Here is a 57,671-nt window from a genome sequence, read left to right as displayed (position 1 = left end):
AATAATAATAGTTTTACTAAAGCTGCGGAAGTTCTAGGTATTTCACAGCCGACTTTAAGTCAACAAATCCGTGTGTTAGAAGGTGAACTTGATACACCTTTGTTTCATCGAGTTGGAAGAGGTATCAAAATGACAGAAGCGGGTAAGCTGCTATTTGATAAAGGAAAATTTATCATGCAACAATTTGATGACGTTTATAATGAAATTTTTGAATTAAAGGGTGTAAAAAGAGGTGTGATTACTATAGGAGGTTTATTAGAAGATCTCACTTATTTAACACCTTATATTATGAAGTTTCAACAACATTATCCCAACATCGTTGTAAAAATTATAGAGTCCGAAGTTGCGGTAAATCAAATCGTTGATAAAAATATTGATATAGGCATCACGCGTAGTGCTCAAATTCCAGACACATTAAAAAGTACCCTTTTGTATAGCGAAGAGCTTGTCCTTGTCATTCCAAAAAATCATCCTTTGAATGAAACATCATTTGTTTCTTTTCGAGAATTAGTAGGACTGAGTAGAATAATGGTTGCATGTAGTTGTCGTGAATCTATTAAAATATATTGTGAGAGTTTAGGGTTATCTTTATCTGAAGCAAATATAGAAACAAAATCTTCTATTTCTCTATTGAGCCTTGTATATAATGGACATGGGGTTGCCATAATACCTTTTTCGCTTGTTGACTTTGTTAATAATGATACCTTGAGCATAGTTCGTATTATTGATCCGACACCAAGGCAAGATATTAATCTTATTCACTTTGACGATAAATTTTTAAGTTTTGCAGCACGTATCTTTATGCAGAAGTTAAATGAACCTGAAAAGGTATTAGTATAATAATGATTATAGTGTGAGAATTAAAAATGATACATAATTCTTAGGATAAGACCTAAATTACAGTCAAAGGGCTAGTAGATTTATATGTGTGGTGTAGTCGCTTCAAAAGGGAATATCATGGGCTTTTACTTAAGGGAAAAAGGGCAGACTTTGCAAGGAGAGAAGGCTGTTAAAAACAAGTCAAGTTATTCAATAATTTCTTCGGTCTTATCGCATAGTAATAGATTCCATTAGGGATATATTGCTAGTTCTTTCTACATATTCTTATTGTATAAAGAAAACCACCGGCATTATACCGGTGGTTTTGACTTAGAAAGCAAAGCAAGTACAACCGATACCCCATTTAGTTCCATCTTTTCCTATTACGGTATGAGTGTGTTGATGGAGAGGGTTACTGCAACTATGTAACTTGTTATCATGGGAATTTTGAGAAAGTATAGTGTGGGCTAGGTTAGCGCCACCATAACCATAAACTCCCGTCGGTGACCAATCAGGTGATGCTGGCGGCAATTCAGGTGATAAATTTTTAAATTCATCATTTCCATAAACAACCTGTCCACCCATAATGGTAAGTAATGATTCAAGGTTCTTGATTTCTTCTTCTGGCACAGTAAAGTAGTCAGCAGACAATACAGCAATATCAGCAAACTGACCTACTGCAAGGGTACCCTTTTTACCTTCATCACCAGAGAACCACGCACTTCCTTTTGAATATAATTCCAGGGCTACTTTTCTATCAAGTTTATTTTTTTCATCGTATATGGAAAGCCCACCAATGGTTTTTCCGGCAACCATCCAGTAAAGAGCAACCCAAGGGTTATAGCTGGAAACCCTAGTTGCATCACTACCGGCGCCAACAGGTATACCTAGGTCTAACATACGATAAATCGGAGGAGTACGCTTTGCAGCTTCCTTTCCGTATAAATCAATAAAGTATTCACCTTGAAAAGCCATGCGGTCTTGGATGGCAATACCGCCATTTAAAGCCTTAACACGTTCCATACTACGATCTGAGATTGTTTCTGCATGGTCAAACCACCATCGTAGACCATTAAAAGGAATTTCTTTGTTGACTTCCTCAAATACATTTAAGAAACGTGTTATTGACTCGTCATAAGTTGCATGTAAACGGAATGGCCAACGGTTTTCCACCAATAGAGAAATTACTTTCTTTAAGTCAGCTTCCATCATCGTAGCTAGTTCGGGCCGTGGCATTTGAAATTTTTCAAAATCAGCTGCAGAGAATACTAACATTTCTCCGGCACCATTCATTTTATACTTATCATTTCCTTGACCTGGAGAAACAATTTTTGCCCATGAAGCAAAGTCTTCATATTCATGATTAGGATTTTGTGTAAATAGATTATAAGCAATACGCAAAGTTAATTGTTCCTTCTCGGCTAAATGTTCAACAACTCTGTAGTCGTCAGGATAATTTTGGAAACCGCCACCTGCGTCAATGGCACTTGTAATACCTAATCGATTTAATTCGCGCATAAAATGGCGAGTTGAGTTAATCTGGTCGTCAAAATTAAGTATTGGGGCTTTACCCAAACTTGAATAAAGAATAGAAGCGTTAGGGTTGGCAATTAAAAGGCCTGTTGGATTCCCTCGTTTATCCCGCTCAATTAAGCAACCTGGAGGGTCTGGGGTATCTTTCGTATATCCCAGTGCACGCAGCCCTGCACGATTTACAAGTGCTCTATCGTAAAGATGTAGCACAAAGACAGGTGTGTCTTCAGAAACAGCATTAATCTCTTCTAAAGTTGGCATCCGTCTCTCTTTAAATTGAAATTCAGACCAACCTCCAACTACTCTTACCCACTGAGGAGCAGGTGTACGCCTTGCCTGCTCTTTGAGCATTTCGAGAGCAATGGTAATTGAAGGAACGCCTTCCCATCGTAATTCCATATTATAATGAAGACCGCCACGAATAACGTGTATATGAGAGTCATTCAGGCCTGGAATAGCTCTTTTTCTTTTAAGGTCTATTTTTTTTGTTTTTTCTGTGGCACTATTAAGAAGCTCATCTCCACCTACTGCAGTTATTAAACCATCAGTTATGGCGATAGCAGATACCTCAGGTTGAGAGGGATCAAGGGTAGTAATTTTTCCGTTATATAAGATTATATCCGGTACATTCATATTCACACCTCGCCTACTTCCTATTATTTTGTAACCATGGATGAAATAGTTTACCGAAAATCGGCATAACTACCCATGATAGCAAGGACACTATACATACAGAAACAAAAAAAGCGGACATAATAGGATTCATATGTTTTATAATAGGTCCTATCAATTTAGGAACTAACATGCTAAGAGGCCATACACCCAGAAGGGTAACGATAGACATTTTCCATTTTGGCGGTGGAACTGGCGTTTTCGGAGTAACAAACCAATAAGCCAAACTGCTTTCAGTTTTGTAAGTTGGATTAGTAGCCTGAAATTGTTCTGCTGTTTTTAACAAATCTCGGCGAACATCTGATTCTTGCCAAGCACGTAGATGCTCATACGTATCAAAGCGAAAAATAACAGTATACTCTCTGGATTCGTTATTTGGGACTATTAGGTTTACGCCTAAATGCCCTGGAAATTTAGTAGCGGCAGCTTCGATTTCATGTCTCCATGTTTCGAACTGTTTTTCTTTCCCTTGTTGAATTTCCCATGTAACAATCGTTGTTACTGGATCAGCAGCATCCATCGTGTTCCCTTTATAAGTCTCTTCGACAGTTACTCCTTCTTGTTTCATATTTTCCTGCTTGGAAGCGCGCCATGCACCATAGTATATGCGTATTCTACACCTTGACCATAAGCACCAGTGTGTTCCTTTACAATCTCCATTACAGCATCATAAGTGTCTTTGTGTGCCCAGTCACGTTGGTATTCAAGTAAAACTTGAATGGCTGTCACTGGAATTGCACCAGCTTGCTCTACACGACGCATAGCAGCATTATGTGCTGTCAAACTAGTACCACCTGAAGCATCATCAACTGCATACACCTCATAGCCAGCTTTCATTGCTTCAAGCACAGGGAATGCAAGGCAAACTTCAGTCCAAAGTGCTGCAAATATCAATTTCTTTCTACCTGTTGCTTTAACTGCCTCAACAAATTTTGGATCTTCCCAAGAGTTCATTGAACTGCGTTCTATAATTTCATGGTTTGGGAATATGTCAAGAATTTGTGGCCAAAAATAACCAGAAAAGCTGCGTGTCTCAACTGTAGTAAGAATAGTAGGTACGTTAAAAGTTTTTGCTGATTTAGCGAGCAGCATAACGTTATTAATCAATGTTTGTCTATCAATACTTGCAACTCCAAAAGTCATTTGAGGTTGAAAATCAATCAAAATTAAGGCACTGTTCTCCGGATTTAACAATTCTAACTTACTCATAATAAAACGCTCCTTTTTTAATTATTGAAAATAATATATTTTCCGTTAATTAAAACTGTAATCGTAAAAATAAAATTTTTGCTATACTTTTTAATTTAAAAGAGAGTGCTGATTTAATCAGCACTAAATGTATACTATCTATTTTTTTGAAAGTAAAGTTATTATGCATTTTGTTTACTAAGATCTCGCTGCGCGCCCATATAGCTTCCAATTATATTTTGATAGCCTGGAAGATTGCTAGCAAGCAAATTGCCAAAACCTTCGACATCGTTGCGCCAATCGCGTTGTAATTCGCAAGCTACGCTAAACCAGTTCATAAGTTGCACACCACTATGTGCCATACGAGTATTGGCAGCATCTGCAACTTGTTTACTGAAAGTTCCTGAAGCATCAGTAACAGCAAATACTTCATATCCAGCTTTTATAGCGGAAAGTGCCGGGAAAGCAACACAAACGTCCGTAACTACGCCCGCGATGATAAGTTGCTTTTTTCCAGTTTCTTCGATTGCTTTTACAAAATCATCATTATCCCATGCGTTAATTTGTCCAGGTCGAGCTATTTTTTGTGCGTGAGGAAAGAGATCAACCAATTCTTGCATTAAAGGTCCGTTAGGCCCGTTTTCAAAGCTTGTTGTTAAAATAACTGGTAAATCAAAAAACTTAGCAGTGTGAGCAAGAGCTAAAACATTGTTTTTGAATTCATCAACACCATAGTCACGTACTAGTCCGGACATAAGACCAGTTTGATGATCTACTAAAAGAACGACAGCATCATCTTTGTTAATACGAGAATAGAGATCAGTCATTATGTATTCCTCCTAAAAATTAAGTAATCGAAGAAAGTTTAAATAGTCAAATACTATCATAAGTTTCTTCGTTTATAACTAAGCTGACCAATAATATTGGTTATAGCAGCATTCACAGAACATGAAGTGCTATACAAATTTATAGTATTTGAAAACTGATTCGTTAATCAATTCTAAATTATCTATAATTTGTATAGGTCGTAACTATAGTTATTTTCACTATAAAATAGATTGATTTTACCTATACATTCTATAGATAGAACGATATTGATAGTCACCTATTTTTGTTATTAGAATTGAATAGGAGGAATGTTCAGCAAATACTTCGTGATGAAAAAGGTAGGAGATGGGGGATTATCCATAAACAGAAAATGAATTCATCGGAACAGTAGAGTTTCATGCATAGAGTTCACAATATAAATGTGTATAAATAGGTTATGAGATTTATCCGGATTATTGAAGAAAAAGATATATATTAAAAGGAGGTAGGAGAATGGCGAAAATTACTGTAGGAACCGAAAATCAAGCACCAATTGAGATATATTATGAGGATTATGGTGTAGGAAAACCAGTTGTACTCATTCATGGTTGGCCATTAAGTGGTCGATCTTGGGAATACCAAGTTCCAGCTCTTGTTGAGGCTGGATACAGAGTGATAACATATGATCGTCGAGGTTTTGGAAAATCATCTCAGCCGTGGGAGGGGTATGAATATGATACCTTTACTTCTGATTTACATCAACTATTAGAACAGTTAGAGCTTCAAAATGTCACACTTGTTGGTTTTTCTATGGGTGGAGGCGAGGTAGCTCGGTATATTGGAAAATATGGAACCAATAGAATAGAGAAGGCTGTATTTGCAGGAGCTGTACCACCATACCTTTACAAGTCAGCAGATCATCCTGAGGGTGTATTAGATGATGTAGCAATTCAAGGGTTTGAAAATGGAGTAAAAAGTGATCGCCTAGCATTCCTTGATGAGTTTACGAAAGGTTTTTTTGCTGCTGGAGATCGAACGGACTTAGTTAGTGAACCATTTCGACTTTACAATAGGGATATCGCTGCAGGTGCATCACCTAAAGGAACACTAGATTGTATCGCTGCTTTCAGCAAAACAGACTTCAGAGGCGATTTAGCCAAGGTTCATATACCTACCCTTGTTATTCATGGTGATTCAGATGCAACTGTACCATATGAATATAGTGGGAAATTAACACATGAAGCAATTCCTAATTCTAAAGTAGCATTAATAAAGGGCGGTCCACATGGGCTAAATGCAACGCATGCTAAAGAATTTAATGAAGCACTCCTATTATTTTTAAAGGACTGATTACAACTATATACTTGTTAATTGATAAATTATAAACAAGTAAAAAATAAAGCTTTAAAAAAGATGCTCTTGGATAAATCCAGAAGCATCTTTTTTTAAATTTTGATATTGAGATATTAGCTTGATAAATACTCATTAGTTTCGAATTGAATAATCTTTTAACAGCTAAAATGTATTGATTAGAGTTTTTTAGTCTCTTAGAAGTATTGTTATATTACTATCAAGATAATATTTTGAATAATTCTCAAAACGAAGAAATGTACATGTTCTTGTTTGTGTAGTGAAGTTTCTTAAGTTGAGAGGGGGCCTTTATATCCTAATCCAAAAGTGTAGACTACAGCCTACAAATAATCATCTTCCTCTTAAAATTGTCGTTTTACATCTTCAAATTTTTGAAGAAGAAGTGTTTTGTTAGGAAATAATAAAATCTTATTAATTTTTATAATTAGTAGAATTTTTATAGAAATAATTCTCTTAATATATTAAAATAACATTGTATTATGTCAGATTTTAATTAGGGGAGAGAAATTTTATGTTGAAAAAAATCATTCCAGTTGCTTTAGCATTAAGTACAGTTACTTTTACTAGTGTATTCGCTATGCCTTCAGCCCAAGCAAGTACAGAATCAAACCGCTATATAGATGTACAAATGCTCGGTATTAACGATTTTCATGGGCAACTAGACACAGTAAAAAAAATTAACAATAAAGATGCAGGGGGAATCGAGTACTTAGGGGCTTATTTACGTGATCGTGAAAAACAAAATCCGAATACATTAAAAGTACATGCTGGCGATGTTGTTGGAGCAAGTACTCCTGTTTCAGCATTATTAAAAGACGAACCTACCATTGAATTTCTAAATGATTTGAAATTCGATGTTGGAACGATAGGAAATCATGAATTTGATGAAGGTGTTGAAGAAATGAACCGCCTTATTTATGGTGGATACCATGAGAAAACAGGGAATTTTAAAGGAGCAAAATTCCCATACGTTGCCGCAAATTTCTATAATAAATCCACTGGTCGTTTATTTTTACCACCATTCACTATAAAAAAGGTACAAGGAGTTCCTGTTGGATTTATCGGAGTCGTAACAACGGATGTGCCTAACCTTGTTATGCCTACTATGCTAAAGAATGTAGAAATTACAGATGAAGTTGAAGCTATTAACAAATCCGTAAAGCAATTAAAAAAACTAGGCGTTAAATCTATCGTTGTTCTTGCACATAACGGGGGGATAACAGATGGGAACGGCGTAACAAATGGTGATATCGTCCGATTAGCAAATGAGACTGATCCAGAAGTCGATGTTATTTTTGGTGGGCATAGCCACACTTATGTAAATGGAACTGTTAATAATAAACTTGTCGTACAAGCAAATTCTTACGGTATGGCTTTTGCTGATGTTGATGTAAAGATTGATCGTAAAACACAAGATATTGTTGAGAAAAAAGCAGAAATTGTTACAACTTACCATGAAGGCATGGAGCCTGATAAAAAAATAAAGAAGAAGATGGAGAAATATCAAGCAAAAATCGCACCTCTTGTTAATGAAGTTGTAGGTAAGTCTATTGCTCCACTAGATCGCAAACTAAATACAGCTGGTGAATCTACTCTTGGAAATTTAGTTGCTGATGCCCAGCGTGCAACAATGCAATCTCAAATTGCACTTATGAATCCTGGTGGTATTCGTAATGACTTAGATGCTGGTGATATTACATGGGGAGAGATATATGGTATTCAACCATTCGGAAATCAATTAATAAAAGTAAATTTAACGGGTCAAGACATTCGTGATATTTTAAATCAACAATGGCAAAAAGACATAACAAGAATGCTTCAAATTTCAGGGATCCAATACACTTGGGATGCAAACAAACCTAATGGAGAAAAAGTAACAAATATGCGCCTAACTAATGGAGAAGAAATTATTCCTTCTAAAACTTACAGCGTCGTTGCGAACGCATTTCTAGCTTCAGGTGGAGATGGATTTGTATCCTTTAAAAACGGTAAAGATGCTGAAACAGGACCAACTGATTTTGAAGCATTAGTAGATTACATAAAAAAATCAAAAGAACCAATTCAGTCTATTATTGATGGAAGAATTCAAAAAATAAATTAGGTTTTTATTAATCACAAAAAAATAGATTACCTATACTTTTTAGTGTATAGGTAATCTATTTTTTATGGGTTTGAAATAACGTCTTACTGTGATCAATTAATAGTAACGGTAAATTTGGCCTCTATGGAACATTAAAATCAGATGATCCAAACAGTTAAAACTACATCTTTGGACAAGTTAAAAAGATCAAATTTTTATTGATTTACGTAAGGCAAACGGAGTGACAAAAACTTGGTTAAGCGAACAACATCTAATTTTCGCTGGGATAACTACCGAAGTGCCTGATATACCAAAAACTGTTGATATATCATTAGGTAAATCATTTGATATGCTTGTTCAAATTCAAAAAGTGAGTCCATCTTAACCGCATCAATACATTTAGAATTATGTGTCAAAATGACAACGTGATAAGTGTTTCATATAGCACTATGAAATTTTGTTATAGAGCAAGAAGAATAATCGCATTAGAAAAAATCAGCAATGTAACCTGTTAAGAGTAAAACGAATCTTCAATATGTAAAGCGCAAAAAACACTGAAGCGAAAAGGATCGGTGTTTTTTGTGTTTTCGGACATAGATGCTACTGTAACCCTATTATAGAAGCGATTTCGAATGTAAGGAATTTGTAAGGAATAGGTAAGGAAAAAGAGATTTTCAATGTATAGGATAAGAATATAAGGAGGCGTGAAGGGGGGAGCAAGTACGGCCTACATATAAAACAATCAGTAACAAGAGTGTTTTGTGAAAATAATGAGTACAATGATTGCAAATGCATTGTTGCCTTTTCATTATTGGGAGAATTGATAGCTGTGTGGTTCGTATATGACACTGCTATCAACTATCTATACAATTTTAATAGAAGAGAGGAATGCTTTATGAAAACACGCAGTAAAATTACATGTGCAAGTCTAGCACTTTTAATAGCTGGAAGTTCCCTGTTATACGTAACACCAACATCAATTGTAAAAGCAGAACCTACGCAAAATGTATCTAGTTCGTTACAAACAAGTACGCAAAGCGATCGTACTTCCGTTAAGAAAGCAATGCGAGATGAACTGCAACTTGGATACCCGGGAATACTCGCTAAAATTTCTAAGGGTGGTAAAACTTGGAGTTATAGTGCTGGGATAGCGGATCTGAGAACTAAGAAACCAATGAAAGCAGATTTTCGCTTTCGCATTGGCAGTGTGACGAAAACGTTCATTGCAACAGTGCTACTCCAATTATCTGGAGAGAACCGTTTGAATCTAGATGACTCCATTGAAAAATGGTTGCCTGGTGTCATTCAAGGAAACGGATATGATGGTAACCAGATTACAATCCGGCAAATATTGAATCATACAAGTGGTATTGCTGACTATATAAATTCAAAAGACTTTGATATTACGGATATAAAAAAATCGTATACGGCTGAAGAATTTGTAAAGATGGGGATTTCTCTTCCCCCAGACTTTGCTCCAGGAAAGGGTTGGTCTTATTCAAACACAGGATACGTATTACTGGGGATCCTTATTGAAAAAGTAACTGGAAACAGCTATGCGGAGGAGGTTGAAAATCGCATTATTGAACCGCTTGATTTGTCAAATACATTCCTACCTGGCAATTCAAGCGTGATTCCAGGCACAAAGCATGCCCGTGGCTATTTGCAACTAGACGGAGCGAGTGAGCTAAAAGACGTTACTTATATGAACCCAGGTAGCTCGGATGGAGATATGATTTCTACGGCTGACGACTTAAACAAATTCTTCTCTTACTTACTAAGTGGCAAATTACTGAAGGAACAGCAACTAAAACAAATGCTTACTACAGTTCCTACAGAAAGAGAAGGAATCGGATATGGTCTTGGAATCTTTGAAACTAAGCTTCCGAACGGTGTCTCAGTATGGGGACACAGGGGAGGCGTTCCAGGGTTTTCCACTTTTGTTGGTGGAACACTTGGAGGCAAACATACATTGGCCGTCAATTCGAACAGTTTTAACATTAATAATCCAGATTCTTTTAAAAACATTTTAATTGCTGAATTTAGCAAGTAGGCAAAAAGGGAAATGGGATAAATTTATCATTTGTAATTTTAATCAGAATGGATTACCGCTTGAAATGAGTATAGAGGGATTAAATATCTAGAAACCATCAAGCCAAGCATGAAGGAGGGCTAAGTAAAAGGATTTCTTTACACATTGGCCAATTAAAAGAGCGACAGATATAATGAGTGATTAGTATGTATGTAGTATTGCATTTGTGTTGGTATCGTCACTGCCTTTTAATAAGGAAATGTATTTTCTTTTAAAGCTAAAAAAACTTGAGTGCTTTTTAATTCATTAACTTTAGAAATTAAAACTTTTTATTTTGTTAGGTTGATGGGCATTCGATACGATCTCAAAATATTAAATTGATGGTAACTTTGTTGTATCTCTTTAAACATACCTATATTAAAACCCAAATTTCTCAATTGAATGCTGAGATATTTGGGTTTTTCTAAAGGAATCAATTTTTTAAAAAAATTTTAGAAATTTAAACATAAAGTATTGTATACATGTAAGTATGATTAAAAATGAAAAGTTGTAAATGCTAAATTTAATTAAATAAGCTTTACTCTCTTTACCATTGGCTTGAGTGAATAGTTTATAGGAAATTACACTGGCTAAAGATGCGATAATTGTTCCAAGCCCTCCAATATTTACTCCTAGTAATAAAGCTTTCCAATCAGAAGTAAAGTTTGATAGAAGAATTGAAGTAGGAAAATTGCTAATCAATTGACTCAAAAATATGGAACTAAAGAAGACTGAAGTATCTCCTCTTAAATTAGCGCGAGCAAATGTCTCCAGTGCATCCGAATGTGAAATGTTTCCGATGAAAATAAAAGAACAGACAAAGGTTATTAGAAGAAAGTAATCGATCTTAAATAGTAACTTTCTATCTAACGTAAATGCTGCTATCAATGTGACTATTAGTGCAATGTAATAATTAATGACACCAAAAATAGATGCAATGATAGTGATAAGTATCAAAATCCAGATGGTAGCTTTTTTTCGATTTTTCACGGTAATAACAGGTAGTTCTATTTTCAAATCTGTTTTTTGAAGTTTTTGAGTAAATATAAATAATAAACTAATTCCAAGTACAGCTAAAAGCAGAATTGAACCTAAAAATGGGATGAGCTTAATTCCATAGTAAGAATATAGGTATAAATTTTGTGGGTTTCCCATAGGCATCAAGCTACTACCGATGTTTGCCGCAATTGTCTGCAGGATGATTGTATCCATCATGTTCATTTGTGTTTTTTTACTAATGACAAGTGTTATTGGTACAAAAGTGAGGAGAGCAACATCATTTGTTACAAACATGGAGCAAATAAAGCATAACAAAATTAGAATAATAGATATTGACCTGCTGTTATTGCATTTATTTAAAATCGCAACGGCAAGTTTGTCTAATATCTTTAGCTGTTCCAAGGCCTTAATGGCCACCATTAGATTAAATAAGCTAATTAACACTTCAAAGTTAATATATTCGATCTTTGGCGAATGTATTAAGCAGCTTACAATTGCTAGTATCAGTGAAATGGTAAGTACTAAATCCTTTTTTAAAAATTCGAATTTCATAAGGAGTCTTTTTTTATTTTGAACGAATACTATTTCTTTCACAATACACCACCTGTAATCTATGTTAGTAAATATACGTTTTTGGGGATAACTCGATATTGCTAGAAAAGAGGATGTCATAAGGTCCTAAATAAGAGTTTTGCAATGTTTCATCCCTTCAACAAAATCCTTTTTTTCTTAGTGTCTTTCATGTTGTAAATATGTGCAATATAGACGAACCCAACTAGGGGGATTAATTGAGAAAACAAATGTTTTTTGTATGATACCATAAATAAATTAAATGTTTTATTTTTTAAATATTCTTATAATATCCTGTTGATTCTTGATTTCAAATACTTTATATGAACTTCTAAAAGAGAAAAAATATGCATGTTTTTATGAAGAAAATAGAGGCTTGTCAGAGATTAGGTAGAACAGCATCCGCGACGTTTGGATACTGTATAAAATTCACAAAATCTCACTGTTTTTTTAGATGAAAAATCTTAAAATATTTTTTTGTTTTTATAAAAATCTGTACTTTTTCGTAACATTCTGTACTTTTAATTATAAATTAAAGACAAGCTTCTCTTAGTTGAAGATTGAAAGCGCTTTATATAATTTTCGTAAAGTTTTTACTTAGCCTATTTTTGAGATTAGTAGTGAGAAAGGAGATACTTCCATGTTCTTGAGAAAATTAACAAAAAACCACTTAATCACTATTGATTATTATGATTTAAATCACCGGTAAACGAAACAAACATAATAGTACAACAATGTTAGTGGATAAAAATATTAGTTTGCAGAAAGGGGTAGAGCATCCGTTTGTATAAGCGTTAAGTACTTCAAAATTTCAGTTTTACGGTTACATGTTGTGATGTTTGCTTAAACAGGCCAATCCGATTCATATAGAAAATTTTTATCCTTGTTGTATTTAAATATGAATGAGGTATTTATGCCAGGGAATATAGGTGATTTTATATAGATTATGATAGATAAAATTTTGGTATGGAGTGATAATATGGAAAGGTTTTTTGTAGAGTTAGTCGGATCAACAAATGATTTTTTATGGTCTAAATTGTTAATTATTATGCTTGTTATTTGCGGAATTTATTTTACATTTAAATTGAATTTTGTACAGTTTCGAATGTTAAAAGAGATGGTCCGTGTATTAATGGAGGGGAAAAGTGGTTCTAAAGATCAAATCTCTCCTTTTCAAGCGTTTTGTATTGGTATGGCAGCCCGCGTTGGAACAGGGAATATCACAGGAATTGCGATTGCAATTGCATTAGGTGGTCCTGGAGCTGTATTTTGGATGTGGATTATTTCTATTATTAGCTCGGCCTCCAGTTTTGTCGAAAGCACATTAGCACAGATATATAAAGTAAAAGATAAAACTGGTTTCCGCGGTGGTCCATCCTATTATATGGAAAAAGGGTTGAATAAACGTTGGATGGGAGTATTATTCTCTATTTTAATCACAATTACTTTCGGTCTTGTATTCAATTCAGTACAATCAAATACAGTTACAATCGCTTTTCAAAACTCATTTGGTACAGATCGTCTAACGGTTGGGATAATCATGGCCATTGCTTTTGCTGCAATTATTTTTGGTGGTGTACAACGTATTGCAAAAATGGCTGAATACAAGGTGGTATTTTTAGCGGTATTATACATTGGAGTTGCATTATTTGTTGTAGTTACCAACATATCAAAAATGCCGGAAGTTCTTTCTCTTATTGTTCAAAACGCATTTGGTTTTAAACAAATAGCAGGTGGTTCAATTGGTGCAGCACTTATGAATGGAGTTAAACGCGGTTTATTCTCAAATGAAGCTGGTATGGGAAGTGCACCAAACGTTGCCGCAACAGCAACAACAAGCCATCCGGTGAAACAAGGACTGATTCAAGCATTTGGTGTATTAACGGATACATTAATCATTTGTACTAGCACTGCCTTTATTATTTTGCTGTCTGATGCATATAAACAACCGGGATTAAATGGTATTGCACTGACACAAGCAGCATTAAGTGAACACATCGGTTCTTGGGCATCGGGTTGTCTTGCTATCTTTGTTTTTTTATTTGGATTTGGTGCGTTAATTGGCAACTATTATTATGGTGAAACAAATATTCGCTTCTTACATACAAGTAAAGTGTGGTTAATGATATACAGAATAAGTGTATTGGCTATGATTGTATTTGGTTCTGTTGCAAAGATTCAAATTGTATGGGATTTAGCGGACTTATTTATGGGCTTTATGGTTATTATTAATTTAATTGCTATTACCTTACTTTCAAAAGTAGCATTTGCGGCATTACAAGATTATATAAACCAGAAAAAAGCTGGTAAAGATCCTATTTTTTATAAAGAAAACATTAAAGGGCTTGAAAATATTGAATGTTGGGATAGTTGTGAGAAAACTTCAAAAAAGAAAAGTGTGTAATAAGAAGGATATTCAGACTGCAATATGTCTGAATATTTTTCTTGGTTCTAGTGCAAATATTATTATAGTAAAGAAAAAATCATTCTATATAAAGTTAATAGTACGGGGGAATATGATTAAATGATAAAGGATTCTAGCGTTCAAGTTGAGGGTCAAGAAAAAGTTTGCTTAGATCAATGGGTAGCTCATTATCGAGCGTATGCAGCTAAGGGACGAAGCGCCAGTTATATTCCCGCTCTGGGGGAAATAAATGTATCGCAGTTAGGTATTTGTATAGTAAAGCCAGATGGAACAATGATAAAATCAGGAGATTGGGAGATACCTTTCACATTACAAAGTATATCAAAAGTAATCGGTTTTATAGCCGCTTGTTTAAGTCGCGGTATTTCTTATGTATTAGAACGAGTTGACGTAGAGCCAACTGGAGATGCCTTTAATTCAATTATTCGTTTAGAGATACATAAACCAGGAAAACCTTTTAATCCTATGATCAATGCTGGAGCAATTACGATAGCTTCACTTTTGCCAGGGACATCGGTGCAAGAAAAATTAGAATCTCTATACGTATTAATTGAAAAAATGATAGAGAAGCGTCCCGCTATTAATGAAATAGTATTTCAATCAGAATGGGAAACGGCTCATCGTAATAGAGCATTAGCATACTATTTAAAGGAGAATGGTTTTCTAGAATCAGATGTGGAGGAGACACTAGAGGTTTACCTAAAACAATGTTCGATTGAAATAAATACGGAAGATATTGCCTTAATAGGGCTTATACTGGCACATGATGGATATCATCCTATTCGCAAAGAACAAGTGCTCCCTAAAGAAGTAGCTAGGTTAACAAAAGCTTTAATGCTTACTTGTGGAATGTACAATGCTTCTGGAAAATTTGCTGCTTTCATTGGATTACCAGCTAAGAGTGGGGTATCCGGCGGAATTCTGACACTTGTTCCCTCAAAATCTAGGAAGGATTTATCGTTCCAAGATGGATGTGGTATTGGTATTTACGGACCAGCCATTGATGAGTATGGGAATAGTTTACCAGGAATTATGTTGTTAGAACATATTGCAAAAGAATGGGATTTAAGTATATTTTAAAAAGGAGCACAGATATTTTGGTGTTAGAGCGAGTCCAAAAGTGTTCAGACCTTATATTGTGTCTGAACATTTTTGAGTTATAAAGTATCTTTCTAAAGTAGAAGAGTGTAATGAATACTCACAATCTATAATGCTTTCGTTTATATCTTATTTATCAGTTTTTGAAAAAAATAGAGTAAGTATTGTATTAATGCAAATAGGTTTGTATACTGACTGTTAGGCGAAAGTGAGAAGTGATTATTTTGAATCTTAGTAATTTAGTAAAAAAAGACATCTATATTCTCGTTTTAATGATACTTACAGTACCCTTAGTAGGTGAAATAAAGTCATTTCCTTTAAATGAAACATTTAGAATGAGCTTTGGTGCACCAACATTTTTCTTTTTTTTGTTATTGTTTCGACGAATCCCAGCATTTTTACCGGGTTTTTTAACAGCGATAGTCGTGGTAGTATTTCGTATCTCAATGGATGTCATTATAAAGGGAAATATGGATTGGCTAGCCGCTTTTCATACTCACTATCCTAGTTTTTTCTTTTATTTTACTTATTCGTATCTCTTTCATTTAGCAAAAATCAAACGTTTTTATCATCAACCACTAATGATTGGTTTGATTGGTTGCATGATTGAAATACTGTCAGACTGTGTGGAATTAATGATTCAATATTTCGTATTAAAAACATCGATCACATCCGAGGCAATAAATGAGATCATTGTTATCGCATGTTCCCATAGTTTTATAGTTCTAAGCTTTTTCAATATGATGAAATTGTATGAAGCGCAATCAAGGGAGAGACACATAAAGAAACAAAATGAACACATGCTCATGCTCATCTCTAATTTATATGAAGATGCTGTTCATTTAAAAAAAACATTACAAGATGCTGAGAATATAACAAAAAAATCCTATGATTTATATAAAACTTTAGACTCTTTTGAGCACAAACAGATGGATTTTCAGTTTGGGGATTTAAGGCAACAGGCATTACAAATTGCTGGTGAGGTCCATGACGTTAAAAAGGATAACCAACGTATTTTTGCGGGACTTTCAAAATTAATTTCTGATGAAAGTTTTACAGATTATATGTCTGTACATGAACTAGTAAATATCATTATACGGGTAAATGCGAAATATGCACGGTTGCTAGAGAAAGACATCCAATTTGTGTATAAAATTGATGGTGTGCATCCTCATTATCATATTTACACAATCTTATCTATTATAAATAATATCGTTACAAACGCTGTAGAGGCTATCCAAGGTATGGGAACCATCACAATTGACATTAATAAAGACCACCATTTTGTTGAATTTCAAATAGGCGATAATGGTCCCGGTATTTCTTCAAAATATAAAGATTCAATTTTTGAGCCTGGGTTTACTTCTAAATATGATGATTTAGGCAATCCATCGACAGGTATCGGATTATCGTATGTTAAAGAAATGGTCGAACAACTTGAAGGTGATGTTACGCTTGAGGACAGAACCGAAGGAAAAGGATCAATTTTTATAATTAGATTAGGGATTGATCATATAATTTCGAAAGGGTGATTCTATGTATTTTTATATAGTAGATGATGAAAAAGCGGTTCGCTCAATGTTGGCTCAAATTATCGAGGATGAAGATCTTGGGGAGGTTATAGGAGAAGCTGAGGATGGTTTATCTTTAGAGCAACAAATGTTAATCCTTAAAAATATAGACATTTTATTTATCGATTTGTTAATGCCGATTCAAGATGGAATAAAAACAATTCGTCAAATAAAACCTTCGTTTAAAGGGAAAATCATCATGGTCTCTCAAGTAGAATCAAAAGAATTAATTGCTGAAGCTTATTCGCTTGGCGTTGAATACTATATTATTAAGCCGATTAACCGGATTGAAGTATTAACAGTTGTTCGGAAAGTCATTGAACGAATTCGTTTGGAAAAATCGATAAAAAACATTCAAGAATCGCTTAATACGGTACTAAAATTGGATAGTAATTCAAGTGTGCAAGAAAAATACCGTAATGAAAAACATTTAAATACTTTTAATCATTTTCAAAATTCCATTCATTTTCTTTTGTCTGAATTAGGAATAGCCAGTGAAAGTGGAAGTAAAGATTTAATGGATATGCTAAATTATTTATATAAATATGAACAAGATAACACGTTGGAACAAGGTTTTCCCTCACTAAAAGAGATTTTTATGAATTTAGCTCAAAAAAAACTTGGGGATGCAGCTGAAGATACCGAATTAAAAAGATTCATAGAAGCTTCCAAACAACGGATTCGGAGAGCAATTTATCAATCATTAGACCATTTAGCATCCCTTGGACTTACTGATTTTTTAAACCCGAAGTTCGAAAATTATGCTTCTAGATTTTTTGATTTTACTACCGTAAGGAGAAAGATGACAGAATTGAATAATGAACCAACATTACCTGCTCGTATTGATACGAAAAAATTTATTCAAGTTCTTTATTTTGAAGCAAAACGAATACACTTGGAATTAAGATGATAAACTCTTGCTCATTATTACGTTCAATTAATAGATTGATAGTTGTTTTCATGTTATTTGTTTTATATAGTTTTTCTAAGAGAGGATTTTCCTTTATTTCATATTGAATTTAAAATCAGAAAATTCCGTATCGATTTGGTAGAAGTGTATGAACTTAGAACAAAAGAATATGTATTTTTTATTTTTTTAAACATTAATATTCATTTAAAAAAACGAGTATTTCCACAATAAAATATAAATACATAGTAAGTTGAGTTGAAAAAAGATGCTATCTTCTAGCATCTTTTTTTTCTTTAAGAGGAAATATCATCGATCCTTATATTATTTGAAATTCAAATGCGGGCATATAAATAAGGGAAAAGGAGATAATATCTAACAAATTATAATTGGAAATGGTATTTTAGGTCAGAAATGTTTTTATACTAACTAGGTTATTGGTACTAAATAAGCATAATGTCTAGCTTTTCTGCTCTTTAATCTTATCGTTATTTTTTATTAAGTACATATCGTTTTTTAGAAATATCAATCCTAGCAGAGTATATAAATTGGGTGATAAAAATGTGGAACATAATTACTTCTTATCTTCCGGATTGGAAAGTCTTTGTACAAGCTTTTATCTTGTTTTTAATTCCGTATACTATCTCAAGATTTTTTCATTGGGTTCGTATGTCAGAGAAAGAGTGGGAAGAATGAGTTGGTGGAAGTCAAGAGACAAACAAGTGAAAAAAAATAATATTCAAAGTAAAACGAAACAAGAGTATAAACCTTCTCAAAATACAATCGTTCATTTCACAAATGATTTTGCCTCTAACTTAGAACTTATAAAGCAACAAATCGGACATAATTCTGATGTTCGCTTTCGGAAGTTTAATATTGGGCGCACAGATATTCAGGCTGGGATCGTTTTTGTTGATGGTCTATCAGATAAAGAGATAATTGACAAACATATTATGAAATTACTAATGGATGATTTTTCTGATGAATATAAAAATGAATCTTCTTATGTGGAGGGGACTGTTTCAAAAGAATATATTAAAAATAAAGTTCTTACAATTAGTGAAGTAGCAGAAGTCCATTACATAAAAGATTTAATACCCAAAGTATTGATAGGTTCAACAGCTCTTTTAATTGATGGTTTAGCAGATGTGTTTATTCTTGGTACAACAAAAGCAAATAAACGAAACATTGAAGAACCAGTATCGGAGGCATTAGTCAGAGGGCCACGGGTCGGTTTTACTGAAGTATTAAGTGATAATACCTCACTTTTGCGACGACATTGTGCGGATGAGAGCTTATCATTAGTAAAGCTACCAGTAGGAGAACGTGCAAAGAAAGAGTTAGTTGTCGCATTTATTAACGATCTTGCTAGTACAGAATTGGTGGATGAAATAAAAAACAGAATTCAGAAAATTGACATAGACAGTGTACTCGAATCTGGTTATATAGAGCAACTCATTGAAGATAATTATCTAAGTCCTTTTCCGCAGATTCAAAATACAGAACGACCTGATCGTGTTATTAGTGCTTTGATGGAAGGTCGAGTAGCTATTTTGTTAGATGGAACACCATTTGTTTTAATTGCTCCAGTTACATTTAGTATGCTACTGCAATCACCAGAAGATTATTATGAAAGGTGGCTTCCTGGTACACTTCTCCGCTTATTACGCTTCATGACAGCTTTTGTTTCATTATTTGCTCCAGCACTGTATATTTCTTTCATTTCATTTCATCCAGGATTAATTCCCACTAAGCTCGCTATTTCTATTATCGGATCGAGAGAAGGAGTTCCTTTTCCCGCTTTAATAGAAGCGTTAATTATGGAAGTAGCTATCGAAGTTTTACGAGAAGCAGGTTTACGTCTGCCTAAACCGATTGGACCGGCAATGGGAATTGTGGGCGGTTTAATAATTGGTCAGGCTGCCGTAGAAGCAGGAATTGTTAGTCCAATAATGGTTATCGTTGTTGCGGTAACAGCTATTTCTTCTTTTACTATTCCGCAATATAGTGTGGGAATTACGTTACGCATTCTTCGTTTTGTAGCTATGTTTTGTGCTGCGATATTTGGATTGTATGGAGTTATTCTCTTCTTTCTTTTACTTTGCAGTCATTTAGTGAAACTGAAAAGTTTTGGCGTTCCTTATACCAGCCCTGCTGTTCCATATCGATTCAGTGACTGGAAAGATTTTATGGTTCGCATGCCATTAAAAATAATGAGACGTCGACCGAAAATAATGCATACCAAAAAAACTATCCGCAAAAGGTAGCTGATGACGAAAGGAAGTGGCCTTCAGTGATTACTATACCTAAAGATCGAATAACAACTTCACAAGCAGTTGTTATAATTGTAAATTACATACTTGGGACAGGAATTCTCACTTTGCCCAGAGCATCTGTGGAAAAAGTGAAAACACCAGATGTATGGTTAAGTGTGATATTAGGTGGGATACTCGCAATGGTTTCAGGAGTAATTATGGTCAAATTAAGTCAGCAGTTTCCAGAAAAAACATTTTACCAATACAGTCAAGATATTGTAGGGAAATGGATAGGCAGATTGCTTAGTTTTCTTATTATAGGGTATTTTCTTACGACTTCAGCATTTCAAATTCGTTCAATGGCAGAAGTAATAAGCTTTTTTTTGCTCGAAGGAACCCCCACATGGGCTATTGTTATGCCTTTTATGTGGATAGGTCTCTATTTGATTATGGGTGGTATTAATTCAATTGCAAGGATGTTTGAAATAATATTTCCTATTACTGTTTTTATTTTTTTAATCATTTCCTTTATGAGTATCGGAATATTCGAGATAGATAATCTCCGTCCCGTATTAGGTTTGGGAATTAAACCAGTGTTAGATGGGATAAAAACAACGTCTCTCGCATATACAGGTCCTGAAATTATGTTAATTCTTTTGGTATTTATGGAACAACGAAAGAAAGCAGTAAAAGCTATTTTAGTTGGAATTTCTATACCGTTAATCTTTTATGTAATAACTGTTGTAATGGTCATTGGTGCATTATCAATTGATGGGGTTGTAACAAGAACATGGCCGACAATTGACCTTATGCGCAGTTTTGAAATTTCTGGTTTGATATTTGAACGTTTTGAATCTTTACTGCTTGTAATATGGATTATGCAAATATTTGCTACCTATACGATTAGTTACTATGCAGCTGCATTAGGATTAGCGCAACTCTTTAAAAAGAGTATTCATCCGTTTATTTTTGCTTTGATTCCAATCATTTACATCATTGCTATGACTTCGAATAATATAAATGACTTGCTTAAATTGGGGGATATGCTCGGTAATGTTGCATTATTTTTATTTGGTTTACTACCACTGCTTCTTCTTATTATTACGCGATTAAAAGGAGGAGTAGTGTGAAACATAAATTTAATTATATGCGGTTCTATTTGGCTTTGTTAGGGACGCTTTTGCTTCTATTTTTAACAGGATGTTGGAGCAGTAAAGAAGTAGAAGAGTTGAGCTTAACTGCAGGTATAGCACTAGATAAAGGGAAGGATTCAACAATTGTGAAAGAGGATGAGGAAGGAGGTTATCCTAAAAGAAACCTTATAACAGCTACTTATCAAATTGTTAGTTCGCAAGCACAAAGTAAAGGAAATGGACAACAAAAACGTTATATAAATGTTTCTGAGACTGGTGATTCCATTCATCAAATTGTTCGTGAGTTTTCATTGAAAAGAGAGAGCACAATGTTCAGCCCACATTTAAAAAACATTGTTATTAGTGATAATCTTGTACGTACATACAGTTTAGAACAATTACTTGAACAGTATCTCCGTGACAATGAAGTTCGGCTTAGCTGTATGCTCTTAATTAGCAAGGGTCTAGCGAAGGAGGTACTGGAATCAAACAAAAAAGGAGAAATCCCAGCATTTCGTTTGTCTGGAATTGCAGATAATAGAAATAGAACAACAAGGATTTTACCTCCTGTATCGCTCGCTAAATTGGAAGGAAAGATGCGGTCAGGGTCCAGTTTTCTTTTGCAAAATGTAATCTCGATAAAAGGAGAAACAAAATTTGCAGGGGCTGCTGTAATTAAAGGGAAGACAAAAAAGTTGATGGGCTTTTTAAATGAACAGGAATTGGAAGGAGTAGTATGGATAAACGGAAAAAGGAATGGTGGTGTGGTAAAAACTTTTGATAAAGAATCAAAGAAACTCATTATATACGAAATAAAGTCAATAAAAAGCAAAATCATACCACATGTTAACGGAAATAATATTTCCTTTGATGTAAACATTGAATCAGAAGGGCGTTTGTCTGAAAATTGGATGCAATCAGGAAAAGATTTTGAAAATGAATTTTTAAAAAAGGAAGAAAAAGCTATTGAAAAAGAAGTACAGCACTTAGTACATCATGTTACAAAAAAAATACAAAAAGAATATCAAGTCGATATTGCGGGTTTTGGCAACCAATTAAGAATTAAGCACCCGAGAACATGGGAGAAAGTCAAAAAAGATTGGGATCGAACATTTAGTAAAGTACCGATTAAATATCATATAAATGCAACTATACAAGATTATGGAGCATCAAGTTTAAAACGGTGAGACGTCTCAATTGACCTTATATTTACACGAAAACAAAAAGTTACGAAAATTTTAATTTGAAAATTTTTGTAACTTTTTGTTTTTTTATGTCCTTCTTATTATAGATTAAAGAAATGATTTTATTAAAAGTTCATTCTTTATCCTATATACTTCTTTTGCACTATAAAGTAAATAACAACCGTTACTAATGGTGTTTTATTTAACGTTAGGAAAAAAAGAGGAATCGTTATATATCCTTTACAAGTTTGAATTGGAGGGAGTTTGAAGTGCAAGCGAAAGCAGTGCAAATAGAAGGGAATTTTGAAAATAAGTAATTATTAGAGGTATATGTAAGCTCTATATAGGAAGGAGAATTTTTAAATTCTATTGATAAACCCAGTAATTGTAATAGCCCTTATTTAGAATAATAATTTCAAAATCAATAAAATTTAGAGTAGAAGGAGCAAGAGCAAATTATTATGAATAAACAAATAGGATTCATCGGATGTGGAAACATGGGTATTGCTATGATAGGTGGGATGATTAAAAAAAATATAGTTTCTCCAGATCAAATAATTTGTTCAGATTTAAACGTCATTAATTTAAAAAATGCTAGTAATGAATATGGCATAACTATAACTACTAACAACAATGAAGTCGCTAACAGTGCTGACATTTTAATTTTATCAATCAAACCAGATTTATACTCATCGGTAATTAACCAAATAAAAGATCAAATAAAAAATGATGTAATCGTTGTAACTATTGCTGCAGGAAAAAGTATTAAGAGCACTGAGAATGAATTTGGTAGAAAGTTAAAAGTTGTTAGAGTAATGCCTAATACACCGGCACTTGTTGGAGAAGGAATGTCTGCGTTATGTTTTAATGAAATGGTTACAGAAAAAGATATAAAAGAGGTACTGAACATATTTAATATTTTCGGCCAGACGGAGGTCGTAAATGAAAAACTAATGGATGTTGTTACATCTATTAGTGGTTCTTCTCCAGCATATGTGTATATGTTTATAGAAGCCATGGCAGATGCTGCTGTACTTGGCGGTATGCCGAGAAAACAAGCTTATAAATTTGCGGCTCAGGCTGTATTAGGTTCTGCAAAAATGGTATTGGAAACAGGAATACATCCAGGTGAATTGAAGGATATGGTTTGTTCTCCAGGTGGAACGACGATAGAAGCTGTAGTAACGCTAGAAGAAAAAGGTTTAAGAACAGCTATCATTTCAGCTATGAAACGTTGTACGCAAAAATCTATGGAAATGTCTAGTTTAACTAGTAAGTAAGAAGCGAATTTATATAATATTTCAAATCTATTTAATGTAAAAGAAATATTATGAGGCTAGTTAATAACTAAGTAAATTTATATACAACACTAACGAGAAGAACCAACCTTATTTTAAAGGGGATACAGAAAATATGAGTAATTTACTAAAAAAGAAATCCGTTACACAATTGTTAGAGCATAATCAAAGCAAGACTTTAACGAAAACATTAGGAGCATTTGATTTAATTATGTTAGGAGTAGGCTCGATAGTCGGAACGGGTGTTCTTGTCTTAACTGGATTAGTAGCAGCAAGAGATGCTGGTCCAGCAGTTATTTTTTCATTTGTACTTGCAGCAATTATATGCGGATTTATAGCATTATGTTACGCAGAAATTGCTTCTACACTCCCGGCGTCTGGTAGTGTATATACGTACTCATATGCAACAATTGGTGAGTTTGTTGCTCATCTAGTAGGTTGGTCATTGCTGTTAATATATATCGTGGCAACAGCAGCTGTCGCTGCTGGATGGACAGGCTATTTCCACAATTTAATAAAGGGATTTGGATTAGAGATACCTAAAGCTCTAGTAACGATTCCTTCGCATGGTGGTATTGTGAATCTACCAGCAGTAATTATTACATTGATATTGGCATGGATGTTATCTCGTGGTACGAAGGAAAGTAAACGAATCAATAATATAATGGTATTGATTAAAATTGGAATGATTTTGTTGTTTATTACGGTTGGTATATTCTATGTAAAACCAATGAACTGGATACCAATTGCACCATACGGTTTAAGTGGAGTTTTTACGGGTGGAGCAGCTATTTTATTCGCTTTTACGGGTTTTGATATATTAGCAACTTCAGCAGAAGAAGTAAAAGATCCGAAACGTAATCTTCCTATCGGTATTATTGCATCATTAATCATATGTACAATTATTTATATTATGGTATGCCTTGTTATGACAGGAATGGTTCCCTATAAAGAATTAAATGTTCCTGAGGCAATGGCTTATGTAATGGAAGTGGTAGGACAAGGAAAAGTCGCTGGTGCAATTGCTGCAGGTGCTGTAATTGGCCTTATGGCAGTTATTTTTTCGAATATGTATGCGGCAACACGAGTATTCTTTGCAATGAGTCGTGATGGATTGTTACCGAAATCATTTGCGAAAGTTAATAAGGAAACTGGAGCACCCACTTTTATAACTGGATTAGCAGGAATAGGGAGCTCTATAATAGCTGGGTTTATTGATTTGAAAGAATTAGTTAATTTAGTTAATATCGGTAGTTTGGTGACGTTTGCGTTAGTTTGTCTATCAGTTATTATCCTTCGTAAATCACACCCAAATTTAAAACGTGGATTTATGGTACCTTTTGTACCTGTATTACCATGCGTTGCAATTGTATGCTGTGTGTTTTTAATGCTAAATTTACCGTTAAGGACATGGGTGTACTTTAGTATTTGGATTACTATTGGGGGAGTAATATATTTCCTTTATTCGATAAAACACAGTAATTTAAATGAGGAAACGATCTCGAAATTACATGATAAAATTGCGAGATAATAATGATAGAAAATTTGATTAATAATTATATTGATAGTTGAGTAAAATAGAAACAGTTTTTTGATATTTAGCAAGAACTAAAATGAAAAATCTTAGGACAGCAGAGTGCCTTTTTTAGAAACCTTGCCTGTTTTTCATGATTTAAAACTAATAAGGAGAGGAAAGTATGAGTGAATTGCATTTTATGAGTTTAGAAGAACTGGATAATGAATTGGAAAAAGATGACAGTGGTATTTATTTCATTAAAGATTATAATGACAATATTATTTATATAGGCAAGGCTTTTAGTATAAAAAGTAGAGTATTAGCTCATTTTAATAGTTATTCCAATATTAAGGAATATGTACATTTATTTAATAAAGTAGCGTATCTCATTGAAGATAGTTTGTTAAAACGCTCATTGTTACAAGTTACTTACATGATTAAATATAAACCAGTATTAAACAAAGAAGTCCAAAAAGAATTCCCAGAGTTATATACTCAATACATTAAGCAAACAAATAAAAAATCCATGTTGTTAGAAATTGATGAAGCTAAAGAAAAAAGGGATGAGTTAAAGAATAGATTAGTAAAATTAGTGGGTGGAAAAACTATGTTTTATGACATAATTTCTCTGTTAAACAATGGATATAACTATCATGTCCTCGCAAAAGTATTGAGCATAGAACTTCAAACTTTAATTATAATGAAAGAACACCAAAACAAATTCCCGATACCACATAATTATAAGAGGACAATTAAGCATCAAGATATAATGTATGCTTTATCTGGAAAAAAGAATTTAAGTACGTCAAGGTTAAGCACTTAACTTTAAAGTAGTAAATTCGTTGCTTTTGTAGCTTTTGTAGCTTTTGTTGTTATATTGAAATGCAATGTACATTTGTGTTTCAAATTTGATTGGTGGAATATGGGGAGGAAAAGGGTTCTTATAAAAATACTAGAAGAAATTAGGTTACTCATGCATAAATAGCATGAGTAGGCACATGTTATTTTAAATATATTGGAAGTACAATTATAAATATTCAAAGATACGAAAGTAATACAAATGAAATTCTTATTTCTGCTACTACAAGTATTATTGAGCAAATGAAGTATGAAATTGCTTTTGAACTAGGATTCACACTGGGACCTGATACATCATCATCTGTAAATGGTTCGATCGGTGGAGAGATTACAAAACGCTTAGTTCGAATGGCTGAAAAACAGTTAACAGGTCAATACAGATTACACTAAGAAAATAATCCGTATATATACGGATTATTTTTCCTTTAATTTACAAAAAAAATTTTGGAATTTAAAAAACATCTCAGATTCCTTTGTAATAACCTTTTTCGGCCTTGTTAATGTAATAGGTATCGAAAGAATATTGATTCGATACAAACGATGTATGAACCCTTAAAAGAGTTTTGATGTTATTTGCAATTTTAATTCCATAATACTTAAGCCAATATAATAAAATGTTTTATGTCTAAATCGATATAAGGTAATGATTATTAAGAGATATTTCTTTTTTTATAGAATAAGTAAAACCTGATATTGTAGTAAGTATTGTTTTGAGATCAATTTACTGTGCACCTTAATTATTGAAGTTTTTTGTTGATTAACAACTATTGTATTTGGAAATGAATAATAAGTTTATCCCGCTATTTGTGGGCAGTAAGACCCCCACCTCAAAATTTAGTGGAAGCAAAGAAGTTAGGTGGGGGATCAACTGTCTGTAAAAGCCCGATTGGTGTGGGTTAATAATCAGTGGGGAATGAACAAAACCCCCACTGATTAAAGTTTCACTTTATGTGATGCGGTAATAAAACTATCTAGTTTGATATTCTTAGTATTTGTAAGTATATATATTTTTTCCTCTTTTGTGGAAAGTAAAACTAATGTTGCGACCAGTAATATAATGCCATTTTTTTGAATATTCCATTCGTTATTTTTAGTTGATGAAAAGACCTTTCTCTCAATTAAAAGTTTAATTGAGTACTTGAATTTCCTTCACCTTGTACTTTTCAAAGCATAGTGCTTCAAAAATAGCCTTATCACTTTCAGCTGTTTCCAATTTTATGACTTCGTTATTATCTTTTTTTTAAATTTGGACCGAAGTGGTTTTTCAGTTTCACATTTAAATTAGCAGTATTTATTTTTGGAATTCAATTTGTATAAGTGATTGAATTGGAACTTTGTCTGTTGTTTCTTGCGGTGGTACAGTATCTCCTGTAACTTTCGCTGCATTTTAAATCTTTTTCCAGCTTGGTCCTCGCATTGACTACCACTGTATTTTGTAGTACTTCACTTGTTTTTTCAAGTTCAATAATTATATCTTGTAGAATTAAGAAAAGAACTTAGCTTATTTCGTTTACTTATCTACTCTGATATTTAGATGCTAACTACAATTAAATAATATATGATTTTTATAAAAAAGATATAGTAATATTTTGTTGTGAATTGTACTAATTTGATATTTTATAGTATTATTTGTCGTGAATTATATCTAACAGAATATATTTTATGGATCTATAAAGGAGAATGTAATGAATACTTCCATCGATATACAACACTTATGTGATCTTGCACATAAAGCATTTAATGCCCCTGTACATATTTTATCTGCAGACAGAAAAATTTTATATCATTCTACATCTGATAATGTTTGTAGTCCTTTTTATTCTTCAAAAGAAGAACATCTTACTGATATTTATCAAGAAAACGATCCCTTTAACTTGCCGCTTTTCCGAAGTAACAACTATCTTGAAAATTTTGTTCTAATTCATATAGAAAATCATGATGATATTAAAGGGACTATTATAATCGGTCCTACTATACATCCAAAAGATTCAGATGATATGATCATAAAATTTCAGAAAGAATTTAAATCAAATGATAACATTCAAGAAAGACTTGCCTATTATCAGTGTTTATCTGAGATTAAAAAAACTACATTAATTGATATGGGAATTTTATTACATTACATGATTTTCAATGAAAAGTTAGATGTAGATATTGTCTTGGAAAAAAATAAAGTACTAGAGGAAGTTCCTAATAAAATTGTGAAACCTGATTTATATATTTTAAAACGCCGACAAAACAAACCCAAAACGCACAATATGGCATTAGTAAATGATTTCTTTTCGACTATCAAAGAAGGAAATAAAAAAAAGTTAATACAGTATATGTATGCGGTTTCGCAAGAAGATGTTGAACTTATGCTAATAGAGGATCCGCTCAGGAATCAAAAAAACCTTGGAATTATTGCGATTACCTTAGCCACTCGATATGCAATAGAAGGAAACCTGCCACCAGATATTGCTTTTGCCCATAGTATTTTATATATACAAACCCTAGAACAATTAGATAATGTAGAATCTGTAAAGCGATTGTCAGGGGACGCTTTACGTACCTTTGCAGATCGTGTGAAAGAATACAATGCAAAAAAGTATTCTTACGCGGTTACTACATGTATAAAACATATTAATAAAAATGTTTACGATGGAATATCTCTGAATGAACTTGCTAATCATTTAGAAATTACGCCTACTTATCTGTCTAAACTATTTAAAAAAGAAATGGGAATTACTTTAAGCGAATATATTCAAAGGGAACGAGTGGAAGAAGCAAAAAAATTATTAACACTCACTACTTATTCGTTATCAGATATCTGTGCGTGGCTTAACTTTAATGACCAAAGTTATTTTATAAGAGTTTTCAAAAAAATCACTAGTATGACTCCTAGGCAGTACCGTGAAAAATATACAGTAATATAAGCTTGTTATCTGCTGTCTCCAATGTAAAGGCTTAAACAGGGGTATAAGTATCCCAAAAAATGAAAATTCACTAGCCATTATTTTGCTAAAGGAAACAAAAAGATAGAAGGCTGCAAAGTGCTCCAAGGAAACTTTGCAGCTTTTTTGTAATTTAAAATCTATGTTTATAACGATGATAAGTTTATAGACTAATATCTTCATACTGAATATTTTTTAATGATAATATTAGGATGTTTTGTGAAAAAATCAACAATATAACATATATTACTAAATATATCTACATGTTATGCAATTATACATAACTAAATAAAGGTAAAAAAGTATAAAAAGACCTATTATATTATTCTATAAGTATTTTTTCTAAAATAAAATTTCTTGGTTGAGCTAAAATAGTTATTTTTAACCGTATACACATTAATTTGTAATCATTACAATTACAGAAATGAAATTTACGAATAACTATATTTATATAATTTTTTTCGGTTCATATTTTTATTTAACAGTAAATTATCGAGTGTAATCGACAAAATTTTTCTATTTACGCATTAAAAATTTAATGTTTTAATGAACAACATAACTGGTATGACCAGACAGAAAGGAGAAGGTTACGTTAATAGGAATTATAGTGAAGTTGTAAGTAACATTATGTCGAAGATAATTTACTGAATAGTCTATTTATTCACAAGGGGTCAAGAATCAAATTTGTAATAAACCTGTTCTAAGTTTCTGCATAACAAAAGTGAAGTTATTCCGCAATAAAAGTATAAGCGATGTACAGTATAGTTTCACCTTTTGTAGTCTAGTAAGGAGCTTGCAGATAAAACTAAGAGTAATATTATTAAATTGAAATTAAACAATGTTATGACAAGATTAACTGTAAGCATTGGTTTATTGATTCTCGCGGTTCTGTAAGTTAAACCGCAATGCTAGGGAAGAATTAATAATTTACTATTCATAGGGTACTTGATTTAAATATAGTTAATAAATTTTTGTTATTTATATTTGAAAAAATAGAGTATCGAAGTGAGAGATAAGTAAAATCCTTACATCCTATTAGAAGTAAAAAATAACGATATTATCCTATCTGAAAGATTTCTCCTTCGTAACCAGTTTATAAAGAGAGAGGTCGTACAAGTTATATGAATTAAGTTATAAAAACAATGGTAAAGGAGTGTACGGAATGAAAACTAAAATAATTACAGGATTATTAGTCACATCCATTGTAACTGGAGGAAATATTCCTATCAATACTCTCGCAACACCAATCGTTCAAGCAGAAACTCAACAGGAAGGCACGGATATTTCCTCTTCATTACGAAAATTAGGTGCGCAATCTAAATTAATCCAAACGTATATTGATCAATCTTTAATGAGTCCTAATGTACAGTTAGAGGAAGTCACAGCTTTAAATACAAATCAATTCCTAATCAAACAAGATATGAAGGAATGGTCATCGGAACTCTATCCACAGTTAATTCTATTAAATTCAAAAAGTAAAGGATTTGTAACAAAATTTAATAGCTATTACCCGACATTAAAATCGTTTGTAGACAATAAAGAAGATAGAGAAGGGTTTTCGGATAGACTGGAAGTACTGCAAGAAATGGCTATGACGAATCAAGAAAATACGCAACGGCAAATCAATGAATTAACAGATCTTAAATTACAGCTTGATAAAAAATTAAAAGATTTTGATACTGATGTGGTAACTGCGCAAGGCATACTAAGTACAGATGGAACAGGAAAAATAGATCAGTTAAAAAATGAAATATTAAATACAAAAAAAGCAATTCAAAATGATTTACAGCAAATTGCATTAATACCAGGGGCTTTAAATGAACAGGGATTTGCTATATTCAAAGAAGTTTATAGTCTTTCAAAAGAAATTATTGAACCAGCTGCTCAAGCAGGGGTGGCAGCGTATAACAAAGGAAAAGAAATTAACAACTCTATTCTAGAAGCTGAGAAAAAAGCAGTGCAAGAAGCAACAGACCAAGGTAAAACTGCTCTAGAGATTGAATCAGCAAAAAAAGCAGCTCGTGAAGCAATTGAGAAAAGCAAACAAGGTGAAATAGCAGCCGCAGCCGCAGCAAAAACACAAGAGTATGACCTGATGAAGGTCATTGATACCGAAAAGATTAAGAAAACATTTGGCGTTTTTGCTGAAGTAAATAAATTAACAGCAGAACAGCGAGCATATTTAGATGATTTAGAGAAACAAAATCAAAAAATATATGATTTAACAACGAAATTATCAATAGCGGATTTACAAAAATCAATGCTTCTTCTTACACAAAATGATTTGCATACGTTTGCAAATCAAGTAGATGTAGAACTGGATCTACTAAAGCGCTATAAAGAAGATTTAAATCTAATAAAAAATAGCATTACAAAATTATCTGCTAATGTTGATACAACTAACGAGCAGTCTCAAAAAGATACATTAAGACAATTAAAAAATGTAATAAGTTACCTTGAAGAACAAGTATATAAATTTTAATATTACGTTTTTGGGAAATTATAAAGATTATAAGCATTTAGCGAAAGAAGGAGAATAGTCATGAAAAAATTTCCATTCAAAGTACTAACTTTAGCTACATTAGCAACTGTTATAACTGCTACTACCGGTAACACTATTCATGCATTTGCACAAGAAACGAACGCTCAAGAACAAAAAGTAGGCAATTATGCATTAGGCCCCGAAGGACTGAAGAAAGCATTGGCTGAAACAGGGTCTCATATTCTAGTAATGGATTTATACGCAAAAACAATGATTAAGCAACCAAATGTAAATTTATCTAATATCGATTTAGGCTCAGAGGGGGGAGAGTTGCTCAAAAATATTCACCTTAATCAAGAGCTGTCACGAATCAATGCGAATTACTGGTTAGATACAGCAAAGCCACAGATTCAAAAAACGGCTCGTAATATTGTAAATTACGATGAACAATTTCAAAATTATTACGACACATTAGTAGAAACTGTACAAAAGAAAGATAAGGCAGGTCTAAAAGAGGGTATAAATGATTTAATTACTACAATCAATACAAATTCAAAAGAAGTTACAGATGTGATTAAGATGCTACAAGACTTCAAAGGGAAACTATATCAAAATTCTACAGATTTTAAAAATAATGTTGGTGGTCCAGATGGGAAAGGTGGATTAACTGCAATATTAGCAGGTCAACAGGCAACGATTCCACAACTTCAAGCTGAAATTGAGCAACTTCGTTCTACTCAGAAAAAACATTTTGATGATGTATTAGCATGGTCAATTGGTGGTGGATTGGGAGCAGCTATTTTAGTTATTGCAGCTATTGGAGGAGCGGTAGTTATTGTTGTAACTGGCGGTACAGCAACACCGGCTGTTGTTGGTGGACTTTCAGCTCTTGGAGCAGCTGGTATTGGTCTAGGAACTGCGGCTGGTGTTACAGCATCTAAGCATATGGACTCCTATAACGAAATTTCTAACAAAATCGGAGAATTAAGTATGAAAGCAGATCGTGCTAATCAGGCAGTTCTTTCACTTACTAACGCGAAAGAAACATTGGCATATTTATATCAGACTGTAGATCAAGCGATATTGTCTCTAACAAATATTCAAAAACAATGGAATACAATGGGTGCAAATTATACAGATTTACTGGATAATATCGATTCTATGCAAGACCACAAATTCTCTTTAATACCAGATGATTTAAAAGCTGCTAAACAAAGTTGGAATGATATTCATAAAGATGCAGAATTCATTTCAAAAGATATTGCTTTTAAACAGGAGTAGAACTGAAATTTAAAACCTAAATTGGAGGAAAATGAAATGATAAAAAAAATCCCTTACAAATTACTCGCTGTATCGACGTTATTAACTATTACAACTGCTAATGTAGTTTCACCAGTAACAACTTTTGCAAGTGAAATTGAACAAACGAACAATGAAGATACAGCTCTTTCTGCAAATGAAGCGAGAATGAAAGAGACCTTGCAAAAGGCTGGATTATTTGCAAAATCTATGAATGCCTATTCTTATATGTTAATTAAGAATCCTGATGTGAATTTTGAGGGAATTACCATTAATGGGTATGTAGATTTACCTGGTAGAATCGTACAAGATCAAAAGAATGCAAGGGCACATGCTGTTACTTGGGATACGAAAGTAAAAAAACAGCTTTTAGATACATTGAATGGTATTGTTGAATACGATACAACATTTGACAATTATTATGAAACAATGGTAGAGGCGATTAATACAGGGGATGGAGAAACTTTAAAAGAAGGGATTACAGATTTGCGAGGTGAAATTCAACAAAATCAAAAGTATGCACAACAACTAATAGAAGAATTAACTAAATTAAGAGACTCTATTGGACACGATGTGAGAGCATTTGGAAGTAATAAAGAGCTCTTGCAGTCGATTTTAAAAAATCAAGGTGCAGATGTTGATGCCGATCAAAAGCGTCTAGAAGAAGTATTAGGATCAGTAAACTATTATAAACAATTAGAATCTGATGGGTTTAATGTAATGAAGGGTGCTATTTTGGGTCTACCAATAATTGGCGGTATCATAGTGGGAGTAGCAAGAGATAATTTAGGTAAGTTAGAGCCTTTATTAGCAGAATTACGTCAGACCGTTGATTATAAAGTAACCTTAAATCGTGTAGTTGGAGTTGCTTACAGTAATATTAATGAAATGCACAAGGCGCTTGATGATGCTATTAACGCTCTTACTTATATGTCCACGCAGTGGCATGATTTAGATTCTCAATATTCGGGCGTTCTAGGGCATATTGAGAATGCAGCTCAAAAAGCCGATCAAAATAAATTTAAATTCTTAAAACCTAATTTAAATGCAGCGAAAGACAGTTGGAAAACATTACGAACAGATGCTGTTACCTTAAAAGAAGGAATAAAGGAATTAAAAGTGGAAACTGTTACTCCACAAAAATAGGGAAATATTAATTCTGTTGTAAAGTGAACTAAAACATAGAAAGTCTATGATTACACTGTTAAACAGAAAAACAATAATTAATAAATCCTTATATAACAGAAAGGCGGAGTCTCATTAAAGACTTCGCCTTTCAATTATATATAAGTATGATTCGAATAAAAATAACCTTTTAGTTTAATTGTTTTTTTTATTTGCAATAGAATCGATTAATTTGAAGCAGATTATATACATTTTCTTTAATACTTAATGATTTGAAGGCTGCGAAATAAAGTTCAAACGATACTGATAAAAGATGTAGAACTCATGTTGAAAGACATCGCTTTTTAAGAAGATTAGAACTTGAAACTATACCTTATATAGGAGGAATACGAAATGATGAAAAAAATCCCTAATAAACTACTCGCTGTATCAGCATTTTTAACTATAACAACTACTTATGCAGTCATACCACTAGAAACTTTTGCAATTGAAATTGAACAAATGAACAATGAAAATATATCTCTTTCAGCAAATGAAGAACAGATGAAAAAAGCTTTGCAAGATGCTGGTTTATTTGCAAAAGCTATGAATGAATATTCTTATTTGCTAATTCATAATCCAGATGTGAGTTTTGAAGGAATAACTATTAATGGAAATGCAGATTTACCTAGTAAAATTGTACAAGATCAAAAGAATGCAAGAGCACATGCTGTTACATGGAATACACAAGTAAAAAAACAACTTTTTGATACATTGACAGGCATTATAGAATACGATACAAAATTTGAAAATCATTATGAAACATTAGTAGAGGCGATCAATACTGGAAATGGAGATACTTTAAAAAAAGGGATTAAAGATCTACAGGGAGGAATTCAACAAAATCAAAAGTCTGCAAAAGCATTAATAGAAGAATTAATTCAATTAAAAAATGCTATTGGAGAAGATGTTAGAACATTTGGAAGTCATAAAGAGACATTGCAATCGATTTTAAAAAACCAAGGTGCTGATGTGGAGGCGGACCAAAAGCGTCTAGAGGACCTTTTAGGACAAGTAAAATATCAGAAAGACATAGAATCTAAGGGGTTAGACATGGTGAAAATCCCCTTTATTCCAACCTTGATTGCTGGTGGCATAATGATAGGTGATGCAAGAGGTAAGTTAGGTTGGCTAGAACCTGAATTAGCAAAATTGCGTCAGACTGTAGATTATAAAATAACATTGAATCGTGTAGTTGGAGTTGCATTTCATAATATTAGTGATATGCATAGTATGCTTGATAATGCTATCACTGCTCTTACTTATATGTCTACGCAATGGGAGGATTTAGATTCTCAATATTCGGGTGTACTGGGACATATTGATAAAGCTGATCAAAAAGCTGATCAAAATAAATATAAATTCTTAACCCCTAGCTTGAATGCAGCGAAAAACAGTTGGAAAACATTAAAAACAGATGTTGTCACTTTGCAAGAAGGGATAAAAATTGCAGAGAAAAAAGAACAGGATTTTTTGAATCAGCTTCGTCCAGCAAACGTTTTCTACTTTTATAAAAAAATTCATAACGCCTACACATTTGAAATAAAGACTGGAACAAATGCGCCAAATGCGTCTTATAAAGTCATGAATTTAACTAAAAACACTGTTCATAATATGTGGAGTGGAGGGGCTAATACTAACATGTGGGCTGATTGGCTTTCATTCAATCCAAATGATGAATTTGCGGTAGTAGCAGTAGTGGATGGTAAAGAATATGTTGTGTATAAAGACAAAGTACAAAATATAATGAACTGAATCTGAAAAGTAACGAAGTAATTGGAGCTGGACAATAAACTAGACACCAAGTTAATTGAAAAATCTCCTTATATCCTAGAATACTTTGCACAAGAAAAAGAATTTGTTCAACGAAAAAGTAAATATTGAACCAAGGAGTTAGTTGTATTATGTGTATGGTTTTAACGAAAGGTTTCAAGTGCATTACTCATACAATTATGTAGTTATCCTGAAGTATCTACAGGTGTTCTAATCAACCCTGAAGAATTACTTAGCTTCCTAAGTGGAGTAATTTTATACAAAATTAAGTGAACGTTTTTGTACATAGATTAGTTGACGTTTATATAGGCTTTTTCTAGTTTTAAAGATAGTTTTGTTTTTTGTGTTATTTTTCAAAAATTACAGATGAAATTTCTATATTCATGAACTTAGCGCATAATGATTGTTCGATGAAACGACATACCACGTCCCTTAGAGTTTTAGACATATTACGATAACTTCAAAAAAGATAATAGTAGTAAACGGTTACTATTATCTTTTTTGAACTATTTTTCATTAAAATATCTCATCTGCTGTGCCCCTTATTTACTTTTCTAGATTTTATCCTAGTTTAAAATTTATGCATTTGAACTGTTTATACAATTTGTAGGATTTTTAGCTTTTTTGTCGAATACACTTAATGCAAGGAGGGACATTACATGATTATTAAAGATTATTTCATCAACCTTTCTATTTTTTCTTTATTAGTTAGCGCAGCAATATTTATTCAAGTGTTTACAATTAATTCTAGTCGATATTTCGAAAAACTCTATGGAGGGATTATTGCAGTTACGTTAATGTTCTTTTCTGTTCCATACATGGGATTTTCCTACGATCTTCGAGTTGTTCCTCTTATTCTATCTTTTATTTACTTTGGTCGTATTGCTGGTTGGATTACGTTAATTAGCATAATTTTAATGCGTATCTTTTACATTGGAGGGTATTGGGAACCTCCTGTGATTGCTTATTTAGGTATGGGGATTCTATTTTCTACTTTTAAAAATTATGTAAAAAAACTACATCCTTTTAAAGGTGCATCTTTATATTTTTCTGTTTTTATTGGAATAAAGTGGTTAGTTGGGGTGTTATTTAATACTACATTACTTTACACAGGAGGCTTATTATATATAGTGTTAGGACTTTTAATTGGGCTATTTCTTATGGAGGCCTACCAGAGATTGTATTATTTAACACAGGACTTATCTAAAATGAATCGAGAATTAAAAAAATCGAAGCAAGAACTTACAGATACCGTACATGAGCTTCAAGGAGGAATTTTTAAATTTAAAAAAGTGGGTAAGCACTTTATACACACTTTATGTGATGGACAGTTTTATTATCAAAACGGATTTTATTCTGAACAGGTGGTAGGAAAAAGCTTACGTACTATTGATGCTTCTATTATTCCTCCACATTTAGTTCCACAATTGATGAAGTACTATCTTCAGGCATGGGAAGGAAAAGAAATTATATTTGAATTACCTTGGCCAAATGATAAAACTATTATTCTTATTGCGCTTAGGCCGATTAAACGAAATGGACAAGTTATTGAAGTTGTTGGTTCTACAGTTGATATAACCGAAAGGAAAAAGGTAGAATCAGAATTAAGCGCTACCAAAGAATTATTGGAATCATTTATAAAGCACAATCTAGATGCTATTACTATTTCTGATCGAGAAGGGCATATTTTACAAGCCAATAAAGCTTATGAAAAGATATTTGGGTGGTCATCACAAGAAATCATAGGTAAGAGATTACCTTGTGTACCAGATTTTTTAATGGAAGAATCGCTTAAAAATATTCAGAAAATTCTAACAGGTGAATCGGTAGTTACTAGATTAGAAACTGTTAGACAACGGAGCGATGGGAGTCTTCTTGATATCAGTCTGACAGTTTCTCCTATACTAGATGTAAGAGGAAATGTGATAGCTTTATCAGCGATATGCAGAGACATCTCTGAAAGAAAACAAGCAGAAAGAGAACGGCATCGATTACACCAGCAATTAAGAGATAGTGAAATGAAGTATCGTGCACTAATCGAACAAGCAACTGATGCGGTATATGTAGTAGAGCTGAATGAAGATAATGCTCCAAGTCGATTTATTGAGGTAAACCCTGTTGGGTGTAGAAGATTTGGATATAGTAGAGAAGAGTTGCTCTCATTATCATTTTCAAATATAGTACCACAAGATTCTCAAATGATTGTAAAGCTATTAGAAAAAATTAAAAAGGGACAAACTTCCTTCACTTTGCAAGATGAATATGTTTTTCCAACAGGAAAAGTAATAACAACTGAGTTTAGTGTTCGTGTTTTTAACTTAAATGGTAAAAAGGTTTTCCTAAGTATTTCTCGTGATATCACTGAACGGCTAAAAACAGAAGAATTATTACGAAAATCTGAAAAACTTGCTGTTGTAGGACAATTAGCGACTGCAGTGGCTCATGAGATTAATAATCCATTAACTGCAATGAAAGGGTTCATGCAATTACTAAAATCAACGGAAAATGAGAATAATCAGGGTTATATTAATATAGTATCATCAGAGATTGAGCGTATAGAGAGCATTACAACTGAATTTATGGCGGTAGCCAAACCACAGGTGGTAAAAATGCAACCTAATAATATTAGTGTGCTAATGGATCAAGTTTTAATGCTACTACAACCTCAAGCAATGATGCATAATATAAAATTTAGAATCGATCTTAACCCTGGTATTCCATTAATTTCATGTGAAGGAAATCAATTAAAACAAGTATTTGTTAATATATTAAAAAATGCAATTGAATCTATGCCGATGGGAGGGGAAATTCTCATTCAATTAAATATACTTGATAATAATCAAGTAAGCATTCGTTTTATCGATCAAGGGTGTGGGATTCCAAAAGAACGTATACCATACCTCGGAGAACCTTTTTATAGTATTAAAGAAGAGGGGATTGGCTTAGGGTTAATGATCTGTTATAAAATCATTGAAACACATCAGGGAAAGGTATTTATTGCGAGTGAAGTGAATAAGGGGACTACAGTTGAAGTCACTCTCCCTATTTGTACACTTCAAAATTAATATATTCTTTTACTAAAATTTTTTAAGAAACCATACAGAATGTAATGCTAATGTTACTTAATGAAATAGTAAAGAGAAGAACACTGGTAAATGTACCCTATAGAATAGACACTTGAAAAAGCCTGTTATAAAAACATCCTTTCTTTAGAACCAAAAGAAAGGATGTTTTTAATATTGTAATTTTTCTTGGGAACATTTCAAATTTTTACTTGTAATACATTTTTTAACTAATTTTGGTTAAGTTAGTTCCAAAGGCATTACTTTTAATGAGCATATTGACATATAAATATCCCTCATTTTTAAAATAGAAATTTCTAAAAACTATATATAGGTTCTTTTTGAAAGGAAGGGTATTATCAATTGAAACCACATGAAAAAGTACCTGTTCACTCTATAAAATCTTTGCAGGAATTAATGCAATTACTAACAAAATCTAAAGATCTTATAACGTTGGAGATCGCTTCAAACAAATCCTCTATAGTCATTTCATATTTTAGAACATTAATCGATGTAAATATATTTCATGAAGAGATTTTGACTTATATAAAAGAGAAGAGTTTCGATTCGTTACAAGATATTCAGTCTGTCTTACCCTTTGAGAATTCAAAATAACAAATCAAATGGAAGATATTCAGGATAGTATTTTAAATGGCTATATACTGATTCAGTTCGATACAGATACATTAAATTGTTTGTTAGTAAATGTGTCAAAGAAAGAAAAAAGGGATATTACAAAAGCTGAAATTGAATACAATATTGTGGGTCCACAAATCGTATTTGTCGAAGATTTAGATGTAAATTTAAATCTAGTACGTAGAAAGCTTCCAACACCTTATTTACAAATTAATTGTCTAAGTATTTCTAAGTTTAAAAAGTGCAGTGTATTCGTTTTTTATTGAATCAACTTTTACATGTTGGTTCAATATTTTCTATTCTCTTGGAACTTAGTTCTCGTTTACTTCTCACAAAAGCAATAAAATCTATTATCTCTTCTGTTGACAGTGCTTCTCCATCTATTAAAAGTGTTGGATCTGGATCGTTTAGGAGTCTTGTAATATCAATTACATCTTTGTTTTGATGTGAATGTTCAATTCGACCTAATATATAATCTACAGATGTATCAAATAAATCGGCTATTTTAGATAAAGATTGTAAGGAAGGTAATCTATAACCATTTTCATACCCGGCATAGGTGCTTTTCGCAATCCCAAGTCGATCTGCTGTCTCTTGTAAGGACCACTTTTGATTTTTTCTTAATTCAGATAAACGTTCCAGCATTCGTCTCATACCCCATCTAATTTTATTAAATTAATTATAACATAGAAAAAGAATCAAGAATAGAAAAAAGTACGCGTATTGAATACAAAATCTTGATTAATTCAAATTAAGTTCTATAATGATAAATATAAATACGCATTACGCGAACGATATATCGTTGTTTATTTTATGGAGGGGTTGTGTATGAAGAAAATTTTATTACTTGCAACTGGTGGGACAATTGCATCTGTGGAGGGGAATGAGGGTCTTGTTCCAGGATTGTCCGCTGAGGAATTATTGAATTATTTTTCGAAGTCTTCTCGAAACTTAGAAATAGATTGCAAAATCTTAATGAATATTGATAGTACCAATATGCAACCTGAGCACTGGAAAGAAATAGCTAATGCTATTTTTAATCATTATGATGACTATGACGGGTTTGTGATTACACATGGAACGGATACGTTAGCTTATACATCTTCTGCGTTATCTTATATGCTGCAAGGTTTAAGAAAACCAGTTGTTTTAACAGGTTCACAAGTACCTATTAGTTTTAAAAAGACAGACGCAAAGAAAAATGTAGCTGATGCTCTTAGGTTTGCCTGTGAGAATGTTGGCGGTGTGTTTATTGTTTTTGATAGTAGGGTGATTATTGGGACGAGAGCAGTTAAAATGCGAACAAAAAGTTATGATGCATTTGAAAGTGTGAATTATCCATATGTTGCTGAGGTGAATGAAGATGAAGTGAAATATCATTGGAAGCCAACTTCCTCCCATAATGAACTTTCAATAAATACTAATTTATGTACGGATGTTTTTCTTATGAAATTGTATCCAGGTACAAAGCCAGAGATATTTGATTGTTTAAAAGATTTGTATAAAGGGATTATTATTGAAAGTTTTGGAAATGGTGGATTACCTTTTGAAGGAAGGAACTTGCTTTCGAAAATTCAAGAGTTGACTGAAATGGGGATTGCTGTAGTGATTACTACTCAATGCCTGGAAGAAGGAGAAGACATACTTCTCTATGAAGTAGGACGGAAAGTGGCACAACATCAAGTAATATTGTCTGGAGATATGAATACGGAAGCCATCATAGCAAAATTGATGTGGACGCTTGGAAAAACTAATAAATTAGAAGAGATTAAAAAAATGATTGAAGAGCCTTTAGCCTACGATTTAACAATAAAATCTGATAAGGATTGGTAAGGACTTCATATGATTTATTTAGGTTTTACATTTAATATGGGGGAGAAATTAAAATGGCAATGACAAACAAGAACGTGCGAGTGGAGAATGATTTTTTGGGAGGAAAGGAATTACCTATTGAGGCATATTACGGAATTCAAACTTTACGCGCTGTTGAAAATTTCCCGATTACAGGGTATAAAATTCATGAAAGTTTAATTAGAGCGTTCGCAGTTGTAAAAAAAGCTGCAGCGCTTGCCAATACAGATGTAGGAAGATTGGAATTGAACAAGGGCGGCGCAATCGCAGAAGCTGCTCAAGAAATTCTCGATGGAAAATGGCATGATCATTTTATCGTAGATCCAATCCAAGGCGGAGCAGGTACTTCAATGAACATGAATGCAAATGAAGTCATTGCCAATCGTGCTCTTGAATTATTAGGAATGGAAAAGGGAGACTATCATTATATTAGTCCAAATAGTCATGTAAACATGGCGCAATCAACAAACGATGCATTCCCAACGGCGATCCATATCGCTACATTAAACGCATTAGAAGGTTTATTACAAACGATGGGTTATATGCACGATGTATTTGAATTAAAAGCAGAACAGTTCGATCATGTGATTAAAATGGGTCGTACGCATTTACAAGACGCTGTGCCAATTCGCCTTGGACAAGAATTTAAAGCGTACTCTCGTGTACTTGAACGTGATATGAAACGCATTCAGCAATCACGTCAACACTTATATGAAGTGAACATGGGAGCAACTGCAGTTGGTACAGGCTTAAATGCAGATCCAGAATATATTGAAGCAGTTGTAAAACATTTAGCTGCAATTAGTGAACTACCACTAGTTGGTGCAGAAGACTTAGTAGATGCAACGCAAAATACGGATGCATACACAGAAGTATCTGCAGCACTTAAAGTATGTATGATGAATATGTCTAAAATTGCGAATGACCTTCGCTTAATGGCATCAGGTCCACGTGTTGGCTTAGCGGAAATTATGCTACCTGCTCGTCAACCAGGTTCATCTATTATGCCAGGGAAAGTAAATCCTGTTATGCCAGAAGTAATTAATCAAATTGCGTTCCAAGTCATTGGTAATGACCATACAATTTGTCTTGCTTCAGAAGCAGGTCAATTAGAATTAAACGTTATGGAACCAGTACTTGTTTTCAACTTACTTCAATCAATTAGCATTATGAATAACGGTTTCCGTGCCTTTACAGATAATTGCTTAAAAGGAATTGAAGCGAATGAAGATCGCTTAAAAGAGTATGTTGAGAAGAGTGTAGGAATTATTACAGCCGTGAACCCTCATATCGGTTATGAAGCAGCAGCTCGCGTTGCGAAAGAAGCAATCGCGACAGGGCAATCCGTTCGAGAACTTTGTGTGAAAAATGGTGTATTGTCACAAGAGGACTTAGAATTAATTCTAGATCCATTCGAAATGACACACCCAGGGATTGCAGGAGCAACTCTTTTAAAGAAAAATTAAAAGAAGAGGGGGGACAAGCTCCTCCTCTTTTTTTTACAATATAGGGATGTTATATGTGAATAGAGGTAGGGAGGTTATAAGTAAGTATTTTCGATGTGAGATGAAAATGGGAGAATAGATACTTAAAATTTAATAAAAAAGATAAGATTACGGAGTGTAATCTTATCTTTGCACTAAGAATAATGAATTGTAGCTTCAAGGTTTCAGAATGACTTTGATACAGTCATCTTCACGATTATTAAAAATTTGATAACCGTAGCTCGCTTCTTCAAGGGGGATTTTGTGTGTAATAATCTCTTTTGGATCAAATTCTTTATTTGTTATTTTTTCAAATAGTTCCGGCATAAAATGAATGACAGGTGCTTGTCCCATTTTAAGGTTAATATTTCTAACCCAAAATGCCCCGAGTGGAAATGCATTATAATTGCCACCATAAACGCCGGTCATTTGAACTGTTCCATATTTTCTTACGGCTTTCGTAGCGATTTGAATAGGGCCGAGAGTTCCACCTTGTAATTTTAATTTTTGTTCCAGAAATTCTAAAGGCGATTTTTTTCCATCCATCCCCACGCAATCAATGACTACATCGGCACCACCATGTGTAATTTCCTTTAAATGTTCTCCCATATCTGGGAATTTTGTAAACTCAAATACCTCAACATTGTTAATCTTTTTTGCATAATTCATCCGATAATCTAAGTAATCCACTGCAATTACACGTTTAGCACCTTGCATCCAAGCAAATTTTTGTGTCATTAATCCAACAGGTCCACAACCAAGGACGATAACAGTATCACCTGGCTTAACGCCTGCGTTTATTACACTCCAATAGGCTGTTGGTAAAACATCTGATAAAAATAGTAGGGATTCATCTTCAAGTTCGCATGATTCCGGTATAACAAATGGAGTGAAATTTCCAAAAGGAACTTTCAAATATTCAGCTTGTCCACCTGGATGATTACCAAATTTCTCGGTATAACCAAAGTATCCACCAGAATCGTAATGAGGGTTCGAGTTATCACATTGACTTTCCATTTCATGTTGGCAATAGAAACAATGTCCACAAGCAACGTTAAAGGGGATCACAACACGGTCTCCTTTTTTTACTTTCGTAACATCTGGACCAACTTCTTCAACAATTCCCATTGGCTCATGACCAATAATGTACCCTGGAGGTAACGGCATGTTGCCTTGATATAAATGTAAATCAGAACCGCAAATAGCGGTTGAAGTAATTTTTACAATAATATCATCTTTTTTTTCTAACCTTGCATCATCTACCTGTTTAACTTGTACTTGGTTTGGACCTTGATAGGTTACAGCTTTCATCTCATATCTCCTTAGGAATCGTTTTTCATAATTTATATGTATCCTCTTGGCAAAACAGAAATCTTTAGTAAAGAGGAATCTATACATAGTGTTGTTATGACAGTATGTTATAGCAACTCTTCTTTCTTATGTCTTTTGCTCTATTTTAAGAAGAAACCCAATATTTATTCATGAATAAATTCCCATAAAAAGGATAATTATTATTTCATAATTTGAAGCATATTAAAAACATCGGAGGTGAAATAAGATGGCAAACAATAATAGTGGAAGTCGTAATGAATTGTTAGTTCGAGGTGCTGAACAAGCTCTTGATCAAATGAAATATGAAATTGCACAAGAGTTTGGTGTACAACTTGGTGCAGACGCAACAGCTCGTTCAAACGGATCTGTTGGTGGTGAAATTACAAAACGTTTAGTAGCAATGGCAGAACAACAACTTGGTGGTAGAGCTAACCGCTAAGTAAATTGACATAAAATATAGCAAATATGTAAATCAATTTCTTTTGTGCATTCATAAAAATAAAAAACCTTATATTAAACAGATTCTCACTCAAAGATTATTGATAATCTTCTTTCATAATCTTTGAGTATTTAATTTGTAAACTACTTTCCTAAACAATAAACACGCAGTGTTGGAAAGGTGTTTTCCATGCATAGTAGAAAATCTTTTGCAGGAAAAAGCATACTTAAAAATTTGATTTCAATATTGAAATCAATATTTATTATGATATTTTCGAAAGGTAGGAATTTAAAAATGGGTATATTAAGTGGAAATCCTCAAAATGAACCTTTACATTACGGAGAAGTGTTCGACATTTGGAGTTATCTTCTTGCTGCACAGGGTGCAATTGCAAGTCATCAAGTGTTTATGAATCATACAGGTGATGAAGATTTGAAGAAGTTTTTAGAAGGCTTAATTGAAAATGATATGAATTCGGAAATAGAAGAATTAAAGGCACTTTTAAAAGTTAATGGGGTCGCTTTACCGCCTGCTCCTCCAGAACGACCAGTTGCATCTATTGAAGACATTCCTCCGGGAGCACGTATTAATGATGCTGAAATAGCAGCAGCTGTTTCTACTGGATTAGCAGCTGGACTTGTGACATGTAGTCAAGTAATGGGAAAATGCCTTCGAGAAGATGTAGGTATGTTATTTGGACAATTTCATATGAAAAAAGCGCAGGCAGGTGTAACGTTGTTACGTTTAAGTAAGAAAAAAGGGTGGGTAGTTCCACCTCCGTTACATGTAAGAAATTCAGATCAAGCGTAATAAACAAAAATAAAAAAGTGGCGTTGGCCACTTTTTTATTTTTTAGATGTATCTTCAAGCTTGGATTTATTTATTGTGGAAGAATCTATATATTCATCTGACATTTCCATAGCATATTTATCATGGCGAATATGATTGTGATTTCTTAAATTATCATCGTTACGCAGTACTAGCCTCTTCATATAAATGTGGAAGAAAATTTCTGTTCCACCAATAATTAAAGCGGCTATAAATGAAGAAAGTCCAATGTTACGAGTAGCATCCAAATCAGTAAACAAGGATGTTAGTAACCAAATTCCAAAGAAGCTTAAGCCTAAATCTGCTATTGTAGCAATCATATTTCCGTACTTAGGTAAAATGAAGAGATCTCCGATTAAATAGGCAGCTCCTGTAAGGAAAAGAGAAATTAGTAATACTTTAGGAATTGAAATGCCTTTAAAGATACTAAGTATAATTAGTAATACTGCAGTTATCGCTGTGTATTTAATTAATAAAGCAACAATATGTTTCATCATTTTCCTCCATTGTTTAAATGTATATGGAATAAAGTGAAACTTTAATCAGTGGGGTTTTGTTCATCCCCCACTGATTATCAGCCTTCACCAATCGGACTTTTACGGACAGTTGATTCCCCACCTAACTTCTTTGCTTCCGCTGAATTTTGAGGTGGGGGTCTTACTGCCCGTTAAAGCGGGATAAAATATTTCATTAAAAATGGGTTATGCTTTTATATAGCGTAACCCGTTTTAATCATCCTTAAATGGTAAGAAGTACAAGCCGAGTAAGAAGCAGGCTTATACTATGGATAGTATTTGCGGAATATCGAGCTTTATTCACAAAGGGGCGTTCCACTCTTATAATCGAGATGTTGCCTAAGTACAGTATTTTTTTACTAAACTTAATAATTTTTTTCGTTTTAATTCTTTAATATAAAAGCCAAAGTTTTTGGTGCTTAATGTATCTTTTTATCTACATATTTTCCGTAATCGGGTACAGCAATTTTATCAAATTCCTTAACGAGTGTTTTGAGGCTTGTTGATAGCAATTCACCTGACATTGGTATTCCGTGTCCAGTAATAGCGACTAGAGGCTTTAATTTTTCTAATTTAATAACTGATTCTTTAGCAGCGTTCCAGTCTGTTGTTAAATAACGAGGCGGACCGCTTATTTCCTGTTCCTGAGTAATTACCTTATATAGATATTCTTGCTTCACTGTAACAAAAGCGTCCCCAGCAATTAATGTTCGGTCTTTTTCTCGGAATAATGAAATATGACCTGGAGTGTGTCCTGGTGTATGCACCCATCTAAACTCTGGCATATGAGGAACAGTTCCATCTGCAGGTAGTACTTTTACGCTATTTCCTAAATCAATCGGTTCATTAGGGAACAAAGGCGACGTTTTCGCTACCATACCACCTTCAACTGTAGGATCTGGTTCAGGATAGCTTTGTAGTCCAGTCAGGAAAGGTATTTCCATTTGATGGGCATAGACTGGAACATCCCAATACTTGATGAGTTCAATTATTCCCCCAACATGATCAAAATGCCCATGAGTTAAAATAATTGCTTTTGGGCGGCTGTTTGTACCAAATCGATCCTCAGCGACAGAGATAATTTCATTTGCACATTTAGGCATTCCAGCATCAATTAAAACAAAATCATTGGTATGCGGATGTCCAACAAAACAGATGTTGACGATTTGAATTGTGTAAGAAAATAAATCAGGCAATACTTCAATGCCGTGACCACTTTTAATTGAAGTTGCCGGAATAAACTTGTAATCACTTCCGTAATTCATTTCATTGTCCACTTATTATCCCCCTTAATATATGTTAATACGGCATTATAGTTCCCTAATTTTGAAAATCCATTTTGAGGAATTTAAGAAAAGAATTAGTGGGGGGGGTACAAAGAACAATAACTTAATCCTAGAATTAAGGGGAAGACATAGCAATTTATATAAAGTGCAAACAATAAATATTGATTGTAAAGTGGTAGTTTCTATTATTTTTTTGCGAGTTTATGGCTTAATAAAAGATTTATACGAATATTATAATGTGGAGTTATATAACAAATACATAACAAAGGTCGATAGAAAACCACTATATGTAATGACTGCTTTTTATAATAAAAGAATGTTTAAGTTCGGTGGTGTAATTGAAGTGAATTAGAGGGGGAGAAATACAAATAATGATTTCTTCCTAACTTAATTATACCACGTAAATAAAGTTCGAAATAGACTGTTTCTTCTCATGTAATACTGCTACAATCAAGAACACATGCAAAGTAAGGAGAGATGTTATATGAGTTCTTTCGTTCTCGATTTTCAGGAAATAGAAAAAACGCAGCTTTCACTTGTCGGTGGAAAAGGATTGAATTTAGGGGAGTTATCCAATATTCAAGGTATACAAGTGCCAGAAGGATTTTGTGTGACAACGGTAGGATATGAAAAGGCAATTGAGCAAAATGAAGAGCTTCAAACTTTGTTGCAGCAGCTAACAAAGTTGAAGCGTGAAGACCGAGCTCAAATTGGTGAAATGAGTAAGGAAATTAGAGAAGTTATTATGGCAGTACAAATTCCTTCTGGTGTGGTGGAAGCGGTAGCTCATTATCTCTCACGTTTTGGAAATGAACATGCGTATGCCGTGCGTTCTAGTGCGACGGCTGAAGATTTACCGTATGCCTCGTTTGCTGGTCAACAAGATACGTATTTAAATATTATCGGAAAAGAAGCGATTTTGCAGCATGTAAGAAAGTGCTGGGCTTCTTTATTTACAGAGCGAGCGGTCATGTACCGTATGCAAAATGGTTTTGAACATAATCAAGTTTCTATATGTGTTGTCGTTCAAAAAATGGTTTTCCCTGAGGCTTCGGGCATTTTATTTACGGCTGATCCGGTTACTTCTAACCGAAAGGTGCTATCAATTGATGCAAGTTTTGGACTTGGTGAGGCGTTAGTATCAGGACTGGTTTCTGCCGATAATTATAAAGTAAAAGAAGGCGAAATTACTGAAGCGATGATAGCGACTAAAAAAGTAGCTATTTATGCTGTAAAAGAGGGCGGAACAGAGACGAAACAGATTAATCCAGCACAGCAAAAGCTTCAAACATTGTCTGAACAACAAATTTTACAACTAGCAAGTATCGGAAGGCAGATTGAAGCTTATTTTGGCTGTCCGCAAGATATTGAATGGTGTTTAGTTGATGATACATTTTATATTGTCCAAAGTCGTCCCATTACGACGTTATATCCAATCCCTGAAGAAAATGATGGGGAAAATCATGTATATATATCAGTTGGTCACCAACAAATGATGACCGATGCGATGAAACCACTAGGGTTATCTTTTTTCCTGTTAACGACTAATGCCCCTATGCGTAAAGCGGGAGGAAGGCTATTTGTGGATGCTACACAAAGATTGGCTTCACCTGCTAGCAGGGATTACCTAATAAATACGTTAGGAAAATCAGATCCGCTTATAAGAGATGCATTAACGACTGTAGTCGAGCGAGATAATTTTATTACATTGTTACCGGATGAAGAAACGGAAAAGAGTGCTAGTAAAAGTAAGCCACCAGTAAGTTCGCAACCAGAAATTGAAAGTGATCCAGCAATCGTTACGGAATTAATACAGAATAGTGAAGCATCACTAGAAGAGTTAAAACAAAATATGCAACTGAAATCAGGAGTGGACATACTTGATTTTATTTTGGAAGATATTCAGCAATTAAAGAAAGTATTGTTTAATCCGCAAAGTATAGCAGTTATTATGGCAGGTATGAATGCTTCAACATGGATCAATGAAAAAATGGAGCAATGGCTGGGCGAAAAGAATGCAGCGGACACCCTTTCTCAATCGGTGCAAAATAATATTACGTCGGAAATGGGTTTAGCATTAATGGAAGTTGCTGATGTGATTCGGCCGTACGAAGAAGTTATTGCGTATTTACAACATGTAGAAAATGATAGCTTTTTAGATGAATTCGTTCAGTTTAAAGGCGGGGAAAAAGCTCGAGAGGCAATAGATGCTTTTCTAAATAAATACGGAATGAGATGTAGTGGCGAAATCGACATTACGAAAACGCGCTGGAGTGAGAAGCCAACAACCATTATCCCGATGATTTTAAATAATATAAGAGATTTTGAATATGGTGCAAGTAAACGGAAATTTGAAGAAGGACTGCAAGAAGCTTTGAAAAAAGAAGAAGAGTTAGTAGATCGATTGCAGCATTTACCAGATGGTACACAAAAAGTAGAAGAAACGAAGCGAATGATTCGCAACATCCGTAATTGTATCGGTTATCGTGAATATCCAAAATACGGCATGATTAATCGTTATTTCATATATAAGCAGGCGTTATTGAAAGAAGCTGAGCAACTTGTGCAGAGCGGTGTCATTCATGAAGTCGATGATATATACTATTTAACTTTTGAAGAACTTCACGAAGTTGTTCGCACGAATAAATTAGATTACGAGCTTATTCATAAACAAAAAAATGAGTACAAATTATATGAAAAACTAACGCCTCCGCGAATTATGACATCTGATGGAGAAATCATTACAGGTAAATATAAACGAGAAAATATCCCGGCTGACGCGATTGTAGGTTTGCCTGTTTCATCTGGAGTTATAGAAGGAAGAGCTCGCGTTATTTTAAACATGGAAGAAGCGAATTTAGAAGAGGGAGATATATTAGTTACTGCTTTTACTGATCCGGGCTGGACACCGTTATTTGTTTCTATAAAAGGGTTAGTCACTGAAGTTGGCGGACTTATGACGCACGGAGCAGTGATTGCACGTGAATATGGATTACCAGCAGTCGTCGGAGTAGAGAATGCTACGAAACTAATAAAAGATGGGCAACGAATTCGGGTACATGGAACAGAAGGGTATATTGAAGTGCTGTAGTTGCACCTTAGATAATAAAGAGATTAATCACTATAATTAGTGATTAATCTCTTTATTTTTTAGCTAGCAATTACTACCTGGAACATTGATGAATCAGAATGTATACCAATTCGAACTAAAGAATATTTTCAAAAATATTACAAATTCAGACAATGTATTGTAAATTATCTGAATTTTCATTATTATATAAACGTTATAACGTATTTAATATTGGGGAGGAATAGGGATGAAGAAAAAACCTTTTAAGGTGCTGTCTACGCTTGCGGCGACAGCTGTGCTTAGTTGCACATTTGGATTTAGTAGTCAATCTGTTTATGCGGCAACGCCGTCTCAGACACGAACTGTAAGTCCAATTGATGAAAATTTGATTCAAGAGGATCGTTTAGCAGATGCGCTCAAGAAACGGGGTGTAATTAGTGAATCTGCATCGAAAGAAGACACATTAAAAGCTGTTGAAAAATACGTAGAGAAGAAAAAAGGCGAAAATGCTGGAAAAGAACCAGCAGGGGATAGTGTCTCAAGAGAAGCTTTTGACTTTTTGAAAAAAGTTAAAGATGCCAAAGCAGATGCGCAAGAAAAAGTTGATCAACCTGCTGGTGGTCCAGTAGTAGGTGAAGCGCCGGTTAAAGGGGGATTAAACGGCAAAGTACCAACTACTTCAGCGAAGCAAAAACAATATAATGGTGATGTTCGTAAAGATAAGGTTTTAGTATTGCTAGTAGAGTTTGCTGATTTTAAACATAACAATATTGATCAAGTACCAGGTTATATGTATTCAAATGATTTTAATCCAGAACATTATCAAAAAATGTTATTTGGTGATGAGCCGTTTACACTCTTTGATGGTTCAAAAGTCCCAACATTTAAACAATATTATGAAGAGCAATCTGGTGGTAGTTATACAGTCGATGGGACAGTAACAAAGTGGCTTACAGTTCCTGGTAATGCGGCGGAGTATGGCGCAGATGCCGGAGATGGTGGTCATGATAATAAAGGACCAAAAGGACCACGTGATTTTGTAAAAGAGGCATTAAATGCAGCTGTAGAAAGTGGAATCGATTTATCTGAATTTGACCAATACGATCAATATGACAATAATGGCGATGGCAATAAAAATGAACCCGATGGTCTAATTGATCATTTAATGGTTATTCACGCGGGAGTTGGACAAGATGGAGGCGGCGGTAGACTAGGTGATGACGCAATTTGGTCACATCGATGGAACCTTGGAACACCATATCCAATTGAAGGAACAAAAGCAAAGGTTGATAACTGGGGCGGGAAAATGGCAGCATACGATTACACAATTGAGCCTGAAGACGGAGCAGTTGGTGTATTCGCACATGAGTTCGGTCATGATTTAGGCCTTCCAGATGAATATGATACGAAGTACTCAGGAGCAGGTGAGCCAATTAATTCTTGGTCTGTTATGAGCGGCGGTAGTTGGGCTGGTAAAATTGCAGGTACAACGCCACCAAGTTTTTCCCCGCAAAACAAAGAGTATTTTCAAAAGAACATGGGTGGAAACTGGGCAAATATTGTAGAGGTTGACTATGATAAATTAAATCGCGGTATCGGTTTTGCGACGTACTTAGATCAAAGTGTAACAAAATCCAATCGCCCTGGTTTGATTCGCGTTAACCTACCAGATAAAGATGTGAAAAATATCCAACCTGCATTCGGTAAGAAATATTACTATAGTACAAAAGGCGATAATCTTCATACAACATTAGAAACGCCGGTGTTTGATTTGAAAAATGCAACGAATGTGAAGTTTGATTACAAAACATTGTATGAAATTGAAACGGATTATGACTTCCTTGAAGTATATGCAGTGACAGAAGATGATAAGAAAACATTAGTGGATCGAATTGGCGAAAAGAATGTGAAAAATGGCCTAGATACAACGGATGGTAACTGGGTAGATAAGTCATATGACTTAAGCCAATTTAAAGGCCAAAAAATAAAACTAGCATTCGAGTACATTACAGATGTTGGTATAGCACCGAAAGGTTTTACTCTTGATAATGCCACATTAAATGTAGATGGAAATGTTGTGTTCTCTGATGATGCAGAAGGCGAAGCAAAATTAAAATTAAATGGTTTTGTTGTATCGAACGGTTTTGAGAAAAAGAAACATAACTACTATTTAGAGTGGAGAAACTACGCTGGTGCGGATCAAGCGTTAAAGTATAGCAGTGGTGTACCATATAATACAGGTCTTGTCGTATGGTATGCAGACTCTAGCTTTACAGATAATTGGGTTGGTCTACATCCAGGAGAAGGTTTCTTAGGAGTTGTAGACTCTCACCCAGAAGCAATTGTTGGCACGCTAAACGGCAAACCAACTGTAAAAAATAGTACACGATACCAAATCGCAGATGCGGCGTTCTCCTTTAACCAAGCGCCAGCATGGAAAGTCGTATCTCCAACACGCGGAACATATGATTATAAAGGATTACCAGGTGTAACGAAGTTTGATGATTCTAAATCGTATATGAATGATTTAATCCCAGATGCAGGACGTAAATTACCGAAGCTTGGCCTGAAATTTGAAGTAGTTGGACAAGCAGATGATAATACTGCAGGTGCAGTTCGCTTATATCGTTAATAATGGAGAAGCTGTTGAAGGGGATACCTTTCAACAGCTTCTTTTCATAGAAATATGAATTTCATTTAACAATTTGTTGCTGTTCAAATTGATCAAAAAATGTTTTTATGCTGGCCGACTTATTTCTTTAAACCAGCCGCATAAAAAGGTCCATGAACTGCGATTGTAGATAAAATACGAGCAATTTCCTCAGGTGTTTCTTTTTGCCCGTTATTTAACCACTGCTGAATAACACCAATATGAGCAGATGCCATATAAGAAGTTAAGTATTGGCTTGGAACAAGTAAATTTTCCTTATTAATGAGAGCACCATTCGTATCTTCAAATAGTGTTTTCCACATGAAATCTTTCAGTTTTGTTTGGAAAGATAAGTCTCCTTTCGGGCTAAGTACAGCTTTCATAAAATCACTATTTTCATTTAAAAATTCAAGAATAGAAGTGATAAGTATAAAGGGCATTGTTGGAGAAGGGTTAGATCCAAGGTCAGCAATCACTTCCGGGAATTTCTGTTTGGCAATTTTAGAAAACTCGTACATAATGTCTTCTTGGCATTTCGTCATTAAATCAAATTTATCTTGATAGTGCGCATAGAAAGTACCGCGATTGATGTTTGCTTTCGTTGTAATATCTTTCACTGTAATGGCGTCAAAACCTTTTTCCTCAATTAATTCCACCAATGCATTTCGTATGGCAGTTTTCGTACGAACGACGCGTAAATCTAAATTACTATCACGCAAAGTATGTCCCTCCTAAATTTTAGCCAACACATTTTAAGGATGTGTCTTATAACCGACACATTCACGATTTTTGATTATTGTATACGGTTCAACTCGAACATATAATTCAAAATACAAATAATAAACACGTTGTTGGTTATTATAAATTAAATGATGGGAGGAGAAAAGAAAATGTTTAAAAATAAACTTTTATTATTATCACCAGTTATTGCACTACTTGTTGTTTTTATTTTTTCATTAACATTATTTCCAACCGTTCAACCTCAGCCGAACAATTTGCCAATCGCAATTGTAAATGAGGATCAAGGAGTAGAAATTCCGAATCAACCGAAAATGAACATGGGGCAAACGATCGTTGATAATATGAAAAAGACATCAAAATCAGAGAAAGAACCCGCGGTAAAGTGGGTAGAAGTGAAAAATAAGGAAGCCGTACAAAAAGGTTTAAATAATCAAGAGTATTATGCAGCATTAGTCATTCCGAAAGAATTTAGTACAAAGCAGGCATCACTACGAACACCACAGCCATCTTCGCCACAGGTAGAAATATTCATAAATCAAGGAATGAATACAGCGGCATCAACTATGGCAGGACAAATATTAAATAGTGTAGTTGATAATATGAACAACAATGCTAGTATACAACTATTAGAAGGATGGAAAGCAAAAGGGGCTACATTAACAGCAGATCAAGTTTCAAATGTAGTAACACCGATTACTAAGAAAGTAACAAACGTAAATGAAGTCGGCAAAAATAGTGCAAACGGTAACTCACCAATTTCATTATTCCAGCCGTTATGGATCGCAAGTTTAGCGAGTGCAGCGCTTATCTTTATCGCGATAAGTAAAATGCCAATTCATACAAGAAAAGAAAACTTTGTATTAAAACTAAATCAAATCGTAACAGGCGCAATTGCCGCATTTGTTATTGGGTTCGGTCTTACGTGGATTGCGGATAGCATGGTAGGACTGAATATTTCAAATTTCACCGATACGGCCTTATTTTTATCCATTACATCGTTTAGTTTCTTCTTAATGATATCAGCGGTACTTTCACTAGTTGGACTAAAAGGAATTGGTTTATTTGCACTCTTACTATTCTTCAGTGCACCGTTATTATCATTAGCACCTGAAATGTTGTCACCATTTTATCAAGATTGGGTGTACACATGGTTACCAATGCGTTTTATGATTGAAGGGCTAAGAGAAATATTCTTCTTCGGAAAAGGGATAAGTTGGAGTACACCTGTTACTGTGCTCGTTTGGATTGGTACGGTAAGTATGTTTATTATTCTAATGACTGCTTTCAAACGTAGTGCAATAAAAGAACATAAAACAGAATTAAACGCTTAGAAAAAAGAACGTTTCACTCGTAGTGAAGCGTTCTTTTTGTGGTGAAATAAAGAGTTCGTATTTGTGGTTCATTTTGTATACATGCTCCTACTATTTCAAATTGCATAAAATGTTATGTGAAATAATGGAGGGGATACGATGTATAGTTCGAATTATTATGATTGGTATAGGCAAAATGATAAGCTAATTCGTGATATTGAGAAAGCAATTAACGGAGAGTTTAGTGCTATAAATTGTTACGCAAAATTAGCCAACATGGCTCCAAATGCGGCAGAACGAAATCAAATTCTTGAAATTCGTAATGATGAAATAAAGCATTTTCAACATTTTGTACAAATCTATACAAATTTAACTGGTCAGCAGCCGAAACCACAAATTACAGAAGAATGTCCGAATACGTACTTACAAGGATTAGAATTTGCTATACAAGATGAACAGAAGACAGTGGATTTTTATTTGGAAATTTCAGATGAAACATCAGATGCGAACATGAAAGAGTTGTTGCGGAGAATAGCTGCCGATGAACAAAATCATGCGGTGTGGTTTTTATATTACTTTGTGAAAACGAAGTGAATGTTTAAGGAATTAAAACCGTTTCACTAGTAGTGGGACGGTTTTTTGTGAAATACAAGCTGTAAAATAGATATCTTGAAGGTGTAGTAGTTAATTTTGGTATATAATGTATAAAACGAAAATTAGTAAAGAGAGAAGTAAGTATATGAAAGGAGAACGGCAATATGGAGAGAACTACAAGTAAAGAATATACAATTCGAACTGCTACGGAAGAGGAAAGCGATAGTATTATCACGCTATTAAAAGAAGTAGCACAGTGGCTACAACATAAAGAAGTGGACCAGTGGCAGTACCTGTTAGGCGGAGAGGCTACAGCTGAAATATTAGAAGGTATAAGAGAGAAATATACATATGTGGTTACGAAAGAAGATGAAATTATCGGTACAGTTACAGTATCTCCTAAACAAAATGAATGGGATGAATATATTTTTGGTAAAGAGGAAGTTTCTCATTCATTATATATTCATAGATTTGCGGTGAAACGGATGTATAAGGGTAACGGAATCGGAGAATGGATGTTACGGTGGATAGAAGAGAATGTACAACATGACAAAGAGTTTTTAAAACTAGATTGTGTAGGACATAATCGCATATTGAATGATTTTTATAAGAGAAGTGGTTTTGAATATATTGGCAGTACAGATGGACTTAGTAAGTTTCAAAAGAAAAGGGGACAGTGAATGAATCAAATTGATACTGGTTTAGTTAAAAGATTAATAGGGGAACAGTTTCCAGAATGGGCACATTTAGAGGTGAAACCTGTAAAGTTTAGTGGGCATGATAACAGAACATTTCACTTAGGGGATGAGATGAGTGTAAGATTGCCAAGTGATGGAGCATATGCACCGCAAGTAGAGAAAGAAAACAAGTGGCTACCTTTATTAAGTAAGGAGCTTTCTTTACCTATTTCTATACCAATTGCGAAAGGAAATTCATCTGAAGTGTATCCATGGCCGTGGTCTATTAATAAGTGGATAGAGGGAGAAACAGTTACGAAACAAAACGTTCGTGATTTAAATGAATTTGCAGCGGACTTAGGAACTTTTTTAGTAGAATTGCAATCTATTGATGCGAGTAACGGACCGGTAGCTGGAGCACATAATTTTTACCGAGGCGGGCTTATATCTGTATATGATGAAGAGGCGAGAGGTGCTATCGAAAATAATAAGGACGCTTTTGATGAAACAGTATTAAAGCATCTTTGGGCTTTAGCACTTCAGTCAACGTGGGAGCGTAAGCCGGTTTGGGTTCATGGAGATGTTGCACCAGGGAACTTACTCGTTAAGAACGGAAAGCTTTGTGCCGTCATTGATTTTGGTATTTTAGGAGTAGGGGATCCGGCCTGTGATGCAGCGATGTCATGGACGTTTTTTGATAAAAGTAGTAGAAAGATATTTAAAGAAGTACTACAAATAGATGAAGAAACGTGGAATAGAGCGAGAGGATGGGCACTTTGGAAGGCGTTAATTACATATGATGCGAATAAGATTAGTAATAAGATAGTGGCAGAAGAATCGTATCGTGTCATTCAAGTAATTGTGGATGATTATGGACAGTAATAGAAGAAGCCTATTTTGAATCATACGATCAAAATAGGCTTTTTTATATGATTAATCGATACTTAAAGCTTTTTTACCCATTTGATTATAACTGTGCTCAAATCGGGATTTTACCATTGGCTGGTCTTTTTTACCGTCTAATGGGTCATTATAATAAATGTTACGATCATCTACACCAGTTATGATAATAGTATGTGCATTTCTGTATCCATTTACGGTTTTTCCTTGAGGTGTTTTCCAAGTTTGTTCTAGTTGTGGAGCAGTTATTTTGTTTCCTACCCACGCTACAACTGGTTTACCATTACGTA

General features: G+C 33.9%; 42 protein-coding genes and 3 pseudogenes (2 of these 45 cut by a window edge). 34 read left to right on the top strand and 11 right to left on the bottom strand.

The genetic code is table 11. The features are described 5' to 3' along the window. Nucleotides 1-840, top strand: partial view of a LysR family transcriptional regulator gene (locus tag AC2CGR_RS10660; protein WP_087964649.1) — the 3' portion only. Its footprint begins 39 nt before the window's first position; the window shows 840 of its 879 coding nt (coding positions 40-879); its start codon lies off the left edge, out of view; its stop codon occupies nt 838-840. Between the two features lie 309 nt (nt 841-1,149). On the opposite strand, the gene AC2CGR_RS10655 is transcribed toward AC2CGR_RS10660, so the two are convergent. The 4 genes from AC2CGR_RS10655 to ycaC all read right to left on the bottom strand — a co-directional run bounded on the left by AC2CGR_RS10655 (nt 1,150) and on the right by ycaC (nt 5,039). Further along, nucleotides 1,150-2,985, bottom strand: a complete 1,836-nt coding sequence (locus tag AC2CGR_RS10655; protein WP_270184994.1) for an amidohydrolase — start codon at nt 2,983-2,985, stop codon at nt 1,150-1,152. Between the two features lie 13 nt (nt 2,986-2,998). Then, nucleotides 2,999-3,592: an antibiotic biosynthesis monooxygenase gene (locus AC2CGR_RS10650; protein ID WP_087964651.1), complete on the bottom strand. Its 594-nt coding sequence runs from the start codon at nt 3,590-3,592 to the stop codon at nt 2,999-3,001. Continuing rightward, nucleotides 3,589-4,233 (bottom strand): hydrolase, encoded by a 645-nt coding sequence (locus AC2CGR_RS10645; protein ID WP_000039941.1) that lies wholly within the window; start codon nt 4,231-4,233, stop codon nt 3,589-3,591. The genes AC2CGR_RS10650 and AC2CGR_RS10645 overlap by 4 nt, the downstream gene beginning before the upstream one ends. A 161-nt stretch (nt 4,234-4,394) precedes the next feature. After that, the gene (ycaC, locus tag AC2CGR_RS10640; RefSeq protein WP_000131221.1) at nt 4,395-5,039 is read right to left on the bottom strand and encodes an isochorismate family cysteine hydrolase YcaC; all 645 of its coding nucleotides are present in this window, start codon (nt 5,037-5,039) and stop codon (nt 4,395-4,397) included. A gap of 493 nt (nt 5,040-5,532) precedes the next feature. Between ycaC and AC2CGR_RS10635 the strand changes: the two genes are divergently transcribed. The 4 genes and pseudogenes from AC2CGR_RS10635 (at nt 5,533) to AC2CGR_RS10620 (ending at nt 10,523) form a co-directional block, all read left to right on the top strand. Continuing rightward, entirely contained in the window at nt 5,533-6,369 is an 837-nt protein-coding gene (locus AC2CGR_RS10635; RefSeq protein ID WP_087964653.1) for an alpha/beta fold hydrolase, read from the top strand. 532 nt (nt 6,370-6,901) lie between these two features. Beyond that, nucleotides 6,902-8,491 (top strand): bifunctional metallophosphatase/5'-nucleotidase, encoded by a 1,590-nt coding sequence (locus AC2CGR_RS10630; RefSeq protein WP_484480798.1) that lies wholly within the window; start codon nt 6,902-6,904, stop codon nt 8,489-8,491. Nucleotides 8,492-8,589: 98 nt separating this feature from the next. Next, nucleotides 8,590-8,855: pseudogene (locus AC2CGR_RS10625) on the top strand (erythromycin esterase family protein); the annotation flags it as partial. 510 nt (nt 8,856-9,365) lie between these two features. Then, nucleotides 9,366-10,523, top strand: a complete 1,158-nt coding sequence (locus tag AC2CGR_RS10620; RefSeq protein WP_087967917.1) for a serine hydrolase domain-containing protein — start codon at nt 9,366-9,368, stop codon at nt 10,521-10,523. A 459-nt stretch (nt 10,524-10,982) separates the two neighbouring features. Here the strand turns inward: AC2CGR_RS10620 and AC2CGR_RS10615 are convergent, their stop codons facing one another. After that, nucleotides 10,983-12,134 carry an anion transporter gene (locus AC2CGR_RS10615; protein WP_484480797.1) on the bottom strand — a complete coding sequence of 384 codons (1,152 nt, stop codon included), beginning with the start codon at nt 12,132-12,134 and terminating at the stop codon, nt 10,983-10,985. A gap of 955 nt (nt 12,135-13,089) precedes the next feature. On the opposite strand from AC2CGR_RS10615, the gene AC2CGR_RS10610 reads away from it, so the two are divergent. From AC2CGR_RS10610 to AC2CGR_RS10520, 19 genes and pseudogenes are all read left to right on the top strand, one after another. Further along, complete coding sequence (locus tag AC2CGR_RS10610) at nt 13,090-14,514, top strand: alanine/glycine:cation symporter family protein (protein WP_270184996.1); 1,425 nt, start codon at nt 13,090-13,092, stop codon at nt 14,512-14,514. 120 nt (nt 14,515-14,634) lie between these two features. Next, nucleotides 14,635-15,615 carry a glutaminase GlsA gene (gene glsA / locus AC2CGR_RS10605; protein WP_087967927.1) on the top strand — a complete coding sequence of 327 codons (981 nt, stop codon included), beginning with the start codon at nt 14,635-14,637 and terminating at the stop codon, nt 15,613-15,615. Between the two features lie 233 nt (nt 15,616-15,848). After that, complete coding sequence (locus AC2CGR_RS10600; RefSeq protein WP_270184997.1) at nt 15,849-17,165, top strand: sensor histidine kinase; 1,317 nt, start codon at nt 15,849-15,851, stop codon at nt 17,163-17,165. 4 nt (nt 17,166-17,169) lie between these two features. After that, on the top strand, nt 17,170-18,114 hold the full coding sequence (locus tag AC2CGR_RS10595) for a response regulator (RefSeq protein WP_270184998.1): 945 nt from the start codon (nt 17,170-17,172) through the stop codon (nt 18,112-18,114). A gap of 689 nt (nt 18,115-18,803) precedes the next feature. Then, the gene (locus AC2CGR_RS10590) at nt 18,804-20,378 is read left to right on the top strand and encodes a spore germination protein (protein WP_000119243.1); all 1,575 of its coding nucleotides are present in this window, start codon (nt 18,804-18,806) and stop codon (nt 20,376-20,378) included. Nucleotides 20,379-20,404: 26 nt separating this feature from the next. Continuing rightward, complete coding sequence (locus AC2CGR_RS10585; RefSeq protein WP_270184999.1) at nt 20,405-21,496, top strand: spore germination protein; 1,092 nt, start codon at nt 20,405-20,407, stop codon at nt 21,494-21,496. Further along, nucleotides 21,493-22,686, top strand: coding sequence for a Ger(x)C family spore germination protein (locus AC2CGR_RS10580; protein WP_087967931.1), 1,194 nt, complete (start codon nt 21,493-21,495; stop codon nt 22,684-22,686). The genes AC2CGR_RS10585 and AC2CGR_RS10580 overlap by 4 nt, the downstream gene beginning before the upstream one ends. A 458-nt stretch (nt 22,687-23,144) precedes the next feature. Beyond that, nucleotides 23,145-23,963 (top strand): pyrroline-5-carboxylate reductase, encoded by an 819-nt coding sequence (proC, locus tag AC2CGR_RS10575; RefSeq protein ID WP_001041296.1) that lies wholly within the window; start codon nt 23,145-23,147, stop codon nt 23,961-23,963. Nucleotides 23,964-24,096: 133 nt separating this feature from the next. After that, entirely contained in the window at nt 24,097-25,512 is a 1,416-nt protein-coding gene (locus AC2CGR_RS10570; RefSeq protein WP_270185000.1) for an amino acid permease, read from the top strand. 166 nt (nt 25,513-25,678) lie between these two features. Next, nucleotides 25,679-26,320, top strand: coding sequence for a nucleotide excision repair endonuclease (locus AC2CGR_RS10565; protein ID WP_270185001.1), 642 nt, complete (start codon nt 25,679-25,681; stop codon nt 26,318-26,320). Nucleotides 26,321-26,526: 206 nt separating this feature from the next. Further along, entirely contained in the window at nt 26,527-26,745 is a 219-nt protein-coding gene (locus AC2CGR_RS10560) for an alpha/beta-type small acid-soluble spore protein (protein WP_073543601.1), read from the top strand. A gap of 1,295 nt (nt 26,746-28,040) precedes the next feature. Continuing rightward, entirely contained in the window at nt 28,041-29,270 is a 1,230-nt protein-coding gene (locus AC2CGR_RS10555) for a helix-turn-helix domain-containing protein (protein ID WP_001097913.1), read from the top strand. Nucleotides 29,271-30,450: 1,180 nt separating this feature from the next. After that, nucleotides 30,451-31,770 (top strand): hemolytic enterotoxin HBL lytic component L2, encoded by a 1,320-nt coding sequence (gene hblC, locus AC2CGR_RS10550; protein ID WP_270185002.1) that lies wholly within the window; start codon nt 30,451-30,453, stop codon nt 31,768-31,770. 60 nt (nt 31,771-31,830) lie between these two features. After that, complete coding sequence (gene hblD / locus AC2CGR_RS10545; RefSeq protein WP_073543844.1) at nt 31,831-33,051, top strand: hemolytic enterotoxin HBL lytic component L1; 1,221 nt, start codon at nt 31,831-31,833, stop codon at nt 33,049-33,051. A gap of 36 nt (nt 33,052-33,087) precedes the next feature. After that, the gene (gene hblA, locus AC2CGR_RS10540) at nt 33,088-34,215 is read left to right on the top strand and encodes a hemolysin BL binding component B (protein ID WP_001968418.1); all 1,128 of its coding nucleotides are present in this window, start codon (nt 33,088-33,090) and stop codon (nt 34,213-34,215) included. Nucleotides 34,216-34,587: 372 nt separating this feature from the next. Continuing rightward, nucleotides 34,588-35,988 carry a hemolysin BL regulatory component HblB gene (hblB, locus tag AC2CGR_RS10535; protein ID WP_087967941.1) on the top strand — a complete coding sequence of 467 codons (1,401 nt, stop codon included), beginning with the start codon at nt 34,588-34,590 and terminating at the stop codon, nt 35,986-35,988. 21 nt (nt 35,989-36,009) lie between these two features. Then, nucleotides 36,010-36,237: pseudogene (locus AC2CGR_RS10530) on the top strand (hypothetical protein); the annotation flags it as partial. Between the two features lie 428 nt (nt 36,238-36,665). Then, nucleotides 36,666-39,071 (top strand): PAS domain S-box protein, encoded by a 2,406-nt coding sequence (locus AC2CGR_RS10525; protein ID WP_131102524.1) that lies wholly within the window; start codon nt 36,666-36,668, stop codon nt 39,069-39,071. 360 nt (nt 39,072-39,431) lie between these two features. Continuing rightward, nucleotides 39,432-39,967, top strand: a pseudogene (locus AC2CGR_RS10520) (spore germination protein); the annotation flags it as partial. A gap of 4 nt (nt 39,968-39,971) precedes the next feature. On the opposite strand, the gene ansR reads toward AC2CGR_RS10520, so the two are convergent. Continuing rightward, complete coding sequence (gene ansR / locus AC2CGR_RS10515) at nt 39,972-40,349, bottom strand: HTH-type transcriptional regulator AnsR (protein ID WP_000893556.1); 378 nt, start codon at nt 40,347-40,349, stop codon at nt 39,972-39,974. 183 nt (nt 40,350-40,532) lie between these two features. Here ansR and ansA point away from each other — a divergent pair, with 183 nt between their 5' ends. Together ansA and aspA are read left to right on the top strand one after the other, a co-directional pair. After that, nucleotides 40,533-41,537, top strand: coding sequence for an asparaginase (ansA, locus tag AC2CGR_RS10510; RefSeq protein ID WP_131102522.1), 1,005 nt, complete (start codon nt 40,533-40,535; stop codon nt 41,535-41,537). 53 nt (nt 41,538-41,590) lie between these two features. Next, on the top strand, nt 41,591-43,021 hold the full coding sequence (aspA, locus tag AC2CGR_RS10505) for an aspartate ammonia-lyase (RefSeq protein WP_131102520.1): 1,431 nt from the start codon (nt 41,591-41,593) through the stop codon (nt 43,019-43,021). A gap of 195 nt (nt 43,022-43,216) precedes the next feature. On the opposite strand, the gene AC2CGR_RS10500 is transcribed toward aspA, so the two are convergent. Then, entirely contained in the window at nt 43,217-44,350 is a 1,134-nt protein-coding gene (locus AC2CGR_RS10500) for a zinc-dependent alcohol dehydrogenase (RefSeq protein WP_071679799.1), read from the bottom strand. 247 nt (nt 44,351-44,597) lie between these two features. Here AC2CGR_RS10500 and sasP point away from each other — a divergent pair, with 247 nt between their 5' ends. Further along, nucleotides 44,598-44,810: a small acid-soluble spore protein, SasP family gene (sasP, locus tag AC2CGR_RS10495; protein WP_000002839.1), complete on the top strand. Its 213-nt coding sequence runs from the start codon at nt 44,598-44,600 to the stop codon at nt 44,808-44,810. 294 nt (nt 44,811-45,104) lie between these two features. Further along, a complete protein-coding gene (locus AC2CGR_RS10490) occupies nt 45,105-45,620 on the top strand; it encodes a DUF3231 family protein (RefSeq protein WP_000512120.1) in 516 nt (171 codons plus the stop codon). A gap of 35 nt (nt 45,621-45,655) precedes the next feature. On the opposite strand, the gene AC2CGR_RS10485 is transcribed toward AC2CGR_RS10490, so the two are convergent. Beyond that, nucleotides 45,656-46,132: a YndM family protein gene (locus AC2CGR_RS10485; RefSeq protein WP_087964581.1), complete on the bottom strand. Its 477-nt coding sequence runs from the start codon at nt 46,130-46,132 to the stop codon at nt 45,656-45,658. A gap of 440 nt (nt 46,133-46,572) precedes the next feature. Continuing rightward, nucleotides 46,573-47,430 carry an MBL fold metallo-hydrolase gene (locus tag AC2CGR_RS10480; protein ID WP_270185003.1) on the bottom strand — a complete coding sequence of 286 codons (858 nt, stop codon included), beginning with the start codon at nt 47,428-47,430 and terminating at the stop codon, nt 46,573-46,575. A gap of 493 nt (nt 47,431-47,923) precedes the next feature. Between AC2CGR_RS10480 and ppsA the strand changes: the two genes are divergently transcribed. Both ppsA and AC2CGR_RS10470 read left to right on the top strand, forming a co-directional pair. Next, the gene (gene ppsA, locus AC2CGR_RS10475; RefSeq protein WP_087964579.1) at nt 47,924-50,530 is read left to right on the top strand and encodes a phosphoenolpyruvate synthase; all 2,607 of its coding nucleotides are present in this window, start codon (nt 47,924-47,926) and stop codon (nt 50,528-50,530) included. Nucleotides 50,531-50,756: 226 nt separating this feature from the next. Then, nucleotides 50,757-53,141: an immune inhibitor A domain-containing protein gene (locus AC2CGR_RS10470; RefSeq protein WP_087964578.1), complete on the top strand. Its 2,385-nt coding sequence runs from the start codon at nt 50,757-50,759 to the stop codon at nt 53,139-53,141. Nucleotides 53,142-53,260: 119 nt separating this feature from the next. Here AC2CGR_RS10470 and AC2CGR_RS10465 read toward each other — a convergent pair whose 3' ends face one another. Next, a complete protein-coding gene (locus AC2CGR_RS10465) occupies nt 53,261-53,878 on the bottom strand; it encodes a TetR/AcrR family transcriptional regulator (RefSeq protein WP_087964577.1) in 618 nt (205 codons plus the stop codon). A 171-nt stretch (nt 53,879-54,049) separates the two neighbouring features. On the opposite strand from AC2CGR_RS10465, the gene AC2CGR_RS10460 reads away from it, so the two are divergent. The 4 genes from AC2CGR_RS10460 (at nt 54,050) to AC2CGR_RS10445 (ending at nt 57,363) form a co-directional block, all read left to right on the top strand. Beyond that, nucleotides 54,050-55,231 (top strand): YhgE/Pip domain-containing protein, encoded by a 1,182-nt coding sequence (locus AC2CGR_RS10460; RefSeq protein WP_270185004.1) that lies wholly within the window; start codon nt 54,050-54,052, stop codon nt 55,229-55,231. 138 nt (nt 55,232-55,369) lie between these two features. After that, on the top strand, nt 55,370-55,804 hold the full coding sequence (locus tag AC2CGR_RS10455; RefSeq protein ID WP_087964575.1) for a ferritin-like domain-containing protein: 435 nt from the start codon (nt 55,370-55,372) through the stop codon (nt 55,802-55,804). A gap of 164 nt (nt 55,805-55,968) precedes the next feature. Continuing rightward, on the top strand, nt 55,969-56,484 hold the full coding sequence (locus tag AC2CGR_RS10450; protein ID WP_270185005.1) for a GNAT family N-acetyltransferase: 516 nt from the start codon (nt 55,969-55,971) through the stop codon (nt 56,482-56,484). Then, entirely contained in the window at nt 56,485-57,363 is an 879-nt protein-coding gene (locus AC2CGR_RS10445; protein WP_087964573.1) for an aminoglycoside phosphotransferase family protein, read from the top strand. Between the two features lie 51 nt (nt 57,364-57,414). Here AC2CGR_RS10445 and AC2CGR_RS10440 read toward each other — a convergent pair whose 3' ends face one another. After that, nucleotides 57,415-57,671, bottom strand: the 3' end of a protein-coding gene (locus AC2CGR_RS10440; protein WP_087964572.1) for an S-layer homology domain-containing protein. The gene runs 1,558 nt beyond the window's last position; 257 of the gene's 1,815 nt are visible here — the last part of the coding sequence; its start codon lies beyond the right edge, outside the window; its stop codon occupies nt 57,415-57,417.

This window comes from Bacillus sp. LSHTCR4 (assembly GCF_057197025.1).
The sequence above is the reverse complement of the archived record's forward strand: the minus strand, read 5'-3'. Positions and strand labels throughout refer to the sequence as shown.

Coding starts and splice junctions, on each gene's coding strand:
- AC2CGR_RS10565 (WP_270185001.1), top strand. CDS start 25,679: ATGAGTGAATTGCATTTTATGAGTTTAGAAGAACTGGATAATGAATTG.
- sasP (WP_000002839.1), top strand. CDS start 44,598: ATGGCAAACAATAATAGTGGAAGTCGTAATGAATTGTTAGTTCGAGGT.
- AC2CGR_RS10610 (WP_270184996.1), top strand. CDS start 13,090: ATGGAAAGGTTTTTTGTAGAGTTAGTCGGATCAACAAATGATTTTTTA.
- AC2CGR_RS10455 (WP_087964575.1), top strand. CDS start 55,370: ATGTATAGTTCGAATTATTATGATTGGTATAGGCAAAATGATAAGCTA.
- hblB (WP_087967941.1), top strand. CDS start 34,588: ATGATGAAAAAAATCCCTAATAAACTACTCGCTGTATCAGCATTTTTA.
- ansA (WP_131102522.1), top strand. CDS start 40,533: ATGAAGAAAATTTTATTACTTGCAACTGGTGGGACAATTGCATCTGTG.
- AC2CGR_RS10460 (WP_270185004.1), top strand. CDS start 54,050: ATGTTTAAAAATAAACTTTTATTATTATCACCAGTTATTGCACTACTT.
- AC2CGR_RS10525 (WP_131102524.1), top strand. CDS start 36,666: ATGATTATTAAAGATTATTTCATCAACCTTTCTATTTTTTCTTTATTA.
- hblC (WP_270185002.1), top strand. CDS start 30,451: ATGAAAACTAAAATAATTACAGGATTATTAGTCACATCCATTGTAACT.
- AC2CGR_RS10445 (WP_087964573.1), top strand. CDS start 56,485: ATGAATCAAATTGATACTGGTTTAGTTAAAAGATTAATAGGGGAACAG.
- AC2CGR_RS10650 (WP_087964651.1), bottom strand. CDS start 3,592: ATGAAACAAGAAGGAGTAACTGTCGAAGAGACTTATAAAGGGAACACG.
- AC2CGR_RS10645 (WP_000039941.1), bottom strand. CDS start 4,233: ATGAGTAAGTTAGAATTGTTAAATCCGGAGAACAGTGCCTTAATTTTG.
- AC2CGR_RS10620 (WP_087967917.1), top strand. CDS start 9,366: ATGAAAACACGCAGTAAAATTACATGTGCAAGTCTAGCACTTTTAATA.
- ansR (WP_000893556.1), bottom strand. CDS start 40,349: ATGCTGGAACGTTTATCTGAATTAAGAAAAAATCAAAAGTGGTCCTTA.
- AC2CGR_RS10490 (WP_000512120.1), top strand. CDS start 45,105: ATGGGTATATTAAGTGGAAATCCTCAAAATGAACCTTTACATTACGGA.
- ppsA (WP_087964579.1), top strand. CDS start 47,924: ATGAGTTCTTTCGTTCTCGATTTTCAGGAAATAGAAAAAACGCAGCTT.
- glsA (WP_087967927.1), top strand. CDS start 14,635: ATGATAAAGGATTCTAGCGTTCAAGTTGAGGGTCAAGAAAAAGTTTGC.
- proC (WP_001041296.1), top strand. CDS start 23,145: ATGAATAAACAAATAGGATTCATCGGATGTGGAAACATGGGTATTGCT.
- hblA (WP_001968418.1), top strand. CDS start 33,088: ATGATAAAAAAAATCCCTTACAAATTACTCGCTGTATCGACGTTATTA.
- hblD (WP_073543844.1), top strand. CDS start 31,831: ATGAAAAAATTTCCATTCAAAGTACTAACTTTAGCTACATTAGCAACT.
- AC2CGR_RS10630 (WP_484480798.1), top strand. CDS start 6,902: ATGTTGAAAAAAATCATTCCAGTTGCTTTAGCATTAAGTACAGTTACT.
- AC2CGR_RS10635 (WP_087964653.1), top strand. CDS start 5,533: ATGGCGAAAATTACTGTAGGAACCGAAAATCAAGCACCAATTGAGATA.
- AC2CGR_RS10570 (WP_270185000.1), top strand. CDS start 24,097: ATGAGTAATTTACTAAAAAAGAAATCCGTTACACAATTGTTAGAGCAT.
- aspA (WP_131102520.1), top strand. CDS start 41,591: ATGGCAATGACAAACAAGAACGTGCGAGTGGAGAATGATTTTTTGGGA.
- AC2CGR_RS10500 (WP_071679799.1), bottom strand. CDS start 44,350: ATGAAAGCTGTAACCTATCAAGGTCCAAACCAAGTACAAGTTAAACAG.
- AC2CGR_RS10655 (WP_270184994.1), bottom strand. CDS start 2,985: ATGAATGTACCGGATATAATCTTATATAACGGAAAAATTACTACCCTT.
- AC2CGR_RS10485 (WP_087964581.1), bottom strand. CDS start 46,132: ATGAAACATATTGTTGCTTTATTAATTAAATACACAGCGATAACTGCA.
- AC2CGR_RS10595 (WP_270184998.1), top strand. CDS start 17,170: ATGTATTTTTATATAGTAGATGATGAAAAAGCGGTTCGCTCAATGTTG.
- AC2CGR_RS10450 (WP_270185005.1), top strand. CDS start 55,969: ATGGAGAGAACTACAAGTAAAGAATATACAATTCGAACTGCTACGGAA.
- AC2CGR_RS10555 (WP_001097913.1), top strand. CDS start 28,041: ATGAATACTTCCATCGATATACAACACTTATGTGATCTTGCACATAAA.
- AC2CGR_RS10470 (WP_087964578.1), top strand. CDS start 50,757: ATGAAGAAAAAACCTTTTAAGGTGCTGTCTACGCTTGCGGCGACAGCT.
- ycaC (WP_000131221.1), bottom strand. CDS start 5,039: ATGACTGATCTCTATTCTCGTATTAACAAAGATGATGCTGTCGTTCTT.
- AC2CGR_RS10590 (WP_000119243.1), top strand. CDS start 18,804: ATGAGTTGGTGGAAGTCAAGAGACAAACAAGTGAAAAAAAATAATATT.